Here is a 57,671-nt window from a genome sequence, read left to right as displayed (position 1 = left end):
GCCACCGGCACCGACAGGATAATCGCCAGCAAGGTGCCAAGCGTGGCAATATTAAGCGTATCCCACAACGGCCACCACAATTCCGAAATATACCCCCATTTCGGCGGAAACATGCGCGATGTGATATCGGCGGCCTGACGCGGCGCGTCATAAACAAAATACCAGATGGTATCCTGTGTCATCACCTGCCAACAAAAGACAAACAACGCCACAAGCGCCAGCCAGCCCACCCACAATATCAGATTGGCTTTGGAGGTCCTGTGCTGCCAGACCGGAACCCCGGTTTCAGATTTGCTTATTGGCATGTCACTGCACCCATTTCCGTACATAGCCCGAGCTGTATTCCGACACCATCACAATCAGGATGATGATGATCAGGATCGCGCCTGCCGTATCATATTCATAGCGGTCAATCGCCGTATTGAGCGTCGCACCAATCCCGCCCGCGCCGACAATGCCAATCACCGCAGATTCACGAAAATTGATATCAAGACGATACAGAGACAACCCGATCAGACGCGGCATCACCTGCGGCTGGATCGCATAATTGACAATCTGCCACCATCCCCCGCCCGTGGCTCGGACGGCTTCGGCCTGGGCTTCGTCGATGTCTTCGATGTCTTCGGCCAGTAATTTCGACAAAAATCCGATAGTGGCGAAACTCAGTGTAAGAAACCCTGCAAGCGGGCCAAAGCCGAACATCGCCACAAACAAAATCGCAACGATGATTTCCTGAAAACTGCGCGACAGGGCAATGATCGACCGGCACACGGCATAGACTGGCGCAGGGGCAATATTGCGGGCTGCACCGATACCAATCGGCACCGAAATCAGAATACCCACCACGGTCGATGTCAGCGTCATGGTCAGGCTTTCCTGCATACCTATGACAATATCGCCCCAGCGTGAGGCGAAGTCAGGCACCAGAAACCCTTCGACAAATCGCCAGCCGCGATCCAGCCCTTCCCAGACCCGCGACCAGTTGACCGAAACTGAAGAAATGGCCAACACCAGATACAGCAACGATCCCAGATATAATGACCAGCGCAGCCGCGCATTGACAATGAACGGCCTTTTCCGCCACGGGCGTCCTGCGACCGGAGAAGCAACAGAAGATGATGTCATATTCATGCCTACACCAGTTCCACCAGCCGCTCTTCAACGGGTTTTTTCGGATCAGCCGCGTCATCAGATTCGTCTGAGTCATGCTGACGGCGCAAAACAGCCCAGTCTTCCTCGCCGTAAATACGGCTCAGAACATCTTCCGTAAGAGCATCGGGCGCACCGTCAAACACCACTTCACCGGCGCGCAGGCCGATAATGCGGTCCACAAAACTTTGCGCCAGCACGACATCGTGAATATTGATGATGGCAGGCAAATTGCGTTCTGCACAAATTTCACAAATCAGGCGCATGATCTGGCGTGATGTTTTGGGATCAAGACTTGCAGTCGGTTCATCAACCAACAGCAATTCCGGGTCCTGTTCCAGCGCCCGGGCAATCCCCACACGCTGACGCTGCCCACCCGAAAGTGCATCGGCGCGTTTATCGGCATGATCTGTCAAACCAACCCGGTCCAGAAGGGCAAAGGCCTTGTCGATATCGGCCTGCGGGAAACGGCGGGTAAAGCTTTGCCAGAATGACACATAGCCCAACCGCCCCGACAGAACATTTTCCATCACCGACAGACGTTCAACCAGGGCATATTCCTGAAAAATCATACCAATACGGCGGCGCGCCTGTTTCAGGTCGTTGCGGCCCAGCCTTGTGACATTCAGGTCATTCAAAAAAACATTACCGTCGGTCGGTTCGACCAGACGGTTGATACAGCGGATCAGGGTCGATTTCCCTGCCCCGGACGGGCCAATAAGCCCCACGACTTCGCCAGCGGGTACGGAAAACGAGACGTTTTTCAACGCCTCGTCCCCGGTCCGATAACGCTTCCGCAAATTTTCAACGCGGAGCATACGTTACCTCACACATCAGTTTTAAAAGAACAGATCGGCCTTACTGGCAATCGTAAGAAACACCATTGGCGTCGTCGATCTTACGGATCACGTCCCAATGTTCCTTGAAGGTGATCGGAATGAATTTCGACTCACCCGATTTGGCGAATTCTTCTTTAAGCGCCGAACCTTCCCAGGGGAAGCTGAAGAAGGCTTCCTTGATCTTTTCCTGTAATTCCGGTTTCAGGTTGTACACAATACCATAACCGGTGGTCGGGAAGGTCTGGGATTTATAGATCGACTTGACCTGATCTGCCTTGACCACGTCACGCGAAACCATCCGGGTCAGAACCGAATTGGCAATGGCCGCAGCCGGATAATCCTTGTTGGCAACACCAAGAATCGAATTGTCGTGCTTGCCCGAGAATACCGCTTCAAAATCCGTACCGGCTTTCATGCTAAATTCGCTGGCCAGCAGGGCCGACGGCGCCTTGAAACCGGAATTGGAAGTTTCCGAAGTAAAGGCCATCTTGCTGCCTTTTATGTCTTCAACCTTTTCGATGCCCGAGTCCGGATAGGTGATGATTTCCATCTCATAGCCAAAGCTGTCATCGGCACTTGCCATCATCGCAAAGGATTTAAAGCCCGCACAGGCAACCGCAATCGGGTTGGAACCGGTGTTGAAACCGGCAATGTGCAGACGGCCTGCGCGCATGGCTTCAAGCTGGGCGGCATTCGACTGAACCGGGAAAAACTGGACCCTCTTGCCGGTAACACTTTCCATATGTTTCAGGAAACCGTCCCAGACCTGGGCATAAACAGCAGGGTCTTCGACCGGGGTATAGGCAAAAATCAGGGTGTCAGGGTCAACCTGCTGCGCCGGATCAGTCGGGGTATCCGCCGTCAGGTCGCCATCCGCATCGGTAAAACGGGAATCGAGCTTGAACTGTGCCTGTGCTGCCGTCGATGCCAGCAGCATCACCGTCGTTACCGCTACAGCTTTCCCCAGCCATTTGATCGCCATCGAAATTTCTCCAGACAAAACAGATTAAAGCCGCACCCCATTTTGTAATGGGCGGCACAAAACTTTGGTTCGGAAAGGAAAATAGCAAACTAACGAACGGCAATGAGTGAATGTTTGATGACAGTTCAAATTTTAAAATGATGTTTTCTGAACATGAATTACAGTCAGAACCCAACGAGACGGCCTTCAAAAAAAACGGTCTGTGATCTTTATTTTCAGGAGTTTTAGAACCATTTCTGAGATCAGGTATCACAGGGAGATCAAATAAATAGGAAAAATCTATCGGAAAAATAAAATAAAATGAATTTTCCTATCCATCTTATTTTGATAGCTTTTTTGCAGTGATGCTTCCCGGACAGAGCCCCGATCAAACGACCGGCGCGGGCCGGATGTTTGTAACCCTGACATACCCGATAAACGATAAGGGAGAGAGTACGATGGACGGAAAATCAAATAATACCGCGGGCAAATGCCCGGTCATGCATGGTGGTCAGACTGCATTGGGCAGTTCGGTTATGGATTGGTGGCCAAATGCGTTGAATTTTGACATTCTGCACCAGCAAGACAGCAAGACCAACCCGCTGGGCAAAGACTTCAACTATGCCGAAGAGCTTAAAAAGCTCGACGTTGAAGCCCTCAAGAACGACCTTCGCAAACTGATGACTGAAAGCCAGGAATGGTGGCCCGCAGACTGGGGCAGCTATGTCGGCATGTTTGCCCGTGTGGCGTGGCATTCAGCCGGTTCCTATCGTCTGGCCGATGGCCGTGGCGGTGGCGGTGCAGGCAACCAGCGTTTTGCGCCGCTGAATTCCTGGCCCGATAACGTCAATACCGACAAGGGCCGCCGCCTGTTATGGCCGATCAAAAAGAAATACGGCAACAAGATTTCCTGGGCCGATCTGATGATCCTGTCCGGCACCATTGCTTATGAGGTTGCCGGTCTGAAAACCTTTGGCTTTGCCTTTGGCCGTGAAGATATCTGGCACCCGGAAAAAGACGTTTACTGGGGTGCCGAGAAAGAATGGCTTGCACCCAGCGATGGCCGTTACGGGGATCTCAGCAATCCGGCAACCATGGAAAACCCGCTTGCTGCCGTGCAGATGGGCCTGATCTATGTAAACCCCGAAGGCGTCAATGGTCAGCCGGACCCAATGAAAACAGCGGCCCAGGTGCGCGAAACCTTTGCCCGCATGGCGATGGATGACGAAGAAACCGCGGCCCTGACAGCAGGCGGTCATACCATCGGCAAATCACATGGCAATGGCAGTGCCGCCGACCTGAGTCCCGAACCCGAAGCCGCCGACGTCACTGCCCAAGGCATGGGCTGGATGAAGACCAAGGGCCGTGGCATTGGCCGTGACACCATGGTATCGGGCATTGAAGGTGCATGGACCGCCAACCCGACCAAATGGGATATGGGCTGGTTTGATATGCTGTTTGGCCACGAGTGGGAGTTGAAGAAAAGCCCGGCAGGCGCATGGCAGTGGGAACCGGTCAATATCGCCGAGGAAGACATGCCGGTTGATGTTGAGGACCCCTCAATCCGCTGCAAACCGATCATGACCGATGCCGATATGGCGATGAAGGTTGATCCGACCTATAACGCCATCTGTCAGAAATTCATGAAAGACCCGGCATATTTCTCCGACACCTTCGCCCGTGCTTGGTTCAAGCTGACCCATCGTGATCTTGGTCCGAAATCCCGTTATCTCGGCCCCGATGTTCCGAAAGAAGACCTGATCTGGCAGGACCCGATCCCGGCAGTTGACTATACCCTTTCGGATGCTGAAATTGCCGATCTCAAGGCAAAGCTCTTGAATTCCGGCCTGAGCAGTGCCGAATTGATCAGCACGGCATGGGATAGCGCCCGCACCTTCCGCGGGTCGGACATGCGCGGCGGTGCCAATGGTGCGCGCATCCGCCTTGCCCCACAAAAAGACTGGGAAGGCAACGAACCGGCCCGTCTGGCAAAGGTTTTCAAGACTCTCGAAGGCGTTCAGGCAGGCCTTGCCAAAAAAGTCAGTCTGGCTGACCTGATCGTTCTGGGTGGCACCGCAGCGGTTGAAAAGGCCGCAAAAGATGCCGGTGTTAACATCACCGTTCCGTTCGCACCGGGTCGCGGGGATGCCACCGACGCGATGACCGATGCTGCTTCGTTCGATGCGCTTGAACCGCTGGCGGACGGTTTCCGCAACTGGCAGAAAAAAGACTATGTCGTCTCGCCGGAAGAAATGATGCTGGATCGTGCCCAGTTAATGGGCCTGACAGCACCGGAAATGACCGTTCTGGTTGGTGGTATGCGAGCCTTGGGCACCAATCATGGTGGCAGCAAACATGGTGTCTTCACGGATCGTGAAGGTGCGTTGACAAACGACTTTTTCGTCAATCTGACCGACATGGGTTATAGCTGGAAACCGGCGGGCAACAACCTTTACAATATCGTTGACCGCAAAACCGGCGCAACCAAATGGACCGCCACCCGTGTCGATCTGGTGTTCGGGTCCAACTCGATCCTGCGTTCCTATGCCGAAGTCTATGCTCAGGATGACAACAAGGAGAAGTTCGTCCGGGACTTCGTCTGCGCCTGGGTCAAGGTCATGAATGCGGATCGCTTTGATCTCAAGAAGTAAGGTCGAATCTTTTCTGCGTATCTGACAGGATGGCAACAGCCCCGGGGAAACTCCGGGGCTGTTTTGCATCGAAAGCCTGTTCCGGATGGTCAGTTTTTCTTGTGATCTTCAAGCCATGGCAGGGCATGAACATCAATGCCCTCGTCGATCAGTTCAACCGCCTCATCCGGGGTTGCCTGCCCGTAAATGCCGCGCGCGTCGGCTTCGCCATAATGAATTTTGCGGGCTTCTTCGGCAAATTTGTCGCCGACATGTTCGCAATTTTTTTCAACATGGGCGCGAATTTCAGCAAGGGCAGTTTGCGTCGCCATGGCAAGGGCCGCCTGTTTTTGCGTTTGTTCGGCCTGTTCTTTCTGACGACCGGTGCGCAAACGCGGGGCCATCAGGGCCTTGCCGACATGGACCGACCCGCATAACGGGCACGACAATTCACCGCCCAAAGATTGCGCCTCATAGGTGGCGCTATCCTTGAACCAGCCTTCAAATTCGTGATCGTGGTCGCATTTTAACTGAAACAGAATCATGACGTCTTCTTAGTCCGGATTTGCTGATATTCGCAAGTTGAATTGATTGCTTCAATATGGGCAGAATCACCTGAAATGCCCGCATCCGCCTTTTCAAGGATCATCATGACGCCGTCTGACTGGATCATCACCCATTGCCCGCCGGTCCCGCCCGGAGGAACCGCCCTTGATGTCGCCTGCGGCAACGGGCGACATGCGCAGTTTCTGGTTGACGCCGGATGGCGGGTGACTGTGACGGATCGTGATGTTTCCGGTATCATCGACATGCGGGACGATCTTGAAGTCATCAAGGCTGACATTGAAACCGCCCCGTGGCCTCTGTCCGGGCGGCAATTTGACCTTGTGTTAGTGACAAATTATCTGCATCGCCCGCTTTGGGATCATTTGCGCCACTCAGTCAAACCCGGCGGCTGGCTGCTGTATGAAACCTTCATGCAGGGCAACGAGGTTTTTGGTCGCCCGACATCGCCGCAGTTTCTGTTACGCCCCGATGAATTGCGCGATGTTTTTGCCGACTGGCAGATCATCGCCTTTGATCAGGGGCAAAAAATACGACAGGATCCACCCGTTTCGTCTTGCGTCATTCAAAGCATCACAGTTCGCAAACCAGAACTGCCATAAAATTGCAATACATTGTAATTAAATAAAATATTCATGATTGTAGCAGTGTCTTTCTGTCATTTTCGCCGGACTGAATTCCCGCAGTGAGTGACAACAGAGAGAACCGTCATGACCGAACAATTTATCATCGTCGAAGATCACGACGATATCCCGTCCAATCCGACCGACAATCCCCGCGTTTCCGACATGATCAATGCCCGCCTGACCCGGCGTGGCTTTTTCAAGGGTCTGATGGCAACATCGGCGGTTGCCGGTGCCGGTCTTGCGACCGCCAGCCTGTCGAAAATCGCCCGTGCAGATGCTGCATCGACCCTGACCTTCAAATCGATTCCGCAAACCATTACCAAAACCCATGCAGTGGCCGACGGCTATAACGCCGATATCGTCATTCGCTGGGGCGACAAGGTTGTATCCGACGCGTCGTCATTCATCGCCGGTCAGGTCGATGCCAACGCCCAAAACAAACAGTTTGGCTATAACTGCGATTATGTCGGCTATATGCCGTTGCCGATCGGGTCGGATAATTCCGATCATGGCCTGTTATATGTCAATCATGAATATACCAACGCCGAAATGATGTGGCCGGGCCTGAAAGATGCGATGGGCGCATCGCAGGAACAGGCATTGCACGAAATTGCCGCGCATGGCGCATCGATCATCGAAGTCAAAAAAGAAAACGGCAAATGGAATGTGATTGAAAGGTCCAAATATGCCCGTCGCATTTCCGCCCTTGATACCGACATGGTTATCACCGGCCCGGCAGCAGGGCACGACCGCCTGAAAACCGGCACGGATGCCACCGGTACCCGCGTTGTCGGCACCCTGAACAACTGCGCCGGTGGTAAAACGCCGTGGGGCACGGTCCTGATGGCCGAAGAAAATTTCAACGGCTATTTCGGTGGCGACATCGCCAAAACCAATGAAGAACGCAACCACAAGCGTTACGGTATCGAACCAGATTCATGGTATAGCTGGGTTAAATATTTCGACCGTTTCAATGTTGAAAAAGAACCCAACGAACCCAACAAATTTGGCTGGATGGTCGAAGTCGATCCATATGATCCGACATCCACGCCGAAAAAGCGCACCGCCCTTGGCCGTTTCAAGCATGAAGGGGCGACCGTTTTTGTCACAGCAGACAACACCGTTGTCGTCTATTCCGGCGATGATCAGCGATTTGACTATCTCTATAAATTCGTTGCTTCCAAAAAATACAACCCGTCCGACCGTGCATCCAATATGGATATTCTTGATGACGGCACCCTGTATGTTGCCAAATTCAACGAAAACGGCACGCTTGACTGGATGCCTATCATTCATGGCGAAGGTCCGCTGACGGCGGCCAATGACTTTAACAGCATGGCGGATGTTTTGATCGAAACCCGACGCGCCGCCGACCTTCTGGGTGCCACCAAAATGGACCGTCCCGAAGACGTCGAACCAAACCCGGTCAATGGCAAGGTTTATGTCATGCTGACCAATAATTCCAAACGGACCGACGTGAACGTTGTTAATCCGCGTGCCAAAAACGTCCATGGTCATATTCTTGAACTGACCCCTCCGGGCGGGCGCGGCAAGGATGCCGATCATGCTGCCACGACCTTTACTTGGGACATCATGATCCTGTGTGGCAATCCGGCCAACCCGGATGACAAGGCGGTTTATCACCCGGCGGCCGAAAGCTGGGTTTCCTGCCCAGACAATATGGCGGTCGATCATCGTGGACGTTTGTGGATTTCCACCGACGGCGCACCAAATTCCAACATTCCCGACGGGATGCACGCAACTGACGTCGAAGGTCCGGGCCGTGCCCTGACTAAATTCTTCTTTGCCTGCCCGGAAGGTGCGGAAATGTGCGGTCCGGAATTCACCCCGGATGGCAAGACGTTGTTCCTTGCCGTACAGCACCCGGCCGATGGATCGACCTATGACGCACCCAGCACCCGCTGGCCGGATTTCGTTGATGGCATGCCTGCCCGCCCGTCTGTGGTGGCAGTCACCAAACAGGATGACGGCGAAATCGCCGGTTAACCGAACACTTTTTCGGTCCGATTTTGATATGCACCGGCAGATATCTGCCGGTGCATTTTCATTCCGGCCAGAATATCAGAACACCCGCTATTTCAGCGGCGTCACGCCGTCATAGGTGCCGTCATTGTCGGATATTTCCATCCATCTTTTTGATATGCGGCTTTGTTCTCAATGTCCGTCCAGTTACCTTCGGCCTTTTCGATATTGCCGAGAATATCTTTGTTCCAGAACCCGGACACAGTCGGAGTAATGTTCAGATACAGCCCGCCAATTGGGATTGGCCGAAACTTGCCACCTCTGGCAACGCCAAAGGCGCAATGACCGTCATATTTCGGCGCATATTTCGCCGGGTCGGACAGAAACATGTCGCGGTTTTCAGCACTCGCAAAGGCCCATGTCGCCCCGTTATATTCTGCGGTGATATCGGCCCGTCCACGCCCGGTACATCTTACGGCAGTTTGAAATAAGCCACCGCATCATAACCGCTGATCGCATAGCCGGTTTCATCAACAGATTGTGCCCCGGCCAACGCCGTACCGGAAAGCGCCATCAGCACCGCCGAGCCCAAACAAACAAAAGCTTCCTGATTATATTCCCTGTTACTCTGGTAAAACGGCTTGCAATGACCCAAGACTGAACCAGCAAAACGGTAAAACAAAATGACGTTACGACACTGTTTTGTGAAACGGCATGAAGTCGTCAGATATCTTCGTCACACCGTTTTCGCCGTGTCCGGTTTACGCGCAGGTTTGGGGGAAAAAATCTGTTGACCTCAACTTAACTTGAGGAATTAAAACTGAGATATTGAAGCATAAACCGGAAGGAAAATGTCATGAGCGAAGCATTTCTGGAACATGTGAATGTTACCGTCGCCGATCCGACAAAAACGGCAGCACAACTTTGTGACTGGTTTGGCTGGCATGTACGCTGGCACGGGCCGTCGATTTACAACGGCACGACCTGCCATGTTGGCGGCAGCAACAGCTATGTTGCACTTTATTCACCCAAAGAACTCGCCGGGTCTGCTGATAGTTCCTATGAAACCCCGGGTGGGTTGAACCATATTGCGGTTGTCGTTGATGACATCAAAGCAACAGAGGAAAAGATCAAGGCATCCGGTTATCAAACCGGCAATCACGCCGATTATGAACCGGGCCGCCGTTTCTATTTTCATGATGAAAACGGCATTGAATTTGAAGTGGTCAGCTATCGCTGACCACTTCGTTTAGGTATGAAACTGATACCGGAACCTCAGATACAGGGTTTGTAAGCACGCCCATTGTGCAGCGACGGCACCATGCGTCGAACCTCATCAACCCGGTCCAGTTCAATTTCGGCGGTGATAAAACCCGGTTCAGCACCGGCATCAGCTAAAATTTCACCCCACGGATCAATGATCAGGGAATGGCCGAATGTCTGGCGATCTCCGGGATGATCACCACATTGGGCCGGGGCAATCACATAACAGCCATTTTCAATGGCACGCGACCGCAACAGATTATGCCAGTGTGCCTGCCCGGTGGTGCGGGTAAAGGCCGCCGGGACCGACAGGATTTTCGCCCCCGCCTTGGCGTAATCGCGAAACAGATGCCCAAACCGCAGATCATAACAGATCGACAACCCGACGGGGGCAAGGGCGGTTTGCGCGATTTTTGCCGCATCCCCCGGACGAAATGTTTTGCTTTCGCGGTATGATTCCCCACCGGCCAGATCAACATCGAACATATGGATTTTATCGTATGATGTGATCACCGATCCATCGGGCGCAATCACATAACAGCGATTGGCCACCCGGTCTTCGCCCGGTATGCTGACATGTAGCGACCCGACAATCAGGGTCGCATCCAGTTTACGCGCCAGATCGCAAAAGAATGCCAATGCCGGATGGCCCTGCTCGACAAACGCCGCAGCTCGGACCTTGTCACCGCCGAATGCCATCATTGATACATTTTCAGGAAAGGCAATCAGGCTTGCCCCGGCAGCCTTCGCATCGCGGGCATAAATCGCCGCCCGGGCCAGATTATCCTCCATATTATCGCGACTGTTGACCTGAACGCAGGCGGCAACAAAACGGGTCATGGCGCATCTCCTGATTTTCGCGTTTCTTCGCATGTGATTTCAAACTAGCGCTTTTGCCCACTCAAACGAAGGTCAAAGGTGGTTTCAATATGTGAAAAATTATTGTATACGAAATACTGAATTCTATAAAAAGGAACCCCCGATGGAACCGCTTGCAGGTCGCAAAAGTTTGGCCGATCAGGTTCATGACCGGCTGGTTGATGCCATGTGCTCCGGTGCATTGCCGCCCGGCACCCCGTTGCGGCAGGAACGGCTGGCCGAAGAACTGAATGTGTCACGTCAACCGGTTTTACAGGCGCTGGGCCTGCTCCGCCGGGACGGGTTGCTGGAACCGATGGGGCGGCGCGGCTATCGCGTCGCCCCGGTGGATGCTGCATTGGTAAGGCATGTTTATGATTTGCGCGCCGCCTTTGACGGGCTTGCGGCAAGGCTGGCGGCACAGGCTCCCTTGCATGCGCGTATCGCAACGCTGGACCGGATCGCCAATCAGGGCAAAACCGCCCTTGTGTCCGGACAAACGACCGATCTTGTTGCCGCCGATGTCGCCTTTCATCAGGGGATATATCTTTTGTCCGGCAATCCGTTGGTTTCGGATGCCTCGGCGGCGGTGTGGTTGCAGGTCCGCCGGGTGATGCATGTCGATCTGGATACCCCCGACAGCCGCAATATTGTGTGGTCCGAACATGATGGCATTGCCGACGCCATCCGCGCAGGCGATGCCGCCCTTGCCGAAACCCGCGCCGGTGCCCATGCCCGTAATGCCACCGCCCGTCTTCTTGACCGCATCGGGGAGGTCCAAAACCCCTGAAACCCAAACCACCCGCCCAGCCGGGCAATATCGCCGCCAAAAACAAAAACAGGCGATCAGGAGAGGAACCAACGATGAAACTGTCAGACAAGGCACTTGCCGATTTCCGCGAACAGGGATTTGTTTTTCTACCCGAATTGTTTTCACGCGCCGAAGCTGCCCTGCTGTTGGCCGAAGCCCGTAATATCTATGCCTCTGATCGCGAGGAAGTCTGGCGCGAAAGTTCCGGCGTTGCTCGTACCGCCTTTGCCGCCCATACCTATAACGAGGCTCACAAACGGCTGGGTGCGCATCCGCGCCTGATTGAACCGGTCATGCAGATTCTGGAAGAACAGGTCTATATGCACCAATACAAAATCAACGCCAAAGCCGCCTTTGACGGCGATGTCTGGCAATGGCATCAGGATTACGGCACATGGCAGCGTGATGACGCTATGCCCGAACCACGCGCCTTTAACATCGCCCTGTTTCTCGAAGACGTCACCCCGGCCAACGGCCCGCTGCTGTTCATCCCCAAAAGCCATACGGTCGGGGTTCTCGACGCCGGGCATGATTTGGAAACCACATCCTATCCGTTATGGACGTTGGACCGTGAAACCGTCACCCGACTAGCCAAAACCGGCGGGGTCGAAGCACCGGTCGGCCCGGCGGGATCGGTTGTGATGTTTCATGGCAATCTGGTTCATGCCAGCCCGGCCAATATTAGCCCGATGGACCGCACCATTGTTTATCTGAGCCTGTGTGCCGTTTCCAACCATATACGCGCATTCAAACGCAAGGAATGGATTGCCCATCGCGATTTTACGCCGATCCGGCCTATGGGCGATGATTGCCTTGACGATCTTCTGCCAAATCAGGCCGCATAACGGAGCATTTTGATGAATCTTGATACAAAACTGCGCCGTCGCGCCGCCGATGGCAAGCCCGTGCGCGTCGGCCTGATTGGTGCCGGAAAATTCGGCGCGATGTTCCTCAGTCAGGCCGGGCACCACCCCGGTTATCATGTGCTGGGTATTGCCGATCTGAGTGTGGAACGGGCAAAAGAATCGCTGCGCCGGGTCGGCTGGGCCGATGACCGCTTTGCCGCAAAAAATGCCGATGAGGCCTATAAGAACGGCACAACATGGATCACCGAAAATGCCGATGCCCTGATCGAAGCCGACGGGCTGGAAGTTCTGATCGACGCCACGGGCAGCCCGGCAGCAGGCATCCGTTATGGCCTCAAGGCCATCGAACAGGGCCGTCACCTGGTGATGGTCAATGTCGAAGCCGATGTGCTGGCCGGGCCACTTCTGGCGCAAAAAGCCGAACAGGCAGGGTTGGTTTACAGCCTTGCCTATGGCGATCAGCCTGCCCTGATTGCCGAAATGGTTGATTGGACCCGGGCGGTTGGCTTGCAGGTGATTTGTGCAGGTAAAGGCACGAAATACTTGCCGAAATACCATCATGTCACGCCCGATGATGTCTGGTCACATTATGGCCTGACACCGCAACAGGCACGCGATGGCGGCATGAATCCGCAAATTTTCAACAGTTTTCTGGATGGCACAAAATCGGCAATTGAAATGGCCGCGGTTGCCAATGCCTGCGACCTTGTACCGCAGGATTGCGGGTTGCAATTTCCGGCCTGCGGGGTAGATGATCTGCCACGTTTGTTATCTCCGCGTGACAGCGGCGGCATTCTGGACCGCAAAGGCACGGTCGAGGTGGTTTCCAGCCTTGAACGCGATGGTCGCCCGGTCTTTCGCGATTTGCGCTGGGGCGTTTATGTAACGTTTGAAGCGCCCAGCGATTATGTCGCACGCTGTTTCTCCGAATATGGCCTGCTGACCGATCCGACCGGACGATATAGTGCGATGTACAAACCCTATCATCTGATCGGGTTGGAACTGGGGATTTCGGTGGCTTCCGCCGCCCTGCGCCATGAGGCCACCGGCGCACCGCGGGTCTGGTCGGGTGATGCGGTCGCCTGTGCCAAACGCGACCTTGTTGTCGGCGACCGTCTGGATGGCGAAGGTGGCTTTACGGTTTATGGTCGCCTGATGTCGGCCAAAACATCCCGGTCGGCCCGCGCCCTGCCGATTGGGCTTGCGCATAATGTCGTTCTGAAACGTCCGGTCGCACAGGATCATATTCTGACATGGGATGATGTGACCGTCGAGGAACAGGACCCGGCAGTCCGGTTCCGCAAGGAAATGGAATCTACATTTGGCTGAACCAAAAAACCCCCGATCTGTCTCATGATCGGGGGTTTTAATATCATAAAATGACGCCACCTAGGCCAGCATCACATCCAGCGCCTTTTTGGCTTCCAGCGCCATCAGATCGTCGCATCCACCAATATGTTCGTTATTGATAAAAATCTGCGGCACGCTGGTCTTGCCATTGGCGCGATCCATCATTTCCTTTTTCCGGCGCGGTTCCATCTCGATATCCACCACATCATATGTGACGTTCTTTTCATCCAGTAACTTTCGCGCCCGCTTGCAATAGGGGCACCATTCGGTAAGGTAAATCTCGACTTTTGCCATCAAAACACATCCTGAATTTGGGGCGACCAATGGCCGCAATCGGGTTCATGACGCGGTACATAACACATCTTTTTGCATTCGTCAGCGTACCACCCGCGCAACCGTGACCACATCCACCTGCATGGCCCCGGCCCGTTTCAGGGCACGACCACATGCCGAAACCGTCGCCCCGGTAGTTAAAACATCGTCGATCAAAACCACCCGCGCCCCATCCAGCCCAACCCGTTCTGCCACCCGATCCCGGATTTCAAACGCCCCCGATACCACCTTGCGCCGCGATGCCACCCCCAATCCCGCAAGCGACCGGGTACGGCGTTTGCGTACCAAAAGATCGGGATAAAAGGGCAGACCAGTCTGGCGCGACAATGCCTGCGCCAGCAACCCGGACTGATTGAACCGCCGGTATAACAACCGCGTTGTATGCAGTGGCACGGGCAGAATCATACCGGCATCCGGCCAGATATCGCGCCCGGCCTGCATCATCCAGCGCGCCAGCACCGGGGCCATATCCGTACGGTCACCATGTTTGAAGTGCAGGATATAATCACGGCTGTGATCATCATAAACCAGTGCAGACCGCGCCCGGTCATAGACCGGCATCTGACGGATGCAATTGCCACATAACAGACCATCCGGCAAAACTGTGCCGTCATCGGACGCCAATTCAAACGGATAGCCGCAACAGACGCAATGCGGATCACTGATAAACCGCAAAACCGACCAGCAATCGGAACACAGGGCATGGGCAGTATCGGTGATCACCCCGCATCCGCTGCACCGCGCAGGCAAAATCGCCCGCAACCCGGCCTGCCACAATATCCCGGCCATCCGGCCCCACCGCTGATCCCGCAATTCTGCCCCCTCCCTTTTCCATTCTGTCGCCCCAATTATCCGATCATGGATTGCGCAGGTCGGTTTGTCATTCTATGACTGCCTGATCACCAGCATCAAGCGGAGCCCTGAAGTCATGGCCGATCCGATCATTGTTTTTGATCGCCAGATTTTGAAACTGCGCCGGGATCGCGCTGCCACCCGGTCGCAGGATTTCAATTTCCTGTTTGCCGAAACCGCCGAACGGCTGGCCGACCGGCTGGATGATACCGTGCGCACATTTCCGCTGGCCCTTGATCTTGGCTGTCATGGTGGCGAACTGGGTCAGATTATCGGCAGACGCGGCGGGATCGAAACCCTGTTTCAGGCCGATCTTTCGGAACGTTATGCCCGCACCGCCCGCAAAAATAACGGCCATAACAGCCTTGTCGCCAACGAGGAATATCTGCCGGTCGCCGAAGGTAGCCTTGATGCGATTCTGTCAAATCTGTCGTTGCATTGGGTCAATGATTTGCCGGGTATGCTGGTGCAAGCCCGCCGTGCCCTGAAACCCGACGGCCTGTTTCTGGCCTGTATGTTTGGCGGTGACACATTGCGCGATTTGCGCGATGCCCTGATGACCGCTGAAATGGAACAGGAAGGCGGTGCGTCGCCGCGCATCTCGCCCTTTGTCGATATCCGCGATGCCGGGGCGCTGTTACAACGCAGCGGTTTTGCCCTGCCGGTGGCCGATTGCGACGATATCGTGATTGATTATCCAGACGCCCTGAAACTGATGCGCGATTTATCAGGCATGGGTGAAAGTAACCTGATTGTCAAACGCAGCAAACGCTTTACCCGCCGCACCACCCTTGCCCGTGCAGCGGCGATTTATCATGACCGCCACGCCCGCCCCGATGGCCGCATTCATGCCCGGTTTCAGGTGATGTTCCTGACCGGCTGGGCCCCCGCTGACAATCAACCAAAACCCTTGCGCCCTGGCAGCGGCAAGGTCAGCCTGGTCGATTTTCTGGGTGATGTTCCCAAACCGCACTGAGGCAGAGCTGATGAACCTTTCCCCTCTCATTCACGGTCGCCTGATCGTGCGTTACAAACGGTTCCTTGCCGATATTGAACTGGATAATGGCGAGATCGTCACCGCCCATTGCGCCAATCCGGGCGCGATGACCGGGTTAAAGGAACCGGGAATGGAGGTCTGGCTGTCGGTGTCGGACAATCCCAAGCGCAAGCTGAAATATAGCTGGGAAATTTGCAAGGTCGGCGATGCGATGGTCGGCATCAATACCGCCCATCCCAATAGCATTGTCGCAGAAGCAATTGAGGCCGGTCACATTCCCGAACTGACCGGTTATGCCAACCTGAAACGCGAAGTCAAATACGGCAAAAATTCCCGCATTGATATTTTGCTGTCCGATCCGCTGCGCGGTGCCTGCTATGTCGAGATTAAAAACGTGCATCTGAAACGCGATGATGCCGTGCCCGGCCTTGCCGAATTTCCCGATACGGTGACAGTGCGCGGAGCCAAACATCTTGATGAAATGGCCCAAATGGTTGCACACGGACACCGGGCGGTGATGTTCTATCTGGTGCAGCGCACCGATTGTAACCGCTTTGCACTGGCCGCTGATATCGATCCGAATTACGCCGCACGTTTTGCCCTTGCCACCGCCCGCGGGGTCGAGGTCATCTGTTATGATTGCGATATAGATACTGACCAGATTACGGTACGTCGTCCGCTTTGCCTTGCGTCTTGATCCATCACCGATTATTTCATTAAATCGTCTGTATACTCACCGCCGACACAAGGAGATTTTGGGTGGCAAGCGGCAAAGTCAAGATTCACGGCCCCGAAGCATTTGAAGGCATGCGCGCCGCAGGCAAGCTGGCAGCAGAATGTCTGGATTTCATCACCCCCCATGTCGTGCCCGGTGTTTCGACCGGCGAACTGGATCGTTTGTGCGATGATTTTATCCGTCAACATGGCGCAATATCCGCCAGCCTTGGCTATCGCGGTTTTCCGAAATCAATCTGCACCTCGATCAACCATGTTGTCTGTCACGGTATTCCCGGCGAGAAAACGCTGATGGATGGCGACATCCTGAATATTGATGTCACTGTGATCTTGGACGGCTGGTTTGGCGATACGTCGCGCATGTATATTGCCGGTACGCCCAAACGCATGGCGCAACGCCTTGTCGATGTCACCTATAATGCCCTGTGGTGCGGGATCGAGGCAGTCAAACCCGGTGCGACACTGGGCGATATTGGCTATGCTATTCAATCCTATGCAGAATCCGAACGGTTTTCAGTAGTCCGCGATTTTTGTGGCCACGGCCTGGGTCAGGTTTTCCACGATGCGCCGAATGTGCTGCATTATGGCAAGCCGGGCGAAGGGCTGGTTCTGGAACCGGGCATGATTTTCACCATCGAACCGATGATCAATCAGGGCACCTATGCCTGCAAGGTTCTGCCCGATGGCTGGACGGCGGTAACGCGGGATCGCAAATTATCGGCACAGTTTGAACATTCGCTGGGCGTGACCGACGACGGTTATGAAATCTTCACCCGATCACCGGCCGGGCTTGAAAAGCCACCCTATGTGCTGGGCAAGGCCGCCGAATAACCAAAAGGGGAAACAGCTTGGGCGAACCGGACAACAGCAAAACGGCTTCGCATATCGATGACGGTGCCCGGTTTTATATCGACCAGAACCGGGGCATCGCTCCTCTTTCTGTCCCTCCGGCATCAAGCGCCCCAGTGTTTCCTGACACAGCCCCCCAATCCCCGCCGGAAATCCCGCAATCGGCCAAAGAGGGCACAACAACCGACAAACCGCATTATCACGGCCACCGACAACGTCTGCGCGAACGGTTTCTCAAAGGCGGGGCGGATGCGCTGGCGGAATATGAATTGCTGGAACTGTTATTATGCATGGCGATGCCACGCGGCGATGTCAAACCGCTGGCGAAATCCTTATTGGCACAATTTGGCAGTTTCGCCGCCGTGATTTCGGCACGTCCCGAAGCCCTGACAAAGGTCAAGGGACTGGGCGAAGCCGGGATTGCCGCCCTGAAAATCGCCGAGGCCAGCGCACAGACCCTGTCACGCGAACGCGCCATGGAATTGCCTGTTCTGGCATCGTGGGAACAATTGATTGATTATTGCCGGGTAAGGTTGGGTCATCGCAAGACCGAAGAACTGCATTTGCTGTTTCTGGATCGCAAGAACCGCCTGATTGCCGATGAATGCCATCAAACCGGCACGGTTGATCATACCCCGGTCTATCCGCGTGAAGTGATCAAGCGCGCCCTTGACTTGCATGCCAGCGCCATCATTCTGGTCCATAACCATCCCAGCGGCGATGCCACCCCGTCACGCGGCGATATCGAGATGACCCGCAAGATCATCGAAGCAGCAAAAGCGATGGAAATCCTCATCCACGATCACATCATCATCAGCCAAGCGGGCTATAATTCGTTTAAATCCCTTGGATTGATCTGACATGCCCCATCTTGGTCTGGTCTCGTTGCTTGTTGGCGATTACGACAATGCCATTGCCTTTTATACCCGCAAGATGGGCTTTGATTTGATCGAAGATACCGATATGGGGGATGGCAAACGCTGGGTGATTATTGCCCCACCGGGCGCAACTGAAACCCGGCTGTTACTGGCACAAGCCAGCAATGCGGCACAAAAGGCCGCCATTGGCAATCAAACCGGTGGACGGGTGGGGTTCTTCCTGAATACCGATGATTTTGCCCGCGATCACACCCGCATGCAGGTCGCCGGGGTAGAATTTCTGGAAACGCCGAGACACGAGACCTATGGTACGGTGGCGGTATTTCGCGATCTGTATGGCAATAAATGGGATTTACTGGAACTGGCAAAATCCGGCCAATAAGCCAGTGGACCGGACCGTGAGGGACTCCGGCACCGATCCACTGGCCTGCTTTGGCGATCAGAAACGATAGATCAGACCCACCATCGCACTATAAATCACATCATCATCGATGATCGGACTGTCAGTATAAGTGTCGGGCAATAATTCAACACCGCCCTTCACTGTCGCGATAATGTTCTGCGTAAACGGATAGCTGACCGTCAGATCGACATGCGGGATAAAGGCCCCGTCCGGCGCATAGGCCGGGCGATCACCACGGGCTTCGCTGGAACGAACACCAACATAATAATCATTGAGATTATCACTGCGCCACATCACGCCACCGCCAAGGCCAAATTGAAACGGCCCGGCTTCCATTGGCAATTCATAGGTCATGTCAATTTCATGCCCGTCATGGGCGTCATTGACATCGGTCAGATAGCGCAGGCCAAGCGTGCCGCGCCATACCCGCATATCACCCGCAAATCCGGCTTCCCATGCCATATCCCGACCGTACAGACCGGACAGATACGGGCTGTCGCCAGACTCAAATGGCTCCATCCGCAGGGCACCGATGACGGCGACACTGGCGAATTCATTTTTCCACAGGGCCGCAGAAATCCCGTCCAGACCAACATGCAGACGTTCCGAATCAAAACTGATCATCGGCCACGGATTGATATCGTCTTCGTTGCTGCCTTTGTAAGGGTCGCTGGACCATGTGCCGACAGCACCCAACTGCCATTCCCCGTCCAGCCACGGATTGGCGGTCTGCGTTCCCTGTTTTTCTGGCGCAGGCGCACTTTGTGCAGCGGCATCTTCCGTTATCATCAACACCGATGCCAACCCCAGCAGGAACAATCCGCCCAAAAACATCCCTTCGCCACTACGGCGGTGGAACCATGTCTGTCTCATTTTATTAACCAGCCTTTATCAATTAACCACGCCGTCAGTCTGCACATCAGGGATGCCTTTGGCGTCCGGTTCTGCATTCTCGAACCTTTCCTGATGCTTCTGACGTACGAATGCCCACCCATACACGTAAACTGCGGGCATCTATCGCAGCGAATTGTTGCAAAACAAAGGCATGATGCCCCAAAACGAAACAGGGCAACCCCTTACAAGGTCACCCTGTTTTCCTATATCAAACCGGCTTAATATGCAGAAAGATCAATCATCTTGAGGGTATCAACCAGTTTCAGTCGGTCTTCACCATCATTGCGATAATAAACCACGACATATTCCGCCGCACGATCAAGGGCATCCTGCATAACCCGTTCAAAATCTTCGGGCGTTTTCAGAACCACATCATTCGCCCGTGTCAGGAAATCCCCCTTGTTGAACCCGATCTGTGAGCCCTGGCTGGCGCGTTCCATCCGGTCTACAACCAACCCCGTAGTTCCGACCGGCAGATCCAGTTTTTTCCATGCTTTTTCATTGGCCGGAACCAGATCCATTCCCAGAATGGATTTTCGCCCATCGTCTTCATCACGGGCACCCAGTCCCATCTTGTCGCGTTCAGCGGCACGTCGGCGGCTTTTGGCTTCGTCCATATCATCGGGGATCAGGGTCAGGCTATGGTAACCATCCTTGCGCCAGACCGTTACCGTGGTTTCGCCTTCGGCCATTGCCGCCATCATGCGAAAATGCTGGCGCGATGTCACAGTTTCGCCATTCACTGACACAATCACATCACCGACCCGAATACCGGCATCATAGGCCGGTTCGTCTTCCGGCGCACGGATGATCAGCATGCCTTCATCTTTTTCCAGACCAAACAGCCGCCCCACACCGGTTTTGATATCGTTATAGCCAATCCCGAACCAACCGCGCCGGATTTCGCCTTTATCAATCAAAAGATCGACAATGCCTTTCGCATGTTCGGCTGCAATCGAAAATGCCAGCCCTTCATTACCGCCTGAGCGAGTGTAAAGAGCAGAATTCACACCAACGACCAGCCCGTCCATATTCAAAAGCGGCCCACCGGAATTCCCCTTATTCACCGCCGTATCTGTTTGTAAATAGGGGTTATAACTGCCGCTTCGTAATTCGCGATCCTTGCCAGATACAATCCCTGATGTCAGGGTTTGATCAAATCCATATGGATAGCCAACGGCAAAAACCGGGTCGCCAACATTGACAAAACGGGTGTCCCCCCACACAAGCGGCGTAATGTCTTCGGGCTTTTGCACCTTGAGAACTGCAAGATCGGTTAGAAAATCCGCACCGATCAGATCGGCGCGCAACCGACGGCCATCGGTAAACAAAACAAGGAATCCGACTCCGTCGCGCACTACATGTTCGTTGGTAACGATATACCCCTCGTCACCGACAAGAAATCCGGTCCCCGTTGATGCCCGACGGCGTTTGCGTTCCCAGTCGGATTTTGGTTCTTCACTTTTTTTGCTTTCCTCGTCCTCGTCGTCTTCATCCTTGTCACGTTCGCCAGGTGGCAAGTAAAAATCCTCGCCATTGTCTTTTTTGGCGCGTTCTTCAGCAACGATTTCATCATAACTTTTCTTGGTAACATTGATCCGGACAACGCCAGGCGACACCTGATGATACAGGGATGCCAGGGTAGTGGCGGCATTATCGGGCACCGGGTTTGCGGCCTGTGCCCCAAAAGGCATCGCTATCAGAACGGCAACAAACATCCTTGTGATCAGGGCAGGAAAACGGGTTTTTTGCGGGTATATTGTACGGATCACTTTTTTAGCCTGTCTGGTGGTTAAAAAACGAATGAAAATCAGTAGGTATAAGTCAGGCCCAACCAAAAAGCCCGGCCTGCACGATAAGGTGTGCTTGACGAAAGCGTATGCGCCCCACCCCGGTTCAGAACGTTGTCGATCGAGGCATTAAAGGTCAGAACACCAGCGGCATTACGGATCACGTCATAATCCAGCGTCATATCCAGATCGAACCGTGCCTTGGCCAGCTCTTCCTCATAAACGTCATAAGATTGACCATTAAGAGTCTCGTTGCTGCCGCTATCGGAAATCGTGTCATAGGCAAGGGTATAACGCCCGGTCAGGCCGGTACGCAGACGGTCCTCATCAAAACTGGAATAGAGGCTGATGTTAAAGAACAACGGTTCATCCAGATTGCCCGTCAGGATTGCCAACTGGTTTTGCGAAATCAGTTGGCCGTTAAAAAGAACGTCGTTGTCTTCTTCAGTTGTTCCGTAATAGCTGTTGTTCGAGGTGGATCGTTCTGCCCATTGCGCATTGATATTAAAAAGATGTCTGCCGCCAAACCACGGGCCTAGATCGCGGCTCCACTCCGCACTGTAGGAGGTATAGGAATTGCGGCCTTCGTTGGTCAGGTTATAATATGTGGTGCCGGTATCTTCTGTTGACCGGGCAAACTGATCCTTGCCATCGCGCCTGATCCATTTCAGGCGAGACATTCCGCCCAAAAGAGGCACCGGAAATGCGACAGAAGCCGTTCTTTCATCGGTGAAGGGCGTGCTGAGGCCTGCACCGGCAAACCGTTTCTGTATCCCGGAAGACGATGCCGTCCAGCCATTGGCGCCATCAGTGTAATAGGTCGAATTGCCACCGGCATCGACACGGACCCGCCGTTCTGTTTGGGTTGCCGGGGTGGCATCCTGCAAGGCATAGCCCAGCATATTGTTGGCGTAATAGCGGTTCCAGCCGCCGCTAAAAACAACATCCCAATCGGTTTCATAAGTCGCAACCATACGCGGTGCCAGATTGGTATTACCCAGATAGGTTTCCCGTTCAAGGCGCAGGCCGGGTCGCAGAATCAGATCACCAAACGGCACATCTTCAAACCTCATCCCATATTCCGAATATAGCGCACCGGTGACGAAAGACACATTCCCGGTAAAGGCGTTATAAAGGGTACGGCGGGTATTGGCCTGATCGCCATCATCGCAGGCCACATCGCTGGCATCGGCACAAACAACAGTTCCAACACCTGCATTCCCTTGGGAATCAGGTGTGTAATAATAAACAGCATCCTCGGGCCGTTCACGACGTGCACTCGTGCGTTTGACCTCTCCCCCCAACAGTAGATCATTGCCAAACAATTTACCGTTTACATCACTGTTCAGGGCATAATCGCGCTGCACTTGCTCCAGATCGCCAAACCCGCCGGTCAGGCAACTTACCGATGTTGCCGTTCCACCATCGCAAAGGGTCGCGTAATTCGGGCTGTCCACCCCGGAACGCCGGGCATAGATAAATCGCCGGATATTTTCATCCGAATCACGGGCATTCGATGCGTTGTTAAAGGATATCTTGGTATCAAGGCTCAGATCAGAAAAACCGTATCCCTCGTAATCAATCGGATTTTCCAGACTGACATAGCTGGTCATGCCAGAACCGGTGACATTCATCTTGCTGTCAAGCGACTGGGTGGATTCCCATTCCTGACTGTGGGGCGCATAGGTCAATTGCGTTCTTAAAACCGCCCCATTATTCGACTCATATCGCAGCTTGCCCAACATGCTGTCGGATTCCGTCGTATTGGTGATTTCGCGCCCGTAATATTTTTCCGAGGTCGTTTTGGTAACTTCGGCACGTTTTGCGCTGAGCGACATCAACATACCCCACTGGTCATTCAACGGGGTGCTGGCACTGGCGGTATAAAATGTTTTTTCAAACCGGGGCGGGCGGGCACTTTCTTCCGGGGCTTCGTCGGATTTCAGGTGATAATCGACCCAGTTATCGCGCCCCTGCCGGACTGACGCAGAAAAAGTCGGCACATCGGACGGGTCCTTGACCTGATAATTAACCACCCCGCCCTGAAAACCGCCATATTTGCTGGACACATTGCTGTCTATGATTTCGGCAGATTGCAAAATTGATGAATCGACATAAACCGTCTGCGGATGCAGGCCATGTAACTGGTCGGCATTGATCGCCGTATCATCATCCCCGGGCATGTTGTCCGCGTTTGGAACACTTTCTGTTCCGCCGACCGAGTTGATGCTGACCCCATCCAGCATGATGTTGTTCTGATCAACAGCCCCGCCGGAAATACTGATGGTTTGCGGGCGCAAATCCTGGGTCGCAGTTGCGGTTGCACCGGTATCCCCACGTTGACCGGCAACGACAAACTGGACATTCGGCATGGCGCGAAACAGCATATTGGGATCGCCATTACCTTGAACAAACTGATCGATCAATGCTTCGTCCAGAACAGTTGACCCACTGTTTTCGCCACTGCCCATGCCATAACCCGGCATCTGACTGCCCATGATCGTGACCGGTGCAGTGACAGTATCCTCGCCCGAGACTCCCGCTGTGCTACGGGGGAAAATCACCAAAACACCATCGGAAATGCTGAACGTCACATCACTGCCATCCAGCAAGGCTGTCAGGGCATCGACGACGACAAATTCGCCTTTTACTTCCTTTCCTGTCCCGGCCAAATTGGCTTCTCCGGCCACAGCATAGGCCAGTCTGCTTTGTTCGGAAAACAGTTCCAGCCCTTGGGACAATGGCATCGTCGGGATGTCAAAACTAATCCTTTGCCCTGTCAATTGTCCGGCAACAACATCATCGGCAGCACGGGCAATGCCCATCATCGCCGGTGTCATCAGGGCGGCAATAGCAACACCGCGCATCAGGGAAGAACAAATCCCCTTTACGCCGGGAATTATTGAAAAAGAAAAAACAGTCTGGGGCATATTTTCAAAATCCGGTGACAGGACGCCACTTGTCCGTAATTGCGTATCATTCGCACATAAGGACGTTGCAGATTTTGAGAACCGGACAAAATTTTATCGATTTTTCAAAAAAGATTCTGCGGCCTAGAACCGGTCGGTCAGAAACATATAGCCAAAGGGCAGGGAATGGGCGGAAAGCCCGGTCGATGCTGTGATCAGTTGGACAGATTGCACCGCATCGGTAACATGATAGCGCCCCCGGATCATGATATCGCCAACACCGATATCCATCAGGATTTTGGCACCGCTTTGCCTATTGATAGATCCCACCACATCCCCCAGTCGGTTAGGCGCAAAAACCCGCCATCCGTCGAGAACCTGCCCGACGCTGGCGGTGCTGATCTGGCGGCGCGACACATCCCCGATATCGGACACCGAAACCCCCTCTCCGGCCAGCAGAGTCGTTTCTGGAACTTCACCCGGTCCGGAAGGCGTTACCCGCACGATACCTTCTTCAACATCAATGGTACTAGCGGTTTCATCATAAATTACGGCAAAGCGCGTGCCAACCACCGTAGTGGTCGCATGGGGAGTTGTAATAACCATGGGCCGGGCAGCATCATGGGCGGCATCAATGACCACAGCCCCGCCGATCAGATCAATCTGACGCGCATCGCCGGAAAAATCCCATGTCAGCACAGACCCGCGTGCCAGTTGAACCGTACTGCCATCGGCAAGAATTTGGGACTTCGGCTTACTGTCAGCCTCGATCATCGTGCCGGAACCCGACCGAAATATATCTCGGTCGCTTGCCAGAACCGCAATCAGAACACAGGCCGCCGCCAGTATGCCTGTCATCCTCACAGGCGACCACCGCCGTTTGGCAAAGAGCAAGACGCGCCCCGCCCCGGCTTCGTCAAAGCGATTCTTCTCTGCCATACGTACCATCAGATCGTCAAAGGACCGATCACGCATGAAATCCGATACCTGCCGGGCGGCTTGTTCATGGGCTGGGCTGGTTGCGCACCACAGACGAAAGGCTTCGTCATTGGCCGTGCCGGACACACCTACACCGTCGCGGGCCAGCCATGCCATCGCCTGATCCAGAATATTGGATGATGCCCCAAGGGTTTCGGCCACTATCTGACCGGAAACCGGGTTTTTATCCGAAATATTGCGGATCGGTGATTTCATCATAGCGGGCACCTATCCATAACCCTTCATCAGATCCCGGCACGCCAGCAAGGCACGATAAAGATGTTTTTCAATCGCGGCTTTTGACAGACCGGTCTGATTGGCAATCTCATCGTGGCTCATACCATGCAACTTGCGCAAGATGAAGACCTCGCGTGATCGCCGCGGCAGGGATTTCAGAGCTGTCTCGAATGCAGCCATGCGTTGACGCTGATATATGATGGTTTCGGCGGAGGGTTGATCCGCTGCCGCGTAGCGCAGCGCGTCTTCGGCATCCCCGGCATTGATCAGCGGCGCGGACCGGTTTTGACGGCGCAGATGATCACGTACCAGATTAAGCACCACTGTGCGCAAAAACGCGCCATGATCGTCAATCACCTGCCCAGACGATACGCCAGAAATACGGACATACGCATCCTGTACCACATCACGGGCTTCTTCGGCATTGCCCAGCTTGCGCGCAGCCAGCCGCAACAACGTTTCACGCTGTTCCTCAAAGGCATTTAACAGGGTGGTCGTGCCAGAATAATGGGCGAAATAACGCATGACGTGGTGACAGGCGATCCGAAATGAAACCAGAAAACCCGTTTGCAATACACCAGCCGCCACTAATTGCAAATAATTATTAATACTAAAATACCGCTCATGAGACCAACGCCCGTACCTGATGCCCGCAAAACCGCTTTTTACGTAATTATATACCAAAAATGCACTGTTAAATTGACTGTATTTTTCAAATTTGTGGCTGTGAACAACTTCACGCTTGCAGATGGCAGTCAATGTCATCAGTATTTTTACGCACACCTTATCAGGGAGCACAGCCACACTTTTTCGCGGCTGAAATATAAAAATGGAGGCACATAAATGACATTCATCGCGAGGACCCGATCAGGTCTCGTGGACGGGTTGTTGCATTCGTCACGAGCATTTCTTGTTGGCACCGCCATCATCGCCAGTTCCATGACCTTTCTGTCCACCACCGATGCACAGGCACAGAAAGTCTTGCGGGTCGGGAATGACGGCGAACCACAATCGATGGACCCGCATTTCATCTCGACAGTACAAACCAGCCGTATTTCCGATGACATGTTTCTGGGTCTTCTGACTTATGGTCCGGATGGTGAACCGGTAGCCGGTGCTGCTGAAAGCTGGGACGTATCCGAAGACGGCAAAACCTACACCTTTAAAATTCGCGACCACACCTGGTCGGATGGCGTTCCGGTAACGGCACAGGATTTCATCGCTGGTTGGGAACGGCTTTTGGCCCCTGAAACAGGGGCGGAATATGCGTCGCTTCTGTATATCATCGAAGGTGCCGAAGACATCAATTCCGGCAAGGAAGGCGCAAAACTGGGGGCGAACGCCCTTGACGATAAAACCCTTGAAGTCAAACTAACAGCACCAGCCCCCTATTTTCTGGCGCAATTGACCCACCAAACCGCCTTTGCCATCCCGCGTCATACGATTGAAAAATTCGGCAGAGATTGGGTGAAAGCCGAAAATATCGTGGTGAACGGTCCCTACAAACTTGAAGAATGGGTTCCTAATGTCCATAGCAAGCTGGTAAAAAACGACGCCTTTTATGATGCCGCGAATGTCGCCATCGACGAGGTAGTTTACTACAATTATGAAGACCTGACCGCGATGCAGAACCGCTTTCGCGCTGGCGAACTTGATGTAACGCGCATGATCGCATCCGAACAGATTTCATGGCTGAAAGACAATATGGCCGACAGCCTGCGCATTGCCCCTTATGCCGGAATTTATTATGTCGCGATCCGTACCAACAAGGAGCCGTTTGGCGATGTGCGTATCCGCAAGGCGCTGTCATTGGCGATCAATCGTGAAGCGATCACCGATTCCGTCCTCAAAACCGGCGAAATTCCGGCCTATTCCTTTGTCCCGCCCGGAACTGGCAATTACGGTGAACCTTCCTATGTGTCGTGGAAAGACCAAAGCTATGCTGACAACCTTGCCGAAGCCAAAAAACTTCTGGCCGAAGCTGGTTACGGTCCGGACAAGCCGCTAAAATTTACCCTTCGTTATAATACCCAGGAAAACAACAAACGCTTTGCCATTGCTGCCCAGAATATGTGGAAACAGATTGGAGTTGAGGCCGAACTGTTTAATGCTGAAGGCAAAATCCACTTTGCCGATCTGAAAGTTGGCGATTTTGAGCTGGCCCGTGCAGGCTGGATCGCCGATTACAACGACGCACAAAACTTCCTGTTTCTGGGTGAAACCCGCACCGGTCCGTTGAATTATGCAGCTTTCAACAATGCCCGATTTGACGAACTGATGCTGGCCGCCGAACAGGAATCCGACCTGAAAAGCCGGGCAACTCTCATGCAGCAGGCCGAGGCTGTCATGATGGAAGAACAACCCTATATCCCGATCTTTTACTATGTCTCGAAACAGCTTGTATCCCCCAAGATCGAAGGCTGGATCGACAATGCCCCGGATCGTCACCTGACCCGCTGGCTTGACCTGAAAAACTGATCTGATGCCGGCAGCAAGCCCCGGACAAACGGGCCTGCTGCCGTTGCATTTGGGGATAACGCCATGATTTTATATGCCTTTCGCCGTCTGATGATCGCGATCCCGACGCTATTCATCGTCATTACCGTTGCCTTTTTCATGATGCGCGCTGCCCCCGGCGGCCCATTTGATCAGGAACGTGTCCTGCCGCCTGAAATCGAACGCAATATCAAAGCGGCCTATGATCTCGACAAGCCGCTGGTCGAACAATATGTCATTTATCTGGGCAAAATTTTGCGCGGTGATTTTGGGCCGTCGATCAAAATTCGCGACTTCACAGTCGCCGAACTGATCATGGCAGGTGCACCGGCATCGATCCAGTTAGGGCTTAGCGCCATTGTGCTCGCCCTTGTGTTTGGCGTCGGACTGGGCACCTATGCAGCCCTGCACCAAAATACCAAAACCGATTTCGCTGTCATGGGGGTTGCGATGGTCGGCATTGCGGTGCCGAATTTCGTGATGGCGCCGTTATTGTCGCTGATTTTCGGGGTTTATCTTTCGCTACTACCAACTGCAGGCTGGGGCGGTGGGGATTTGAAATATAAAATTCTGCCAATCATCGCCCTTGCCCTGCCGCAAGTCGCCTATATCGCCCGCCTGACCCGCGGATCGATGGTCGAGGTTCTCCATTCCAACTATATTCGCACCGCCCGCGCCAAGGGGTTGCGCGAAAGGCTGGTTGTGATCCGCCATGCCATTCGCGGCGCGTTATTACCCGTTGTTTCGTATCTGGGACCGGCGACGGCGGCGGTGATGACCGGATCGGTGGTGATTGAATCGATTTTCGGCGCACCGGGGATCGGTACTTATTTTGTGAAGGCAGCACTCAACCGCGACTACCCGTTGGTGATGGGTGTGGTGATTGTCTACGCCGTTCTGATCATTTTCCTGAATTTTCTGGTCGATATGGTCTATGGCCTGCTTGACCCCAAGCTAAAGACACAGTGATGTTCAACAAATCCCGAAATGCCACCGCACTGGAGAAATCCGGCCCGGTCGAGGAATTCGAGGGCCGCAGCCTGTGGCACGATGCCCGGATTCGTCTGTTTCGCAATAAGGCTGCGGTCGGATCAATGATCATTCTGGCGATCATTGCCCTGATGGCGATTTTCGCCCCGATGCTCAGCCCGTTTGAATATGACGAGATCGACTGGGGCTATATTCAGGAAGGCCCGAACTGGGAAAACGGCCATATTTTTGGCACCGACGGCAATGGCCGCGATCTGTTCATCCGCATATTATATGGTGCACGGGTATCGCTGGCCGTGGGCTTGCTGGCAACCGCGGTTTCGCTGGTGATCGGCGTTACCTATGGCGCGATTGCCGGGTATTTCGGTGGCCGGATCGACAATATCATGATGCGGTTTGTCGATGTGATGTATTCCCTGCCTTTCATGTTTTTCGTCATCATGCTGATGGTGGTGTTCGGGCGGAATATTTTCCTGATTTTTGTCGCCCTTGGCGCGGTTGAATGGTTGACGATGGCGCGAATTGTGCGCGGGCAAACCCTGTCAATCCGGCGGCGCGAATTCATTGAGGCCGCCCACGCCACCGGGGTTTCCAGCTTTAAGATCATTTTCCGCCATGTCATTCCCAATGTTCTGGGACCGGTGATTGTCTATATGACCCTGACCATCCCGCAGGTAATCCTGACCGAAAGTTTCCTGTCGTTTCTGGGGCTTGGTGTTCAGGAACCACTAACCAGTTGGGGCGTTCTGATTTCCGAAGGTGCCAAAGTGATCGAAGCATCGACATGGATGCTGGTTTATCCCGCGATTTTTCTGGCGCTGACGCTTTTTTGTTTCAATTTTATCGGCGACGGCCTGCGCGACGCCCTTGATCCAAAGGACCGATAGCATGAGCCAGCACATTCTTACTGTCGATAACCTGACCACCCGCTTTGCCACCCCCGATGGCGAAGTCGAAGCGGTCAACGCTGTCAGTTTCCATATCGATCCCGGTGAAACGCTGGGCGTTGTCGGCGAATCCGGATCCGGTAAAACCCAGATTTTCATGTCGGTGATGGGACTTTTGTCCAAAAACGGCAAGGCCAGCGGGTCGGTCCGTTACAAGGATGCCGAAATCCTCAATCTTGCCCCGGCGAAACTGAACAAAATTCGCGGCGTCACCATGTCGATGATTTTTCAGGATCCGATGACATCGTTAAACCCGTTTTTGAAAATCTCGAAACAGATGACCGAAGTTCTGGTCGAACATCGCGGTTATAGCGAGGAAAAAGCCCTGAAACATGCCGTCAACATGTTGGATCGCGTCGGCATTCCCGGTGCCGCCCAGCGTGTGCATATGTACCCGCATGAATTTTCGGGCGGGATGCGCCAACGGGTGATGATTGCCATGGCATTGTTATGCGACCCCGAAGTTTTGATTGCCGATGAACCGACCACCGCCCTTGATGTGACGGTGCAGGCACAAATTCTGGATTTGTTGCGGGATCTGAAAAAGGATTTCAATACCGCCATTGTCATGATCACCCATGATCTGGGCGTGGTCGCCGGTCTGTGTGACCGGGTAATGGTGATGTATGGCGGGCGGGTGGTGGAAACCGGCAACGTCCGAGACATTTTTTATGATTCGCATCATCCCTATACCGAAGGGCTTCTGAAATCCATGCCGCGTATTGATCGCGCGCATGAACAAAAAATGTATGCAATCCCCGGCCAACCACCAAATTTGCAAAATTTGCCATCGGGTTGCGCCTATCAGGAACGCTGCGATTATGTTCAGAACCGCTGCACCCAATCACGCCCCGTCCTTTATGACATCGCGCAAGGCCGCGCCAGTGCCTGTTTCCGGGAGGTCGGAGAATGAACGCTATCCCTGAAACCCCGCTTTTGTCGGTTCGCGACCTTCGGGTGCATTTTTCACTGCCGGGCAAGGGATTGTTTGGCAAGCCCCGCACACTTAAGGCCGTTGACGGAGTTGATTTTGATCTGTTCCCCGGCGAAACATTGGGCATTGTCGGCGAGTCCGGATGCGGAAAATCCACCTTGGGACGGGCGATTTTGCAACTGATCCCGCCAACCGCCGGACAAGTTGTGTGGCTGGGCAAGGATATTGTCGGGACGCGGGATCGGGATTTACAACCCTTGCGCCGTGATCTTCAGATCATTTTTCAGGATCCGCTCGCCAGCCTCAATCCCCGCATGACAATTGGCGAAATCATCGCCGAACCGCTGGTCACGCACAAAGCTGATCTGGGCAAGGCGGAAATCCGCAACCGGGTCAAAACCATGATGGCGCGGGTCGGTCTGTTGCCGCAGATGATCAACCGCTATCCGCACGAATTTTCCGGCGGCCAGTGTCAGCGTATCGGCATTGCGCGGGCGATGATTCTGGAACCCAAACTGATTGTCTGCGACGAACCGGTTTCAGCGCTTGATGTGTCTATTCAGGCGCAAATCGTCAATCTGTTGCAGGATTTACAACGCGATTTTGGCCTGTCGATGTTGTTTATAAGCCACGACTTATCGGTGGTACGTCATATCTGTCAGCGCATTCTGGTACTGTATCTGGGTAATGTCATGGAACTGGCAGATCGCGATACGATCTATGCCGCTCCCAAACACCCCTATACCAAGGCCCTGATATCGGCCGTACCAATCCCCGACCCGGAACTGGAACGCAGCAAGGAACGCATCGTTTTGAAAGGCGATCTGCCCAGCCCGATCAACCCGCCATCGGGTTGTGTGTTTCGCACCAGATGTCCGTTTGCAAAAGAAAAATGCGCAACCGACATCCCGATGATCGAGACCCTTGGCCCAAGCCATCAGGTCGCCTGTCATTTTCATGGCCGGATGTAAACCAAAACGGGGCGGTCATTTGTCTGGCCGCCCTGTTTATGGCCTGCGTACAAACTGCGCAATATCAACCGCATCAATCTGTTCGGGTTTCAGATATTGCTGTGCATAGTCGCGATAAACGCCGCTGGTCAGAAACAGGTCAAACAGATCGCTGTCAATCTGGTTGCCATCGCGCATGGCGGCCAGCATCGCGATACAGTCGCCAAGCGGTTTAGGGGTTTTATAGGGGCGGTCAACCGCGCTTAACGCCTCGAAGATATCAGCAATCACCATCACCTTTTCCAGAACCCCCATATCATCGCCCGAAAGACCGCGTGGATATCCCGATCCATCCATTTTTTCATGATGGTTTCCAGCAATATCCGGGATGCCCTTTAATTGTTTGGGAAAAGGCAATTGCGCCAGCATATCCTGCGTACGCACCACATGATCGTTGATCACCTGGCGTTCTTCGGCGGTCAGGGTGCCACGCGGGATCGACAGGTTATAAAGCTCGCCATTGTTCAGGGGTGGGCAAACATGATCCTCCCGATCCTGTATCAGAGTTTCCGGGCCGGGCTGGCGCAGGGTATCAAGAGTTCCATCGGCCAGACGGTGACTCTCCCCCCATGACAAGCCAATGGTGCGGTCGAAATGGCGCATCCATTGTGTGTTGCCAATATCGTGCAGGCGGGCAATCGTCGCGGCGTCCATATCTTCGCCGCCAAGGTTGCAGCGTGCCACCAGATCAAATTGCGTTTCAAGTTCCGCCACGCGGACAGAAAAATCAGCCTGACAAATTTCCACGTCCTCGCCCGCCAGTTGGCGTTTAAGCATCGTAATTTCCGCATCGCGCCGCAGCACCTCGAACCGTGTGCGGATTTCGTGGATGCGGTCATGGATGGTTTCCAGTTTGGTGGATTTTTCGACCACATGTTCGGGCGTGGTGATTTTGCCGCAATCATGCAGCCACGCCGCCAGATCAAGTTCACGCCATTGATCTTCGGTCAAATCATAGTCGGCAAGAACCCCGTCTTTCTGATCCACCGCCGCCTGTGCCAACATTCTGGCAATCACCGGCACCCGGGCGCAATGGGTGCCGGTGTGCGGGGATTTGGCGTCAATCGCCTGGGCAAGGACGCGCACGAAACTGTCCATCAAATCACGTTGAGACCGCAACAAACGCCGGTTTTCAATCGCAACGGCCGCCTGGCTGGCCAGCGCCGTGATCATCGGTTCGATCCGGCGATCAAAGGCAATGACATTGCCATCCCCGTCACGGGCATTGATCAACTGCAACACCCCGATGCAATCGCCGCGATTGTTTTTAAGCGGCACAGTCAAAAACGATTTGGACCGGTATCCGGTGGCCTGATCGAACCGTTTGGTGCCGGAAAAATCAAATCCTTCCGCGCTATAGGCATCCTCGATATTGATCGCCTGCCCGGTCAGGGCAACATAGGTCGCAATGTTGTTGTGATTGGGTTCGCCAGTTTCCGGCAGATAAAGTGACAAGGGCGGAAACGGATATTCGCCCTGATCCCCCGCCACCACCGATGTTTTAAGGGTATCGTTGACCAGAATACGGAAATTCAGTTCGGTTTCATCAGCATTGACCAGATACAGCGACCCGCCATCGGCATTGGTAAATTGCCGCGCCGCCATCAGGATTTTCTGATTTAGCTCGTCCCGGCCATGTTCCGCCGAAAGCGCAATCCCCAGATCCACCAGCCTTGCCAGATGGCGAGCCTCGGTTGCACTGTTATCGTCGCAATTACCCTGCAAGAATGTCATTGCCGGTTCGTTCCACTCGTTTTTGGGCCATATTCATTTTGGCCTGCCCCGTTTCTGATTTTGATCAGATTATAATGATCATAGCAGAATCCGTCCCGTTCCGATGGCAAAAAACCGTAACCGGATGTATGTCAGGATGACAGCAGGGTTGATAAAAATCTGTAAATCCTCTATCCGAGCCGTGAAAGCGTGCGCGACGGATAGTCCGATGATCCGCACCCAACCATCTTGCCCGGAGGCGACCGCATGATCCCCCGTTATTCCCGCCCACAGATGACTGCCATCTGGGAACCCGCCAACAAGTTCCGTATCTGGTTTGAAATCGAGGCGCATGCCGCCGACAAGCTTGCCGAACTTGGCGTAATCCCGACGGAATCCGCCCGTCTGGTATGGGAAAAAGGCAATAAGCCCTATACCCCGGAACGCATCGCCCGCATTGATGCGGTCGAAGCCGAAGTCAAACATGACGTTATCGCCTTTTTGACCGAACTGGCCGAACTGGTGGGTGACGAAGCGCGCTTTGTCCATCAGGGCATGACCAGTTCCGACGTTTTGGACACCTGCTTTAACGTGCAACTGGTACAGGCCACCGACATTCTGCTTGATGATATGGACAAGTTGCTGGCCGCCCTTAAAAAGCGCGCCTATGAGACCAAGGATGTCGCCTGCATGGGCCGGTCGCACGGCATTCATGCCGAACCGGTGACCTTTGGCCTGAAACTGGCAACATTTTATGCCGAGTTCAAACGCAACCGCGCCCGTCTGGTTGCCGCACGCGCCGAAATCGCCACCTGCGCAATTTCGGGAGCCGTTGGCACATTCGCCAATATCGACCCGCAGGTCGAGGCCCATGTCGCCGAAAAACTGGGGCTTGAGATTGAACCGGTTTCAACCCAGGTGATCCCGCGCGACCGCCATGCTGCCTATTTTGCCACGCTCGGCGTGATTGCGTCGTCAGTCGAACATCTGGCAACCGAAATCCGCCATTTGCAGCGTACCGAAGTCCGCGAGGTCGAGGAATTTTTCTCCAAGGGTCAAAAAGGCTCGTCGGCAATGCCGCACAAGCGGAACCCTGTCCTGACCGAAAACCTGACCGGCCTTGCCCGTCTGGTGCGCTCAATGGCGATCCCGGCGATGGAAAATGTTGCCCTGTGGCATGAACGCGATATTTCGCATTCCTCGGTTGAACGCAATATCGGCCCCGATGCGACCGTAACCCTTGATTTCGCACTGATGCGTCTGACCAGTGTTGTTGAAAATCTGGTGGTTTATCCGGAACGAATGGATGAAATCCTCAATCAGATGGGCGGTCTTGTGTTTTCGCAGCGCGTGCTGCTGACCCTGACGCAAAATGGCGTATCACGCGAAGATTCATACCGCATCGTTCAGCGCAATGCGATGAAGGTCTGGAACCGCGAGGGCGATCTTTTATCACTGCTGAAACAGGATGACGAAGTAGTTGCGAAAATTCCGGTGGCAACACTCGAATCACTATTTGATCTTGGCTATCACACCAAGCATGTCGATACGATTTTCGCCCGCGTTTTTGCCGACTGATCCAAACCGACCTGATTGCAAAGCTCCGTCAGTTCAAACTGGCGGGGCTTTTTCTATCGCATCAAGCAAGGTCAGATCGCGTGCTTCGCCCAACAGCCAGTCGCGAAACAACCGGACCTGTCCGTGCAATTCCCGGTTTTTCGGATAGACCAGATAATAGCCAAGCGGAACTGTCAGGACGCATTCGGGAAACAGATGGATCAGTTTACCTTCCTGCACATCTTCTTCGGCCAGCAACGGATTGGCCAGAACTATCCCCTGCCCATGAATTGCGGCTTCAATCGCCATCCCGGTCTGATCAATTTCAATTCGCCGGATCATCACAGTTTCACGGGATGCCAAACCGGCAAACGCCGCCAGCCATTCCCCCCACCAGGCATGCAAAATATCGTTTAACAATGTTGCCCGGATCAGATCGGCGGGCGTTTCAAGCCCCAGCCGATCACGGTAAGACGGCGCACAAAAGGCCGCCGCCTGCCCGCGATACAGCAAAACAGATTCCAGTTCCTCATCTTCACCGTCAAAATACCGGATGGCGATATCGACCGGATCGCGGTTGAAATCGATCATGAGGGATGACGATCCGACATGCAGGGCGGTTGCGGGATAATCGATCAAGAACCGCGACATGCGTTTGGAAAACCATTTCGCGGCAAAACTGGGCGGCATTACCACCCGCACTGCATTTTCACGACGTCCACGCAGGCTTTGGCTGGCCGCGACAATCTGTTGCAAGGCCGGGCCAATCCGTGCGGCATAGTCAAGGCCGTCTGCACTGGGCTTTACCTGCCGGACAGAACGCACAAAAAGATCCGTCCCCAGCCATTCTTCCAGTTTACGAATTTGCTGCCCGATGGCACCGGGGGTCACGCCCACCTCATCGGCAGCAAGAGAAAAACTATTCAATCGAATAGCGGCCTCAAATGCACGAAGGGATTTAAGCGGTGGATATGAGGACATGATATAATTTTTCTATTCTATAATCCAGATATGATGATTTGTAGCCGATCCGGGCGGAACCTACAATCGAGACCTTACCGAACCCGGATCATCGTCATGAAAAACAACGCCTGGCTCATTTTTGGTTTGCTGGCCCTTGTCTGGGGCATGACATTTCTGTTTAACAAAATGGCCAGCACACTGATCTCGCCGATGCAGATCGTTGCGGTCCGGGTGGTGATGGGATTTCTGCCGGTTCTTGTTTTTGCTATTGTCCGACGCTCGCTGAATTGGTGGCATCTGCGCCATATCCACCATTTCATTGTCATGTCGTTGTTAGCCGCAACAGTTTATTATTACGCCTTTGCCAAGGGTATTTCGCTGCTACCTTCCAGTGTGGCAGGAATGCTGAGTGGCGCGATCCCGATGTTTTCCTTTATAGCCGCCGCAATTTTCCTGCGGAGCGAGCCGGTCAATATGCGCTCCATCATCGGATTGCTGTTTGGTTTTGCCGGGGTTGTTGCGATTGCCAAACCCTGGAATGGTGGCACATCGGTCGACCTGTCGGGCGTTCTTTATGTCGCAGTTGGATCGGGCTGCGTCGGACTGTCTTTTGTCTATGCTCGCAAATTCCTCAGCCCGCTTGGCATTTCGCCGATTGCGCTTTGCACCTATCAATTGGGGTTTTCATCAATCACCCTTCTGGTCATTGGTGATTTTAACGGCATGACCAAGATTTTTGACGACTGGAAAATTGCGGCAGGCCTGTTTATCGGCCTTGGTTTACTGGGGACCGGTGTCGCCTTTATGTGTTATTATTTCCTGATTGGAAAAATCGGGGCGGTCAGAACGGCGGCGGTGACCTATATCCCGCCAGTGATCGGATTGATGACCGGCGCGCTGGTTCTGGGCGAAAGCGTTGCCCCTAGCGACATTATCGCCACCGTCGCCATCCTTGCCGGTGTATTTATCATGCAATCGGGCAGAACACCGACCCCACAACGAGCCTCTGAAACTTAACCCGCCGCCGCCCGGATATAGGCCGAAATCAACGGATGGTTTTGTCCGTCCAGACCGGATCGTTCCGGCTGAAACGCCGTCCCGATGAAAAATGGATGATTTTGCAATTCCACCGCCCGCGGATCGCCATCCTGATCCCAGGCGCTGATGCGCAAGTCGCTATTGTCAAACAACGGCACGCAATCGCGGTTAAAACCATAACTGCAACGATATGTTTCGCGGATCGATTCCGTCCCGTAATGTTGGGCGATCCGGCTTCCGGCAACCAATGCGATATCCCCGGCCTGATCGATCAAGGCACAAACAAGCGGTGCAATCAGCGGCAAGGCAGCATCCGGATCCACCTCGACATTCCCCGCCCCGGACAGCCCCAGAACAGTGCGGGCATATTCCAGAACAGCATGTTGATAACCACCACAGGTCCCCAAAAACGGAATGCGATTTTCCCGCGCATGACGAATGGCTGCCAGTGCCCCGTCCATACTGGCATAGGGACTGGCCGGAACACACCACACTGCATCATATCCGGCCAGAACGGTTTGGGCGGTGTCGTCCGTCAGTCCGGATGTATGTATCCACGCAAAATTGACATCATGGCCAGTATCGCACCCGGCAATTGTCAGGGCCTTGGGAATTGCCTGATGCGCGGTAACCGACGCATTGAAATCCCCGATCAGCGCGACATGAATTTTTTGCATTCTCATCCCCGTTTCAAATTGAATAACTCAGGGGCTGCAAGCGGTTTACCCAAAAGAAAACCGGCCCGTGAAACACGGGCCGGAGACCTTGAGCGTTTTTACCGCTGCCTTTGACGAGTATATTACAAAGAACCAGATCGCGCCATATCTTCCAGCGCAATTTTCACCGCCTGCGACCGATTGGACACATGCAGCTTGCGATAGATATTTTTCAAATGATATTTCACCGTGATTTCGCGCAAATCAAGGTGACGGGCAATTTCCTTGTTGGGCAATCCATCTGATAACAGCGCCAGAACTTCACGTTCGCGGGGCGTCAGACGACCAAAGTCACCCTCGTGACCAAACCCGCCAGCACTTTCGCCCGGGCCGGAAAACCGTTCGCCAAAATTATGCAGGATCGTTGATGGCAGATATTTATCCCCTGCCAGAACCAGCCGGATGGCATTGGCAAGGGATTCCCCACGCAAGGTTTTGGGCAGGAATCCCTGCGCGCCACCTTCAATAGCGCGCCGCACATCGTCACTGTTATAGGCACCCGAAATCAGTACAACCGGCGTTCCCGGCGCAACCACCGCCAATGTTTTGCCCAATCCTTCAAGGCCGTTCATGCCCGGCATCCGCAAATCCAGCAACACCAGATCAAACTGGCTGCCATCATTAATATGGGTCAAGGCTGGATCAAGGGCACCGGCTTCGATGACTTCGCAATCGTCAAAATATTGCTGAAATAACAATGATAAGGCTTCACGAACCAGATCGTGATCATCGGCCAGAAGGATACGCAAATTTCTCGCCTTTCTCTTCCTGATGCAAAACATCCCCGGCCAAAAACCAGGCCGGGATATGTCACAAGTAACGTCTGATCCAAAAGCCGGAACAGTGCTGCCACGCGCACAGGATACGGAACCGCCTAATGGTTTGCAAATCCTAACTTTTTAGAAGACGTGCAATCAGTCCTGCGGGCCAAGCACTTCCACACGGGCCAGCGGCTCCAGTTCGGCAAGTTTGGCATTGAGTTCGGACACCGTCATGTCGATATTGCGGCTGCCAAATTCAGCCAGAAGGGCCGCGGCAATGCCCTTGCTTTTCGGATCGGCAACCACATCGCCGACCACCTGGTTGGCAAAAGCGGCACTTTCAGCGTCCGACAGCCCCATCTTCCCACCCGCCCAGCGGGCCAGCATTTTATAAAGGCAGGCTTCGATCCTGAAATTCTGTTCAAGATCAAAGGTGTACTTGGCTTCAAAGCCGCGTTCGCGTTGATTGAAATTGGCCATCCGGCATCTCCTTCCTGAAGGATGTTCCCCGTTTCACCTGTATACAGGTGGTGTTTTGCTTTTCCTGTTTTATATGTATGCACACGCGTTGCGTTTTGCACACTCTGTCTTCTGACTGTTTTCAGTTTGACAAACTCCAACCCCTAACGCTTTGATCTGTCTCATGTGTACAATAGTCATTTTACGTCGACCCGATCATGAATGGCCGATCCTGATCGGTGCCAATCGCGACGAAATGAAGAATCGACCCTGGTTGCCCCCGGCACGTCACTGGCCTGATCGCCCCGACGTGATTGCCGGGATTGACCAGTTGGGCGGCGGCACATGGCTTGGCATGAACGAAGACGGGGTGGTTGCCGCAGTTTTGAACCGGTTTGGCACCCTTGGCCCGGCAGACGACAAACGATCCCGCGGGGAATTGCCCCTTGAAGCACTGGATCATGCCGATGCCATTGATGCCGCACGGTCGCTGGCCGATCTGGATGGTCGGTCCTGGCGGCCTTTTAATATGGTCATCGCCGATAATCGCGATGCCTATTGGCTGGCCAATCGCGGAAAAACGAAAATCGAGATACATGAAATCCCCGAAGGACTGTCGATCCTGACCGCCCATGACCTCAATGACCGCGAGAACAGTGACCGTACACGGCGCAATTTACCGCGTTTTATCAGCGCGCCGGTACCCAACCCCGAAGCCGATGACTGGTTCGCGTGGCAAGCCTTGATGGCCGATACAGGCGTGATGCCGCCCGATACCGAACACCACAATATGCGCCGCGATGCCATGCTGGTGCGCAGCGATATCGGGTTTGAAACCATATCATCGTCACTGATCGGCCTGCCGGGCATTCCGCGCCATGAAAATGAACTGGCGCGCCGCCCGATCTGGCTGTTTGCCAACGGACAACCCGATAGTGCGCCTTACCTGCCCGTTGCGTTGTAAGCGGGACACAATTATCAAAACAGTTTAAATAGTGTTTACACGGCAATTGAGTTTCTTGCGCAGCACTGTTATATGGGGGGCGCGATTTTCAGGTGCGCCGCACCAAGATGTGAAAGATCCCGCCAGATGTCCAGAAAGCGACCCATTTACGAGGGTAAAGCCAAGGTTCTTTACGAAGGTACGGAACCGGGCACCATCATCCAGTATTTCAAGGACGATGCAACTGCGTTCAACGCCCAAAAACGCGGCACGATTGCCGGCAAGGGCGTCTTGAACAACATGATCACCGAATTCGTCATGACCCGTCTTGCCGAAATCGGAATCCCGACCCACTTCATTCGCCGCCTCAATATGCGCGAACAACTGGTGCGCAAATGCGACATCATCCCGGTCGAAGTGGTTGTGCGCAATGTCATCGCCGGGTCCATGGCCAAGCGCCTTGGCATCGAAGAAGGCACCAAACTGTCACGCCCCATTGTCGAATTCTATTACAAGGATGACGATCTGGGCGATCCGATGGTATCGGATGAACATATCCTTGCCCTGGGCTGGGCCGCCCCCGAGGAACTGGAAGAAATCATTGGCATGTCGTTGCGCATCAATGATTATCTGACCGGCCTGATGCGCGGTATTGGCCTGAAACTGGTTGATTTCAAACTGGAATTTGGCCGGGTCTGGGAAGGCGATTTTCAGCAACTTGTTCTGGCCGATGAATTCAGCCCTGATAATTGCCGCCTGTGGGATGCCATCACCAACGAAAAGATGGACAAGGACCGGTTCCGCCGCGACCTTGGTGGTGTCGAGGAAGCCTATCAGGAAGTCGCCCGCCGTCTGGGCGTTTTGCCGGAATCCGCCGATATAGAGTCGCTGAACAAAGACGCGACCAAATAAATCCAAGGCCGCGCTTGCGCGGCCTTCTTTTATCGGTACCGGCGGGCACAGCCTGGCCGGTATACGGTGTTTGCAAACAACGACTCGCCGCGCTGGCGATTGCGAACCAACAGGAGATCCTTGTGAAAGCACGTGTTCATGTCACCCTGAAAAACGGCGTCCTTGACCCGCAGGGCAAAGCCGTTCACCACGCCCTTGGCGGGCTGGGTTTTGCCGGTGTCAAAGATGTGCGCCAGGGAAAGTTCATCGAACTGGAACTTGACGGCACCGACGTGGAAAAAGCCCGCGCCGATGTTCGCGATATGTGCGAGAAGCTTCTTGCCAATACCGTGATCGAAAATTACGACGTCGAAATCGTCGCCTGAACCGGTTGCAAGCACAGCTTGCGCAACAAACGGGAGATTTGCAGGTGAAAGCCGCAGTCATCGTATTCCCCGGTTCCAATTGCGACCGGGATGTCAAAGTCGCCCTTGAGGCCCGTTCGGGCGTTACGCCCCATATGGTCTGGCACCGTGACACCACTTTGCCCAAATCCGATCTGATCGTACTGCCCGGCGGGTTTTCCTATGGCGATTATCTGCGCTGTGGCGCGATGGCCGCCAACAGTCCAATAATGCGCGAAGTCGTTGCCGCCGCCCGCGCAGGCACCCCGATCCTTGGCATTTGCAACGGCTTTCAGATTTTGATCGAAGCAGGCCTTCTGCCCGGTGCGCTGATGCGCAATCGCGATCTGAAATTCATCTGCCGTGATGTCCATTTGCGGGTGGATGCCACCGACACAATGTTTACGCGCCATTATGACGTCGGCAGTGTGATCCGCATCCCCGTCGCCCATCATGACGGCAATTATTTCACCGATGCCGATGGCCATAAAAAACTGGAAGACAACAACCAGATTGTGTTCCGTTATTGCGACGCCGACGGCGCGGTGAATGACGCCACCAACATCAACGGATCACTGGGCAATATTGCCGGGATCATTGATGAAAACCGCAAGGTTCTGGGCCTGATGCCCCATCCCGAACGCCTGATTGACCCGCTGCTTGGCGGTAATGACGGTTCCCCCCTGTTTGATTCGCTGGTAGAGGCGCTGTCATGAGCGAGATCACCCAAGACATCGTAAAAAGCCACGGCCTGAGCCAGGACGAATACAAGCTGATCCTCGACATTATGGGGCGCGAACCCAACCTCAATGAATTGGGGATTTTCTCGGTGATGTGGTCGGAACATTGTTCTTACAAATCATCGAAAAAATGGCTGAAAACCCTACCAACCAAGGCCGACTGGGTTATTCAGGGGCCAGGCGAGAATGCCGGCGTCATTGACATTGGCGACGGACAGGCCGCCATTTTCAAAATGGAAAGCCACAACCACCCATCCTTTATCGAACCCTATCAGGGGGCGGCGACCGGGGTTGGCGGCATCATGCGCGATGTCTTTACGATGGGCGCACGTCCGATTGCCAATATGAATGCGCTTCGTTTTGGCGATCCGTCGCATCCGAAAACCCGCCATCTGGTGGCGGGTGTGGTTGCCGGGATTGGCGGTTATGGCAATTGCATGGGGGTTCCGACCATTGGCGGCGAAACCAATTTCCATCCGTCCTATAACGGCAATATCCTTGTCAATGCCATGACGGTCGGCCTTGCCGACACCGACAATATTTTCTATTCGGCGGCGGCGGGCATTGGCAATCCGGTGGTTTATGTCGGATCCAAAACCGGGCGCGATGGCATTCACGGCGCCACCATGGCCTCGGCCGAATTCGACGATGATTCCGATGAAAAACGCCCGACCGTTCAGGTTGGCGACCCGTTTACCGAAAAATTGTTGCTGGAAGCCTGCCTTGAACTGATGGCAACCGACATGATCGTCGCCATTCAGGATATGGGGGCGGCGGGTCTGACCTCTTCCTCGTTTGAAATGGCATCCAAGGGCGGGGTTGGTGTCGAATTGTGGCTTGATAAAGTCCCGATGCGTGAAGAAGGTATGACACCCTACGAACTGATGCTGTCAGAATCGCAGGAACGTATGTTGATGGTTCTCAAACCCGGTTGCGAAGACGCCGCCCGGGCGATTTTCGACAAATGGGAACTGGATTTTGCCGTGATTGGCAAACTGACCGATACCAAACGCATGGTTCTGATGTGGCATGGTGAGGTTGCCGGGGATCTACCGATTGACCCACTGGCCGAAGCATCGCCGGAATATGATCGTCCGTGGGAGCCGACCCCGAAACAGGATCGCATCAATCCCGACAGCCTGACGCTAAAAATGGGCCACGGCGACGCCTTGACCAAACTGATGGCATCGCCCGACCTTGCCTCCCGGCGCTGGATCTGGGAACAATATGACCATATGGTCATGGGCGATACAGTAGTACGTCCGGGCGGTGATGCCGGTGTCGTGCGCGTGCATGGCACCCGCAAGGGACTTGCCGTTACTACCGACTGTACTCCACGCTATGTCAAGGCGGATCCGGTCGAAGGCGGCAAACAGGCCGTGGCCGAGGCCTACCGCAATCTGTGTGCCACCGGTGCCTTGCCGCTGGCGATTACCGACAATATGAATTTCGGCAATCCGGAACGCCCACGCATTATGGGGCAGTTTGTCGGTGCCTGTCAGGGGATTTCGGCGGCCTGTCTGGCCCTGGATTTCCCGGTCGTGTCGGGCAATGTCTCGCTTTATAACGAAACCAATGGCGAGGCGATCATGCCGACCCCGGCAATTGGCGGCGTTGGCCTGATTGCCGATCTGGGCCGTCATGCCACCATCGCCCTGAAACGGCAGGATTCGGCACTTGTTCTTCTGGGGGCTGCGACCGGTGAAATGGGTCAGTCGTTGTATCTCAAAACCATCGAAGGTCGCGAAGAAGGTACCCCACCACCGGTTGACCTGATGGCAGAACGCCGGGTCGGAACGCTGGTTCGGGAATTGATCGGGCTGGGCGTTATTCGCACCTGCCACGATATCTCGGATGGCGGCCTGATGGTTGCGGTTGCTGAAATGTGTCTGGCGGCCAATATCGGTGCCGATCTACATTTGCCGGAAAAGGGCAATGAAATCGCCTGGCTGTTTGGCGAGGATCAGGGCCGTTACATCGTCGCCACCCGCGATCCGGACAGCGTGCTGAACGCCGCCATCACCGCCAATGTCCCGGCCGCCATCATCGGCCAGGCCGGGGGAAATGTGATTTCGGTCGAAGGCAAGGACGCCGTCAGCCTGGCCGATTTGCGCAAGGCCCACGAAGACTGGTTACCAAGCATGATGGACGGTTCCATCGAATAGACCAATTCGTTCTGCACACACAAAACCCCGCCGGAGCCAACTTCGGCGGGGTTTTTCGTTCCCGATATTCAGATTCTACCGAAAACTGATTTTCGGAAACAGGCTTTTTTTCGGGGCAGCTTTTGGGCCAACTTTCTCGTCAATCGCCGCCGCAATTTTTTTGGCAATCTCGCCATAGGCCTTGGCATGGGCACCATCGGGGTCGGTATCGACAATCGGTTTGCCGTCATCCGCGCCAAGGCGAATTTTCAAATCCAGCGGGATCTCACCCAAAAACGGCACACCCAGCTCTTCTGCTGCTTTTTTCGCCCCGCCATGATCGAAAACATGTTCGATATGGCCGCAATTGGTGCATTGGTGATAGCTCATATTTTCAATCAGGCCCAGAACCGGCACATTGACCTTGCGGAACATGTTCAGGCCCTTGCGCGCATCCAGAAGGGCAATATCCTGCGGGGTTGACACAATCACCGCCCCTGTCACCGCCACCCGTTGCGTCATCGACAATTGAATGTCGCCTGTGCCCGGCGGCATATCGACCACCAGAACATCCAGTTCCCCCCAATCGGTATCGCGCAATAATTGTTCCAGCGCCCCCATCGCCATCGGCCCGCGCCAGATCACCGGTTGTTCCTCGTCTACCATAAAGCCGATCGACATCAGACGGATGCCATAGGCCGAAGGTGGCGTCATGCGGCCCTGTTGCGTTTTTGAGGGGATCGGTTTGGCACTGCGCAATCCCATCATGCGCGGTAAGGACGGACCATAAATATCGGCATCGAGCAACCCAACCTTTAACCCCTGCGCGACAAGGGCGAGGGCCAGATTGACCGAGGTCGTCGATTTGCCTACCCCACCCTTGCCCGACGCCACCGTGATGATGGAACGGACACCGGGCAATTCGATCTGGCCCTGCCCCGGTCCCTTGGCCGGTGCGTGTGCATGACCGTGACTGTGTCCGTGTCCGGCACCTGCCGGGGCTGCCGCCGCCTTGTCCGACCCGCCGGGACGTTCGGCCGTCAGGGCGACACGGGCAATTGTGACCCCGTTCACACCGGCCACCAACCGTTCCGCCTCCTGCCGCAAATCTTCCAAAGCTGCCCCGCGCGATGGATCAACACCGATCATCACGGTGACATTTTCACCATGAATATCAATACCTTGAACCATATTTTTTTCGATGATATTTTTTCCGTCCAGCGGGTCTGTCACTTGGGTCAGGGCCGACAGGATCTGGTCACGGTTTGGCGAGGTCATATTGCGGTCTCCGATTTTTGGCTTATGTCCGTGATCATACAGGACAGATGGGCGCGTATCGTTGTTTTGCGACGCAAGCTGTCCTATAAGGCTGGGGGGCCGGACGCATTATGTATGTGTCTTCTGTTTGTTGTGAAAGGGAGAATTACCGAAAAGAAAAACTTTGGCGCGGGGAACTGTACCAGAATTTTCTGTTTCACCCTGATGTTTCCAACGGCAAATCATTGAAAAGAGTTTTGTTTTTCAAAATGGTCGTTGAAAACATGTCACAGCAAAAATACATCCATAATGAGTCCGGGCCCGGACACAGCTTTTTTAAAGACACACCAAACGGCAAGAAGAGGAAGACACTCGATGCCTTGGAATTCACAAGGGGGCGGCGGCCCCTGGGGCGGAGGCGGCAACGGCGGTAATGGCGGTGGCCAAAATCCGTGGGGCAAACGCCCTCAGGGTGGCGGCAGTAACACGCCCCCCGATTTTGACGAAATGATCCGCAAGGGACAGGAACGCCTGAAACGCCTGTTTCCGGGTGGCGGCAGCTATAAGGGATTCGCGCTGATTGGCATTGCCATCGTCGGGATTTGGCTGCTGACCGGCTTTTACCGGATTCAGCCGGGTGAACAGGGTGTGACACTTCTGTTTGGCAAATGGGTTGGCACCACCGGACCGGGCCTGAATTATTTTCTGCCCGCGCCGATTGGCGAAGTCATGAAACCAAATGTCGAACGTACCAACCAGATCGGTGTCGGTTATCGTGATGCCGGTAACGGCTTGCGCGATGTACCAGAAGAAAGCCTGATGCTGACCAGTGACCAGAACATCATCGATATCGATTATGTGGTTCAGTGGCGCATCAGCGATGCGGGTGCCTTCCTGTTCAATATCCTTGATCCGGAAAACACCATCAAACTGGCATCCGAAAGTGCGGTGCGCGAAGTGGTTGGCCGCACCAATCTGGGCGAAGCCCTGACGATTGGTCGTGTTCGGGTTGAAGAACAGGCACGCATCCTGCTTCAAGGTATTCTCGACGGGTATCAGTCCGGTATCGCGATTGCCGAAGTCAAATTGCAAAAGGTAGATCCGCCGTCAGAAGTGATCGATTCGTTTAACGATGTGCAGCGTGCCCGTCAGGACCGTGACCGGTCCCAGAACGAAGCCCTTGCCTATCGAAACGATGTCATCCCACGCGCAAAGGGTGAAGCCGAACGCCAGATTCTTCAGGCCCGTGCCTATAAGGATCAGGTGGTCAAGGACGCACAAGGTGAAGCCGGTCGTTTCATCTCGGTTTACAATTCCTATGCGACGGCCAAAGACGTCACCACGACCCGTCTTTATCTCGAAAGCATTCAGGACGTTCTGAAAAATTCGGACAAGGTCATTATCGACCAGAAAGCCGGTGACAGCGCCAATAGCGTTGTGCCGTATCTGCCGTTGCCCGAAGTTCAGAAACGCGCGCAATCGGGAGGAAATAACTGATGGCAAGCCCGAAACTTATTGCCGCAGCCGTTGTTCTGGTGGTTGCCGGGATTGTGGCGTCGATGTCGGTTTTTACCGTCCGACAGGATCAGCAGGCGCTGGTATTGCAGTTTGGTAATCCGGTTCATGCTGTTTCCGAACCCGGTTTGCATTTCAAACTGCCGATCCAGAATGTCGAAATTTACGAAAAGCGCGTTCTCGCCCTTGATCCGCCGGTACAGCAGGTTTTGCTGTCGGATCAAAAGCGCGTCAATGTTGACAGCTTTGCCCGCTGGCGGATCGTCGATCCGTTGCAGTTCCGCCAACGTGCGCTCACGGTACCGAACTTTGTCCAGTTGTTTGGACAACGCCTGAATTCGGTTATCCGGGGTGAACTCGCACAGGCTCCGCTGACGCTGCTTTTGTCAGACAGTCGTGCGCGGGTCATGGAACGCATTCTTGCAACCCTGGCCGAACCGGCAACCGAATTTGGCGTTGAATTGATTGACGTTCGGATCGGTCGGACCGATTTGCCCGAAGAAACATCGCAGGCGGTTTATAACCGTATGCGGTCAGCCCGTATTGCCGAAGCATCGCAATTGCGTGCCGAAGGCGAGGAAATCAAGGTTAAAACCCAAGGCGAAGCCGACCGTGAAACGATTGTCATCATTTCCGAAGCCCGTCGCCAGTCTGAAATCCTTCGGGGTGAAGGCGATGGAGAACGCAACATAATTCTGGGTGAAGCCTATGGCCGCGACCCGGAATTCTTCGAGTTCTATCGGTCGATGCAGGCCTATCGCGAGGCTTTCGCAAGCGGCTCCACCATGGTTCTTTCACCTGATTCAGAGTTCTTCCAATACTTTAATCAGCCAAGACCCCAAGGTAGCCGCTAGACAAATCATCAAGGCGACCGGCATAGTAGGCCGGTCGCCTTTTTGATTCATAAAAAACGCCCGGAACGTCCCTGCTCATGAAAGAACTTGCCACCGCCCTTCTTCTGGCCATCGCGCTGGAGGGGATGTTCTACACGCTGTTTCCCCGGGGGGCGAAACGGGTCATGGAACTTATGCAGGAAATCCCTGAAAACCAGTTGCGCATTGGCGGTCTGATTGCCGCAGTAGCCTGCGTTGCCGCCATCTGGTTCTTGCGTTTTTGGGGGCAATAAGGTGCACAACAGCCAAAACGGGCCTGCAAAAACCGGCAACCATCAAAATGACGGCATTTTATCCGTTTTTTTCTTGGCTTTGCCTTTTTTCCGCCAAACTCGGTGCTAACTTGACCCTATGCAATGTTTTGACATTGCATATGCCAGTCATAACCCCGTGAACGCGGCAACCAACAGGATCTTAAACATGCTCAAGGCACTTTACAGCCCGGCGCGCAAAAAAATTACGGCTGCGCTGGTGATTGTTCTCTTTGGTGTAACGGGTATTGCACAACCGGCACTGGCCCGCACGGCCCCGGACAGCTTTGCTGATCTGGCCGAACGGCTGCTGCCTGCTGTTGTCAATATCTCGACAACCCAGATTTCAACGCAGCAACAGGGACCTGACTTTCAGTTCCCCCCCGGATCGCCATTTGAAGACCTGTTCCGCGATTTCATGGAACGCAATGGACAGGGTCAAGGCCAAGGGCAACCGCAACAACGCCGCGCCACGGCGCTGGGGTCGGGCTTTATCATTTCGGCCGATGGTTATATCGTCACCAACAACCATGTGATTGATGGTGCTGATGAAATTTCGGTGCGCCTGCAAGAAGGCGAAACCCTTCCGGCGACCCTGATCGGTCGCGACCCGAAAACCGATGTTGCCCTTTTGAAGGTCGAACCGAAATCCGATTTGCCCTTTGTCTCATGGGGTGATTCCGATACCGCCCGTGTCGGCGAATGGGCGGTTGCGATCGGCAATCCCTTTGGTCTTGGCGGAACGGTAACCGCCGGGATCGTATCGGCCCGCAACCGCGATATCAATCAGGGCCCGTATGACGATTTCATCCAGACCGATGCTTCGATCAACCGGGGCAATTCCGGTGGCCCCCTGTTTAACCTTGATGGCGATGTGATTGGCATTAACAGTGCGATCTATTCCCCGTCGGGCGGGTCGGTCGGCATTGGCTTTGCCATTCCGTCTGCCATTGCCAGATCGGTTATCGATCAGCTTAAGGAATATGGACGGACCCGTCGTGGCTGGCTGGGCGTGCATATTCAGACCGTGACCGACGACATCGCCGATTCGGTTGGTCTTGACAAATCGACCGGTGCGATGGTTGCCGGTGTGTCCGAAGAAGGCCCGGCGCAAAAGGCCGGGATCAAGCAGGGTGACGTCATCCTGAAATTTGATGGCAAGGATGTCGAGAGCATGCGCCGTCTGCCGCGCATCGTGGCAGACACCAAAATCGGCAAGGATGTTGATGTGGTGATCTGGCGCGACGGCAAGCGTGAAACGCTTCAGGTTGAACTGGGCGAACTGGAAGAAGACATTGTTGCCACCAGTGCGCCTGAAACCAGCGAACAAAGCCCGGCCAGCACCGAAGAATCGGCGATTGCGCCCCTTGGTATCAAGGTCGCCAATATCAGCGAAGATTTGCGTAGCCGCTATAACCTTGCCGAAGGCACCGAAGGCGTCATCGTCACCGAGGTCAATGGCGACAGCTATGCCGCTGAAAAAGGGGTTCGCCCCGGCGATATCATCATCGAGGCATCGCACAAATCGGTAAGCTCGGTTGATGAAGTCAAAACGGCGGTCGATACCGCGTTGAAGGACGACAAACGCACCATCCTGATGTTGATCGAAACATCCGCGGGCCCGCGTTATTTCGGCCTGACGCTGACCAAGCCGGAATAGTCCGGTCTCTGATCTGATAGCAAAAGGGCGGCTCCTGCACGGGCCGCCCTTTTAGTGTTCTGCGATTATTTTGCAAACTGATCGCGCCGGTATCCTTGCAGGAACAAAAGTGCTGTCAGATCGCCATGATTGATGCAAATGCGGGCCTTTTCCTGCACCGATGGCTTGGCATGAAACGCCACCCCGGTCCCGGCCAGCTCAATCATCTGCAAATCATTGGCACCATCGCCCACCGCAATGGCATCTGCCACGGTAATCCCTTGCTGTGCGGCCAGTTTTTCCAGCGCATCCACCTTGGCCTGCCGATCCAGCACCGGTTTTTGCACCTTTCCGGTCAGTTTGCCGTCATAGGTGATCAGGACATTGGCCTGATCAAAATCGAAACCCAACTCGCGGCGCACCGCCGATGTGAAAAAGTCAAACCCGCCCGATACAAGCGCGCAAAATGCCCCGCCCGCCTTCATCGTCGCCACCAGTCCCTGCGCCCCGCCGGTATATTCCACCGTTTTCCATGCTTCATGCAGCATATCGGCGGACATCCCGGCCAAAAGCCCGACCCGTTCGTCAAGGGCGGCCTCGAAATCAAGTTCGCCATTCATCGCACGCGCCGTAATCGCCGCCACATGGTCCTTAACCCCGGCAAAGGCCGCCAGCTCATCAAGGGTTTCGCCAGTGACCATCGTGCTGTCCATATCGGCAATCAGCAATTTCTTGCGCCGGGTCGCGGCAATCTGGGTCACAGCATCGGCGTTCAGCCCAGCCCCGGCCAGCACGGCATCGGCATCGACCAGCGTGATCCCGCCAAAGGGAATATCGCAGGCCTCCTCAACCGCCAGCCAGTCGGTATCACCAATTTGCGCCCCGGACCCGCGCAGCACGGATTTTGCCTGCTCAACGATGTCAGCAGACAACGCACGGGAATTCGGGGCGGTGATCAGGGTGAGGACCAAATCCATGAAACGGGGGCTCCTGCCAAGGGCAAAGGGTGATTTCCATGCCGCTCTTTATCTTAATTGCAGCCTGCAATGACAAGGAAAGTTTGATCCATCCCCCGAACATCTTCATATTAAACCGAACCGGGCCACACAAAGGAGGCCGAAATTGTCTGAAAACCTGCAATTCCCGAACTACAGTGAATGACCAATAATCTTTTTAAACCCGTCCTGATCGTCGCCGGACCAACCGCCAGTGGCAAATCCGCCCTTGCCCTTGATCTGGCCGGTCATTTTGACGGTGTGATCATCAATGCCGACAGCATGCAGGTTTACAAGGAACTTTGCGTGCTGAGCGCAAGACCCGACGCCACCGAGACCGCCCGCGCCCCGCACCGGTTGTATGGGGTATTGTCCGGACGCGAAGCCTGTTCCGCCGGGAAATGGCGCGACATGGCTTTGGCCGAAATTACCGAATGTCATGTGCAGGGCAAATTGCCAATCATAACCGGCGGTACGGGTATGTATCTGAACGCCCTTTTGAATGGTATTGCCCCGATTCCCGATGTGCCTGCCGCAATCCGCGATGAAGTCACCGCCGATCTTGCCACGCTGGGCCATACGGCATTTTTTGAAAAACTGCAAAGCCGTGATCCGGAAACCGCCACCACCCTTGACCCGGCCAATACCCAGCGCCTGATCCGGGCGGCCGAGGTGCTGGCCGCCACCGGTAAGGGCCTTGCGGCATGGCACCGCGAACCGATCTTGCCCCCGCCACCGGGAATGGTTTTTCAAAGCTTTTGCTATATGCCGCCGCGCGATGTGCTGTATGCCCGCTGCGACCTGCGATTTAACAAAATGATCGAACAGGGCGCGATTGACGAGGTGCGCGGATTATTGGCCCTTGGCCTGCCGGAAACGGCACCGGTGATGAAAGCCGTCGGAGTCCGCGAAATTTCAGCATTTCTGGCGGGTGAGATCACATTGGATGACGCCTGCGACATGGCGCGACGCGAAACGCGCCGTTATGCCAAACGGCAATTGACGTGGTTTCGCCACCAGTTACCGGGCAAAATCACCCTTGATGCGCAATATTCGGAAAGTTTGTCCGAGGAATTGCGCAATCATGTTCACCAATTTTTGTTGACCACGCCAAAGTGAGGCGATAGGTTGGCCCTTCCGCTAGGGAAATGGCGGAAAACCGCCATTTCGGCGGCTTTTTCAACCCCAATCAATGGGTGGACGATCATGTTTCAATCACGCGGTTATCACGCGACACGTTGTTGTCGCTAGTCAGAGGCTCGGAAAATCATGGCAGAACGTATAATGAATGGTTCGGAAGTAGTGTTGCAGGCCCTTGCAGATCAGGGTGTGGAAGTCGTATTCGGCTATCCCGGCGGCGCTGTGCTTCCGCTATATGACGAGATCTTCAAACAGAATCGCATCCGTCACGTTCTTGTCCGCCATGAACAGGCTGCCGTGCATGCCGCCGAAGGTTACGCCCGTTCGACCGGCAAGGTCGGTGTTGTGCTGGTGACCAGCGGCCCGGGTGCCACCAATGCCGTCACCGGCCTGACCGATGCGTTGATGGATTCCATTCCGATTATCTGCCTGACCGGGCAGGTGCCGACCCACCTGATCGGTAATGACGCCTTTCAGGAAGCCGACACCACCGGCATCACCCGCCCTTGCACCAAACATAATTATCTGGTCAAAACACCGGAAAAGCTGGCACGCACCCTGCACGAAGCCTTTCACGTTGCGTCCAGTGGTCGCCCCGGCCCGGTGGTGATCGACCTGCCCAAGGATATTCTGGTTGGCAAGGCGCCTTATCTGGAGCCCGCACAGGTTCAGCACCGCACCTATAATCCGGTGGTCAAGGGCGACCGCGCCGATATCGAACGCGCCATGGCGCTTTTGGCGACGGCGAAAAAACCGATCCTGTATTGTGGCGGCGGCGTGATCAATTCCGGTGCGCAGGCCTGCAAGCTTCTGACCGAATTTTCCCGGATGACCGGCGTGCCGGTCACTCTGACCCTGATGGGACTGGGTGCCTATCCGGCATCGGACAAGCAATATCTTGGTATGCTGGGCATGCACGGCACCTACGAAGCCAATATGGCAATGCATGATTGCGACGTGATGATCGCAATCGGTGCCCGTTTTGACGACCGTGTGACCGGCAATCTTGATTTCTTTTCGCCCGGTTCACAGAAAATCCAGATCGATATTGATCCCAGTTCGATCAACAAAAACGTGCCGGTCGATATCGGCATCATTGGCGATGTTGGTCATGTCCTCGAAGACATGACAAAAGTCTGGAAAGCCAAGCAGTACAAGATCAATGCCAAGGCGCTGGACGGCTGGTGGAAGGAAATCGACCTGTGGCGTGAAAAACGTTGCCTGTCCTACAAACAGCCCAAGGACGTGATCAAACCCCAACATGTGATCCGCCGCATGCACGCCCTGACACGGGATCGCAAGACCTATATCACCACCGATGTCGGACAGCATCAGATGTGGGCGGCCCAGCATTTCGGTTTTGAACATCCGCATGAATGGATGACATCCGGCGGGCTTGGCACCATGGGCTATGGCATGCCTGCGGCGATGGGGGTGCAAATCGCCCATCCGGACGCCACTGTCATCTGCTTTACCGGCGATGCGTCGGTGATGATGAATATTCAGGAATGCGCGACGCTTAAACAATATCACCTGCCGGTCAAAACCGTGATCCTCAATAACCGTTATATGGGCATGGTCCGGCAGTGGCAGCAATTGCTGCATGGGTCGCGTTATTCCGAAAGTTATAGCGAATCCCTGCCCGATTTCGTCAAGCTGGCCGATGCCTTTGGCTTTACCGGCCTGACCTGCAAGGACCCGGCCGATCTTGACGCTGTTTTGCAACAGATGCTCGACATTGATGGTCCGGTGATCCTTGATGTTGCGGTTGATGACAAGGAAAACTGCTTCCCGATGATCCCGTCTGGCAAGCCGCATAATGAAATGCTGCTGGGCGACGAAACAAACGAGGATCAGGCCATCGATTCCGACGAGGGCATGGTTCTTGTTTGATCCACAGGGCGCAACCGCGCCCGACGGGCCATACAGACGCATTTTCTTACATTCTGACACAGGCCGGGCCGGTCGCGACATTCAGGTCGCCCGCCCGCGCCGCAGCGGAGCAAGACCGTGAAAGAAACCGAAATTTCAAAACACACCATCTCTGTTCTGGTGGAAAACGAATCGGGCGTACTGGCACGGGTCATCGGCCTGTTTTCGGGCCGGGGCTATAATATCGAAAGCCTGACCGTCGCCGAAGTCGATGCCGTTCATCACAAATCGCGCATTACCGTCGTCACCTCGGGCACCCCGATGGTGATTGAACAGATCAAGGCGCAATTGTCGCGTCTGGTGCCGGTCCACAAGGTTTCCGACCTGACCCTTTCCGGGCCGTGCGTCGAACGGGAACTGGCACTGGTCAAAGTCATTGCCACGGGCGAAAAGCGCGTGGAATCCCTGCGTATTGCCGATATTTTCAAGGCGCGCGCAGTGGACGCAACCAATAATTCCTTCGTTTACGAAATCATCGGCAGCACCGAGAAAATTGACGCTTTCATCAAATTGATGGAACCTCTCGGCCTGTCGGAAATTTCACGCACCGGTGTCGCGGCGATTTCGCGCGGCACATTGACGATGTGAATTCGTCGCATCCCGGCATGTGTCGGGATGCGGCATCCACCACCATGATCCATCCGCCACGTTCAACAGATAAAACGTGGCTCAACGTCCAGGGGTATCGAAAGATGCGTGTTTATTACGACCGCGATGCAGATGTTAATCTGATCAAAACCAAAAAAGTCGCCATCATTGGCTATGGTTCGCAGGGCCACGCCCATGCGCTGAACCTCCATGATTCCGGCGTTGCCGAAGTTGCCGTTGGCCTGCGCGAAGGGTCTTCGTCGCGCAAGAAAGCCGAAAAAGCCGGCCTGAAAACCATGACCCCGGCCGAAGCCGCCGCATGGGCCGATGTTGTCATGATGCTGACCCCTGACGAACATCAGGCCGCCATCTATGCCAGCGAATTGCGCGACAATCTGAAACAGGGTGCGGCTTTGTTGTTTGCCCACGGCCTGAATGTGCATTTCGGCCTGATCGAACCGCGTGCCGATCTTGACGTCATGATGATCGCCCCCAAAGGCCCCGGCCATACGGTGCGTTCCGAATATGTGCGCGGTGGCGGTGTTCCCTGCCTTGTTGCGATTGAAAAGAATGCTTCGGGCAATGCACTTGAACTTGCCCTGTCATACGCATCGGCGATTGGTGGCGGGCGTTCGGGCGTCATTGAAACCAGTTTCCGCGAAGAATGCGAAACCGATTTGTTCGGTGAACAGGCTGTTTTGTGCGGCGGTCTGACCCAGTTGATCAAATACGGCTTTGAAACCCTGACCGAAGCCGGTTATGCCCCGGAAATGGCCTATTTTGAATGCCTGCACGAAGTCAAACTGATCGTCGATCTGATGTATGAAGGCGGCATGGCCAATATGCGTTATTCGATCTCGAACACCGCAGAATATGGCGATTATGTCACCGGCCCGCGCGTCATCGACCCGTCGGTCAAAGTGCGCATGAAAGAAGTCCTTGCCGACATTCAGGAAGGCAAATTTGTGCGCGATTTCGTTCAGGAAATGCATTGCGGCCAGCCGATGTTCAAGGCGACCCGCCGCCTGAATGCCGAACACGAAATCGAAGAAGTTGGCGAAAAACTGCGCGCCATGATGCCGTGGATCGCTGCTAACAAGCTGGTGGATAAAGAAAAGAACTAAGCCTTTCCGGTCTGGTCCTTTGACATACAAACGGCCGTCCCGATGGGGCGGCCGTTTTGTTTTTCGGGACTGAAATCAAATCATATGATCCCGAATTGATGTAGATTTTAAAGGCCAGTCCGCGTAATTCTGGCCTTTAAAACTTCACCTCAAACACGAGCATCCAAATGTCGGATTTTATTGATATCGCCCCCGAAGTCGCCGCCGCCCTTGCTGCGGGCAAGCCGGTTGTCGCCCTTGAATCCACCATCATTTCGCATGGCATGCCTTATCCGCAAAACCTTGAAACCGCGCAACTGGTTGAACAGGATGTACGCGATCACGGGGCGGTTCCGGCCACGATTGCGGTGATTGCCGGGCGTTGCAAGATCGGCCTGTCGCCCGCCGAACTGAAATATTTTGCGCAAGGCCAGGACATTCTGAAACTGTCGCGCCGCGATATTCCCTATGCGATTGCCCAAAAGCGCGATGGGGCGACCACCGTATCGGCCACGATGATTCTGGCTGATCAGGCCGGGATCCGGGTTTTTGCCACCGGCGGCATTGGCGGGGTTCATCGCGAACTGGGCACGACATTTGATATTTCCGCCGATCTGACCGAACTGGCCCGCACCAGCGTTGCCGTGGTCTGCGCCGGGGCCAAGGCGATTCTTGATATCCCGATGACGCTGGAACATCTTGAAACACTGGGTGTGCCGGTGATCGGTTATGGCACCGATGAATTCCCGGCGTTTTACACGGTCAAAAGCGGCCAGAAAGCGCCGTTGCGCCTGGACAGCCCGCAGGATGTGGCGCATTTCCTGAAAGCCAAATGGGAATTTGGGTTGGCGGGCGGAGTCGTCATCGGCAATCCGCCGCCCGCCGACAAGGCATTGGCGCTGGAAGCCATTGAACATGCGATTGACTCGGCGCTGGTCGAGGCAAAGGGCCTGAATATTCATGGCCGCGACGTCACCCCGTTCCTGCTGGAACGGGTCACACAACATACCAAGGGCAAAAGCCTTGAGGCCAATATCGCGCTGGTGCGCAACAATGCCTGCCTTGGCGCCCAAATCGCCGTGGCGATGGCCGCAGGGTAAAACAGCGATCATCATTAACTCGTTGATTTTATGTAATTTTTGAGCGAGCGCGGGACAAAGATCAAGTTTTTTTCAGATTTTTTGAAAAAAGTTCTTGATTTGTTCTTTTCATCGTGGCATAACAGAAAAGTCAAGGGGATAAATCCGCCCGGACCGAAACCCGCAAGGCCTTGTGCCTTGCGGGTTTTTGCGTTTGGGCCAGAGGAAAGAAATGATGATGCAGCGATACATTGACAGACAGATCGAAAGGCGACCCCGTAAGACGATAACCGGCAGGTGGAAAAGTCATTACGGAGGCCCTGCGCGGGTCCGCTAACCCGGCCATTTGTCAAGACGCCCGAGTTGCGTCTTGTCGGTGGCGTCCTGCCCGGATCGTACCGGGAGCCATCCGGCCTTGCCGGGGGTGGCAGGAGCGGGGGACCGATCCGTTGGTGAGGCTGACGGATGCCCAAGGTGCGCCTTGTGGCTGGCCGTGCCTGCCCGGATCGTGGCGGGAGCCAGTCGGTCTTGCCGGGCGAGTTGCACGGCGGGCGGAGGCCCGAAGTGTGTCCGGTTCCCGTCGTGGTGACGGGAAAGACGGGTTTTGACCGGGCCGCCTTGTGGCGGGGCCGGTTGGCGCGGGGCGGAAGCCCGGCGACGGAAGGAAGACCCAAGCTTGCATTTTCGGATGCGGCTTGTGAGGCAGACGGGGGTATGGGCGCCATATCAGGTACCCCTGATGGAGCCTCGCCAAAATCCTACGGGGGTAGTCCGTCTTGTGTGCATCGGTCCTGCCCGGTTGGCGATTTGGGGGCTGT

The 57,671-nt window shown here is 54.6% G+C and carries 55 protein-coding genes (1 of these 55 running past the window's edge); 34 read left to right on the top strand and 21 right to left on the bottom strand.

Annotated features, from left to right (window positions below; genetic code table 11):
• The 4 genes in view from phnE (Q8O73_RS09850) to phnD are tightly spaced (at most 40 nt apart) and all read right to left on the bottom strand, a layout consistent with a single transcriptional unit that may run on beyond the window.
• Positions 1-305 carry the start of a phosphonate ABC transporter, permease protein PhnE gene (phnE, locus tag Q8O73_RS09850; protein ID WP_305557983.1) on the bottom strand. The gene continues 514 nt to the left of window position 1, outside the view, so only the first 305 of its 819 coding nucleotides appear in the window; it begins with the start codon at positions 303-305; its stop codon lies off the left edge, out of view.
• A gap of 1 nt (position 306) precedes the next feature.
• Positions 307-1,131, bottom strand: coding sequence for a phosphonate ABC transporter, permease protein PhnE (phnE, locus tag Q8O73_RS09845; protein ID WP_305557982.1), 825 nt, complete (start codon positions 1,129-1,131; stop codon positions 307-309).
• Positions 1,132-1,133: 2 nt separating this feature from the next.
• Positions 1,134-1,967, bottom strand: coding sequence for a phosphonate ABC transporter ATP-binding protein (phnC, locus tag Q8O73_RS09840; RefSeq protein WP_305557981.1), 834 nt, complete (start codon positions 1,965-1,967; stop codon positions 1,134-1,136).
• A 40-nt stretch (positions 1,968-2,007) separates the two neighbouring features.
• Positions 2,008-2,970 carry a phosphate/phosphite/phosphonate ABC transporter substrate-binding protein gene (phnD, locus tag Q8O73_RS09835; protein ID WP_305557980.1) on the bottom strand — a complete coding sequence of 321 codons (963 nt, stop codon included), beginning with the start codon at positions 2,968-2,970 and terminating at the stop codon, positions 2,008-2,010.
• Positions 2,971-3,407: 437 nt separating this feature from the next.
• Between phnD and katG the strand changes: the two genes are divergently transcribed.
• Positions 3,408-5,600: a catalase/peroxidase HPI gene (katG, locus tag Q8O73_RS09830; RefSeq protein WP_305557979.1), complete on the top strand. Its 2,193-nt coding sequence runs from the start codon at positions 3,408-3,410 to the stop codon at positions 5,598-5,600.
• A gap of 89 nt (positions 5,601-5,689) precedes the next feature.
• On the opposite strand, the gene Q8O73_RS09825 is transcribed toward katG, so the two are convergent.
• Positions 5,690-6,124: a DUF1178 family protein gene (locus Q8O73_RS09825; RefSeq protein WP_305557978.1), complete on the bottom strand. Its 435-nt coding sequence runs from the start codon at positions 6,122-6,124 to the stop codon at positions 5,690-5,692.
• Between the two features lie 105 nt (positions 6,125-6,229).
• On the opposite strand from Q8O73_RS09825, the gene Q8O73_RS09820 reads away from it, so the two are divergent.
• The gene (locus Q8O73_RS09820) at positions 6,230-6,745 is read left to right on the top strand and encodes a bifunctional 2-polyprenyl-6-hydroxyphenol methylase/3-demethylubiquinol 3-O-methyltransferase UbiG (RefSeq protein WP_305557977.1); all 516 of its coding nucleotides are present in this window, start codon (positions 6,230-6,232) and stop codon (positions 6,743-6,745) included.
• A 108-nt stretch (positions 6,746-6,853) separates the two neighbouring features.
• On the top strand, positions 6,854-8,776 hold the full coding sequence (locus Q8O73_RS09815) for a PhoX family phosphatase (protein WP_305557976.1): 1,923 nt from the start codon (positions 6,854-6,856) through the stop codon (positions 8,774-8,776).
• A 101-nt stretch (positions 8,777-8,877) separates the two neighbouring features.
• Here the strand turns inward: Q8O73_RS09815 and Q8O73_RS09810 are convergent, their stop codons facing one another.
• Positions 8,878-9,198: a YHS domain-containing (seleno)protein gene (locus Q8O73_RS09810; protein WP_305558032.1), complete on the bottom strand. Its 321-nt coding sequence runs from the start codon at positions 9,196-9,198 to the stop codon at positions 8,878-8,880.
• Between the two features lie 410 nt (positions 9,199-9,608).
• Here Q8O73_RS09810 and Q8O73_RS09805 point away from each other — a divergent pair, with 410 nt between their 5' ends.
• A complete protein-coding gene (locus Q8O73_RS09805; protein ID WP_305557975.1) occupies positions 9,609-9,992 on the top strand; it encodes a VOC family protein in 384 nt (127 codons plus the stop codon).
• A 35-nt stretch (positions 9,993-10,027) separates the two neighbouring features.
• Here the strand turns inward: Q8O73_RS09805 and Q8O73_RS09800 are convergent, their stop codons facing one another.
• On the bottom strand, positions 10,028-10,855 hold the full coding sequence (locus Q8O73_RS09800) for a carbon-nitrogen hydrolase family protein (protein WP_305557974.1): 828 nt from the start codon (positions 10,853-10,855) through the stop codon (positions 10,028-10,030).
• A gap of 142 nt (positions 10,856-10,997) precedes the next feature.
• Between Q8O73_RS09800 and Q8O73_RS09795 the strand changes: the two genes are divergently transcribed.
• The 3 genes from Q8O73_RS09795 to Q8O73_RS09785 all read left to right on the top strand — a co-directional run bounded on the left by Q8O73_RS09795 (position 10,998) and on the right by Q8O73_RS09785 (position 13,879).
• Positions 10,998-11,663, top strand: coding sequence for a GntR family transcriptional regulator (locus tag Q8O73_RS09795; protein WP_305557973.1), 666 nt, complete (start codon positions 10,998-11,000; stop codon positions 11,661-11,663).
• Between the two features lie 74 nt (positions 11,664-11,737).
• Entirely contained in the window at positions 11,738-12,529 is a 792-nt protein-coding gene (locus Q8O73_RS09790) for a phytanoyl-CoA dioxygenase family protein (protein WP_305557972.1), read from the top strand.
• Positions 12,530-12,541: 12 nt separating this feature from the next.
• Entirely contained in the window at positions 12,542-13,879 is a 1,338-nt protein-coding gene (locus tag Q8O73_RS09785) for an NAD(P)H-dependent oxidoreductase (RefSeq protein ID WP_305557971.1), read from the top strand.
• A gap of 60 nt (positions 13,880-13,939) precedes the next feature.
• Here the strand turns inward: Q8O73_RS09785 and grxC are convergent, their stop codons facing one another.
• The gene (grxC, locus tag Q8O73_RS09780; protein WP_305557970.1) at positions 13,940-14,194 is read right to left on the bottom strand and encodes a glutaredoxin 3; all 255 of its coding nucleotides are present in this window, start codon (positions 14,192-14,194) and stop codon (positions 13,940-13,942) included.
• Positions 14,195-14,275: 81 nt separating this feature from the next.
• Positions 14,276-15,046, bottom strand: a complete 771-nt coding sequence (locus Q8O73_RS09775; RefSeq protein ID WP_305557969.1) for a ComF family protein — start codon at positions 15,044-15,046, stop codon at positions 14,276-14,278.
• 115 nt (positions 15,047-15,161) lie between these two features.
• Here Q8O73_RS09775 and Q8O73_RS09770 point away from each other — a divergent pair, with 115 nt between their 5' ends.
• From Q8O73_RS09770 to Q8O73_RS09750, 5 genes are all read left to right on the top strand, one after another.
• The gene (locus Q8O73_RS09770; RefSeq protein ID WP_305557968.1) at positions 15,162-16,061 is read left to right on the top strand and encodes a methyltransferase domain-containing protein; all 900 of its coding nucleotides are present in this window, start codon (positions 15,162-15,164) and stop codon (positions 16,059-16,061) included.
• Positions 16,062-16,068: 7 nt separating this feature from the next.
• The gene (gene sfsA, locus Q8O73_RS09765) at positions 16,069-16,779 is read left to right on the top strand and encodes a DNA/RNA nuclease SfsA (RefSeq protein ID WP_305558031.1); all 711 of its coding nucleotides are present in this window, start codon (positions 16,069-16,071) and stop codon (positions 16,777-16,779) included.
• A 62-nt stretch (positions 16,780-16,841) separates the two neighbouring features.
• Entirely contained in the window at positions 16,842-17,648 is an 807-nt protein-coding gene (gene map, locus Q8O73_RS09760) for a type I methionyl aminopeptidase (protein WP_305557967.1), read from the top strand.
• A gap of 17 nt (positions 17,649-17,665) precedes the next feature.
• Positions 17,666-18,526 carry a DNA repair protein RadC gene (gene radC / locus Q8O73_RS09755; RefSeq protein WP_305557966.1) on the top strand — a complete coding sequence of 287 codons (861 nt, stop codon included), beginning with the start codon at positions 17,666-17,668 and terminating at the stop codon, positions 18,524-18,526.
• A 1-nt stretch (position 18,527) separates the two neighbouring features.
• Positions 18,528-18,926 carry a VOC family protein gene (locus tag Q8O73_RS09750; RefSeq protein WP_305557965.1) on the top strand — a complete coding sequence of 133 codons (399 nt, stop codon included), beginning with the start codon at positions 18,528-18,530 and terminating at the stop codon, positions 18,924-18,926.
• A 57-nt stretch (positions 18,927-18,983) separates the two neighbouring features.
• On the opposite strand, the gene Q8O73_RS09745 is transcribed toward Q8O73_RS09750, so the two are convergent.
• The 5 genes from Q8O73_RS09745 to Q8O73_RS09725 all read right to left on the bottom strand — a co-directional run bounded on the left by Q8O73_RS09745 (position 18,984) and on the right by Q8O73_RS09725 (position 26,280).
• Positions 18,984-19,820: a MipA/OmpV family protein gene (locus Q8O73_RS09745; protein ID WP_305557964.1), complete on the bottom strand. Its 837-nt coding sequence runs from the start codon at positions 19,818-19,820 to the stop codon at positions 18,984-18,986.
• 239 nt (positions 19,821-20,059) lie between these two features.
• Positions 20,060-21,559, bottom strand: a complete 1,500-nt coding sequence (locus tag Q8O73_RS09740; protein ID WP_305557963.1) for a S1C family serine protease — start codon at positions 21,557-21,559, stop codon at positions 20,060-20,062.
• Between the two features lie 92 nt (positions 21,560-21,651).
• The gene (locus Q8O73_RS09735) at positions 21,652-24,498 is read right to left on the bottom strand and encodes a hypothetical protein (RefSeq protein ID WP_305557962.1); all 2,847 of its coding nucleotides are present in this window, start codon (positions 24,496-24,498) and stop codon (positions 21,652-21,654) included.
• Between the two features lie 186 nt (positions 24,499-24,684).
• The gene (locus Q8O73_RS09730; RefSeq protein ID WP_305557961.1) at positions 24,685-25,737 is read right to left on the bottom strand and encodes a FecR domain-containing protein; all 1,053 of its coding nucleotides are present in this window, start codon (positions 25,735-25,737) and stop codon (positions 24,685-24,687) included.
• Between the two features lie 9 nt (positions 25,738-25,746).
• Positions 25,747-26,280: an RNA polymerase sigma factor gene (locus Q8O73_RS09725; protein WP_305557960.1), complete on the bottom strand. Its 534-nt coding sequence runs from the start codon at positions 26,278-26,280 to the stop codon at positions 25,747-25,749.
• Positions 26,281-26,598: 318 nt separating this feature from the next.
• Here Q8O73_RS09725 and Q8O73_RS09720 point away from each other — a divergent pair, with 318 nt between their 5' ends.
• From Q8O73_RS09720 to Q8O73_RS09700, 5 genes are all read left to right on the top strand, one after another.
• Positions 26,599-28,233 (top strand): peptide ABC transporter substrate-binding protein, encoded by a 1,635-nt coding sequence (locus Q8O73_RS09720; protein WP_305557959.1) that lies wholly within the window; start codon positions 26,599-26,601, stop codon positions 28,231-28,233.
• A 63-nt stretch (positions 28,234-28,296) separates the two neighbouring features.
• Complete coding sequence (oppB, locus tag Q8O73_RS09715) at positions 28,297-29,220, top strand: oligopeptide ABC transporter permease OppB (protein WP_305557958.1); 924 nt, start codon at positions 28,297-28,299, stop codon at positions 29,218-29,220.
• Positions 29,220-30,128, top strand: coding sequence for an oligopeptide ABC transporter permease OppC (gene oppC, locus Q8O73_RS09710; protein WP_305557957.1), 909 nt, complete (start codon positions 29,220-29,222; stop codon positions 30,126-30,128). The genes oppB and oppC overlap by 1 nt, the downstream gene beginning before the upstream one ends.
• Position 30,129: 1 nt before the next feature.
• Positions 30,130-31,101, top strand: a complete 972-nt coding sequence (locus Q8O73_RS09705) for an ABC transporter ATP-binding protein (protein ID WP_305557956.1) — start codon at positions 30,130-30,132, stop codon at positions 31,099-31,101.
• Entirely contained in the window at positions 31,098-32,093 is a 996-nt protein-coding gene (locus Q8O73_RS09700) for an ABC transporter ATP-binding protein (protein ID WP_305557955.1), read from the top strand. The genes Q8O73_RS09705 and Q8O73_RS09700 overlap by 4 nt, the downstream gene beginning before the upstream one ends.
• A 36-nt stretch (positions 32,094-32,129) precedes the next feature.
• Here Q8O73_RS09700 and Q8O73_RS09695 read toward each other — a convergent pair whose 3' ends face one another.
• Entirely contained in the window at positions 32,130-33,866 is a 1,737-nt protein-coding gene (locus Q8O73_RS09695; protein WP_305557954.1) for an HD family phosphohydrolase, read from the bottom strand.
• A 246-nt stretch (positions 33,867-34,112) separates the two neighbouring features.
• On the opposite strand from Q8O73_RS09695, the gene purB reads away from it, so the two are divergent.
• A complete protein-coding gene (gene purB / locus Q8O73_RS09690; RefSeq protein WP_305557953.1) occupies positions 34,113-35,423 on the top strand; it encodes an adenylosuccinate lyase in 1,311 nt (436 codons plus the stop codon).
• Between the two features lie 33 nt (positions 35,424-35,456).
• Here purB and Q8O73_RS09685 read toward each other — a convergent pair whose 3' ends face one another.
• Positions 35,457-36,383: a LysR substrate-binding domain-containing protein gene (locus tag Q8O73_RS09685; RefSeq protein ID WP_305557952.1), complete on the bottom strand. Its 927-nt coding sequence runs from the start codon at positions 36,381-36,383 to the stop codon at positions 35,457-35,459.
• A gap of 96 nt (positions 36,384-36,479) precedes the next feature.
• Here Q8O73_RS09685 and Q8O73_RS09680 point away from each other — a divergent pair, with 96 nt between their 5' ends.
• Positions 36,480-37,382 (top strand): DMT family transporter, encoded by a 903-nt coding sequence (locus tag Q8O73_RS09680; protein ID WP_305557951.1) that lies wholly within the window; start codon positions 36,480-36,482, stop codon positions 37,380-37,382.
• Here Q8O73_RS09680 and Q8O73_RS09675 read toward each other — a convergent pair.
• From Q8O73_RS09675 to Q8O73_RS09665, 3 genes are all read right to left on the bottom strand, one after another.
• Positions 37,379-38,080 (bottom strand): hypothetical protein, encoded by a 702-nt coding sequence (locus Q8O73_RS09675; protein WP_305557950.1) that lies wholly within the window; start codon positions 38,078-38,080, stop codon positions 37,379-37,381. The genes Q8O73_RS09680 and Q8O73_RS09675 overlap by 4 nt on opposite strands.
• Positions 38,081-38,202: 122 nt before the next feature.
• Positions 38,203-38,868, bottom strand: a complete 666-nt coding sequence (locus tag Q8O73_RS09670) for a response regulator transcription factor (protein ID WP_305557949.1) — start codon at positions 38,866-38,868, stop codon at positions 38,203-38,205.
• A 165-nt stretch (positions 38,869-39,033) separates the two neighbouring features.
• On the bottom strand, positions 39,034-39,360 hold the full coding sequence (locus Q8O73_RS09665; protein ID WP_305557948.1) for an ATPase inhibitor subunit zeta: 327 nt from the start codon (positions 39,358-39,360) through the stop codon (positions 39,034-39,036).
• Positions 39,361-39,523: 163 nt separating this feature from the next.
• Between Q8O73_RS09665 and Q8O73_RS09660 the strand changes: the two genes are divergently transcribed.
• The 5 genes from Q8O73_RS09660 to purL all read left to right on the top strand — a co-directional run bounded on the left by Q8O73_RS09660 (position 39,524) and on the right by purL (position 44,482).
• The gene (locus Q8O73_RS09660) at positions 39,524-40,303 is read left to right on the top strand and encodes an NRDE family protein (protein WP_305557947.1); all 780 of its coding nucleotides are present in this window, start codon (positions 39,524-39,526) and stop codon (positions 40,301-40,303) included.
• A 126-nt stretch (positions 40,304-40,429) separates the two neighbouring features.
• Positions 40,430-41,194 carry a phosphoribosylaminoimidazolesuccinocarboxamide synthase gene (gene purC / locus Q8O73_RS09655; RefSeq protein ID WP_305557946.1) on the top strand — a complete coding sequence of 255 codons (765 nt, stop codon included), beginning with the start codon at positions 40,430-40,432 and terminating at the stop codon, positions 41,192-41,194.
• A gap of 122 nt (positions 41,195-41,316) precedes the next feature.
• A complete protein-coding gene (gene purS / locus Q8O73_RS09650; protein ID WP_305557945.1) occupies positions 41,317-41,559 on the top strand; it encodes a phosphoribosylformylglycinamidine synthase subunit PurS in 243 nt (80 codons plus the stop codon).
• Positions 41,560-41,603: 44 nt separating this feature from the next.
• Positions 41,604-42,293, top strand: a complete 690-nt coding sequence (gene purQ / locus Q8O73_RS09645; protein WP_305557944.1) for a phosphoribosylformylglycinamidine synthase subunit PurQ — start codon at positions 41,604-41,606, stop codon at positions 42,291-42,293.
• The gene (purL, locus tag Q8O73_RS09640; protein ID WP_305557943.1) at positions 42,290-44,482 is read left to right on the top strand and encodes a phosphoribosylformylglycinamidine synthase subunit PurL; all 2,193 of its coding nucleotides are present in this window, start codon (positions 42,290-42,292) and stop codon (positions 44,480-44,482) included. The genes purQ and purL overlap by 4 nt, the downstream gene beginning before the upstream one ends.
• A 75-nt stretch (positions 44,483-44,557) precedes the next feature.
• Here purL and Q8O73_RS09635 read toward each other — a convergent pair whose 3' ends face one another.
• Positions 44,558-45,739 carry an Mrp/NBP35 family ATP-binding protein gene (locus Q8O73_RS09635; RefSeq protein ID WP_305557942.1) on the bottom strand — a complete coding sequence of 394 codons (1,182 nt, stop codon included), beginning with the start codon at positions 45,737-45,739 and terminating at the stop codon, positions 44,558-44,560.
• 354 nt (positions 45,740-46,093) lie between these two features.
• Here Q8O73_RS09635 and hflK point away from each other — a divergent pair, with 354 nt between their 5' ends.
• The 4 genes from hflK (at position 46,094) to Q8O73_RS09615 (ending at position 50,037) form a co-directional block, all read left to right on the top strand.
• Entirely contained in the window at positions 46,094-47,215 is a 1,122-nt protein-coding gene (gene hflK, locus Q8O73_RS09630; protein ID WP_305557941.1) for an FtsH protease activity modulator HflK, read from the top strand.
• A complete protein-coding gene (hflC, locus tag Q8O73_RS09625; protein WP_305557940.1) occupies positions 47,215-48,087 on the top strand; it encodes a protease modulator HflC in 873 nt (290 codons plus the stop codon). The genes hflK and hflC overlap by 1 nt, the downstream gene beginning before the upstream one ends.
• 77 nt (positions 48,088-48,164) lie before the next feature.
• Positions 48,165-48,359 (top strand): DUF2065 domain-containing protein, encoded by a 195-nt coding sequence (locus tag Q8O73_RS09620; RefSeq protein WP_305557939.1) that lies wholly within the window; start codon positions 48,165-48,167, stop codon positions 48,357-48,359.
• 187 nt (positions 48,360-48,546) lie between these two features.
• Entirely contained in the window at positions 48,547-50,037 is a 1,491-nt protein-coding gene (locus Q8O73_RS09615; protein WP_305557938.1) for a DegQ family serine endoprotease, read from the top strand.
• Positions 50,038-50,102: 65 nt separating this feature from the next.
• On the opposite strand, the gene serB is transcribed toward Q8O73_RS09615, so the two are convergent.
• On the bottom strand, positions 50,103-50,993 hold the full coding sequence (gene serB, locus Q8O73_RS09610; protein WP_305557937.1) for a phosphoserine phosphatase SerB: 891 nt from the start codon (positions 50,991-50,993) through the stop codon (positions 50,103-50,105).
• A 180-nt stretch (positions 50,994-51,173) separates the two neighbouring features.
• Here serB and miaA point away from each other — a divergent pair, with 180 nt between their 5' ends.
• The 6 genes from miaA to Q8O73_RS09580 form a co-directional block, all read left to right on the top strand.
• Complete coding sequence (gene miaA, locus Q8O73_RS09605; RefSeq protein ID WP_305557936.1) at positions 51,174-52,130, top strand: tRNA (adenosine(37)-N6)-dimethylallyltransferase MiaA; 957 nt, start codon at positions 51,174-51,176, stop codon at positions 52,128-52,130.
• A 150-nt stretch (positions 52,131-52,280) separates the two neighbouring features.
• Positions 52,281-54,044: an acetolactate synthase 3 large subunit gene (locus Q8O73_RS09600; protein WP_305557935.1), complete on the top strand. Its 1,764-nt coding sequence runs from the start codon at positions 52,281-52,283 to the stop codon at positions 54,042-54,044.
• Positions 54,045-54,161: 117 nt separating this feature from the next.
• Complete coding sequence (ilvN, locus tag Q8O73_RS09595) at positions 54,162-54,671, top strand: acetolactate synthase small subunit (RefSeq protein ID WP_305557934.1); 510 nt, start codon at positions 54,162-54,164, stop codon at positions 54,669-54,671.
• Positions 54,672-54,775: 104 nt separating this feature from the next.
• Positions 54,776-55,795 carry a ketol-acid reductoisomerase gene (gene ilvC, locus Q8O73_RS09590; protein WP_305557933.1) on the top strand — a complete coding sequence of 340 codons (1,020 nt, stop codon included), beginning with the start codon at positions 54,776-54,778 and terminating at the stop codon, positions 55,793-55,795.
• A gap of 167 nt (positions 55,796-55,962) precedes the next feature.
• Positions 55,963-56,874 (top strand): pseudouridine-5'-phosphate glycosidase, encoded by a 912-nt coding sequence (locus tag Q8O73_RS09585; protein WP_305557932.1) that lies wholly within the window; start codon positions 55,963-55,965, stop codon positions 56,872-56,874.
• 453 nt (positions 56,875-57,327) lie between these two features.
• Positions 57,328-57,671: hypothetical protein (locus tag Q8O73_RS09580; protein WP_305557931.1), on the top strand; the 344-nt coding region annotated here is incomplete at its 3' end.

This window comes from Thalassospira sp. (assembly GCF_030690045.1).
In the GTDB taxonomy this organism is placed as follows: domain Bacteria; phylum Pseudomonadota; class Alphaproteobacteria; order Rhodospirillales; family Thalassospiraceae; genus Thalassospira.
The sequence above is the reverse complement of the archived record's forward strand: the minus strand, read 5'-3'. Positions and strand labels throughout refer to the sequence as shown.

Excerpts from the sequence above, each read along its gene's own strand:
- miaA (WP_305557936.1), top strand. The coding sequence starts at position 51,174 with ATGACCAATAATCTTTTTAAACCCGTCCTGATCGTCGCCGGACCAACC.
- grxC (WP_305557970.1), bottom strand. The coding sequence starts at position 14,194 with ATGGCAAAAGTCGAGATTTACCTTACCGAATGGTGCCCCTATTGCAAG.
- ilvC (WP_305557933.1), top strand. The coding sequence starts at position 54,776 with ATGCGTGTTTATTACGACCGCGATGCAGATGTTAATCTGATCAAAACC.
- Q8O73_RS09735 (WP_305557962.1), bottom strand. The coding sequence starts at position 24,498 with ATGCGCGGTGTTGCTATTGCCGCCCTGATGACACCGGCGATGATGGGC.
- purC (WP_305557946.1), top strand. The coding sequence starts at position 40,430 with ATGTCCAGAAAGCGACCCATTTACGAGGGTAAAGCCAAGGTTCTTTAC.
- phnD (WP_305557980.1), bottom strand. The coding sequence starts at position 2,970 with ATGGCGATCAAATGGCTGGGGAAAGCTGTAGCGGTAACGACGGTGATG.
- serB (WP_305557937.1), bottom strand. The coding sequence starts at position 50,993 with ATGGATTTGGTCCTCACCCTGATCACCGCCCCGAATTCCCGTGCGTTG.
- Q8O73_RS09675 (WP_305557950.1), bottom strand. The coding sequence starts at position 38,080 with ATGCAAAAAATTCATGTCGCGCTGATCGGGGATTTCAATGCGTCGGTT.
- Q8O73_RS09785 (WP_305557971.1), top strand. The coding sequence starts at position 12,542 with ATGAATCTTGATACAAAACTGCGCCGTCGCGCCGCCGATGGCAAGCCC.
- Q8O73_RS09820 (WP_305557977.1), top strand. The coding sequence starts at position 6,230 with ATGACGCCGTCTGACTGGATCATCACCCATTGCCCGCCGGTCCCGCCC.
- Q8O73_RS09730 (WP_305557961.1), bottom strand. The coding sequence starts at position 25,737 with ATGATGAAATCACCGATCCGCAATATTTCGGATAAAAACCCGGTTTCC.
- Q8O73_RS09620 (WP_305557939.1), top strand. The coding sequence starts at position 48,165 with ATGAAAGAACTTGCCACCGCCCTTCTTCTGGCCATCGCGCTGGAGGGG.
- Q8O73_RS09750 (WP_305557965.1), top strand. The coding sequence starts at position 18,528 with ATGCCCCATCTTGGTCTGGTCTCGTTGCTTGTTGGCGATTACGACAAT.
- Q8O73_RS09815 (WP_305557976.1), top strand. The coding sequence starts at position 6,854 with ATGACCGAACAATTTATCATCGTCGAAGATCACGACGATATCCCGTCC.
- Q8O73_RS09685 (WP_305557952.1), bottom strand. The coding sequence starts at position 36,383 with ATGTCCTCATATCCACCGCTTAAATCCCTTCGTGCATTTGAGGCCGCT.
- Q8O73_RS09635 (WP_305557942.1), bottom strand. The coding sequence starts at position 45,739 with ATGACCTCGCCAAACCGTGACCAGATCCTGTCGGCCCTGACCCAAGTG.
- Q8O73_RS09740 (WP_305557963.1), bottom strand. The coding sequence starts at position 21,559 with ATGTTTGTTGCCGTTCTGATAGCGATGCCTTTTGGGGCACAGGCCGCA.
- Q8O73_RS09790 (WP_305557972.1), top strand. The coding sequence starts at position 11,738 with ATGAAACTGTCAGACAAGGCACTTGCCGATTTCCGCGAACAGGGATTT.
- Q8O73_RS09705 (WP_305557956.1), top strand. The coding sequence starts at position 30,130 with ATGAGCCAGCACATTCTTACTGTCGATAACCTGACCACCCGCTTTGCC.
- phnE (WP_305557982.1), bottom strand. The coding sequence starts at position 1,131 with ATGAATATGACATCATCTTCTGTTGCTTCTCCGGTCGCAGGACGCCCG.
- phnC (WP_305557981.1), bottom strand. The coding sequence starts at position 1,967 with ATGCTCCGCGTTGAAAATTTGCGGAAGCGTTATCGGACCGGGGACGAG.
- Q8O73_RS09825 (WP_305557978.1), bottom strand. The coding sequence starts at position 6,124 with ATGATTCTGTTTCAGTTAAAATGCGACCACGATCACGAATTTGAAGGC.
- Q8O73_RS09695 (WP_305557954.1), bottom strand. The coding sequence starts at position 33,866 with ATGACATTCTTGCAGGGTAATTGCGACGATAACAGTGCAACCGAGGCT.
- Q8O73_RS09800 (WP_305557974.1), bottom strand. The coding sequence starts at position 10,855 with ATGACCCGTTTTGTTGCCGCCTGCGTTCAGGTCAACAGTCGCGATAAT.
- Q8O73_RS09720 (WP_305557959.1), top strand. The coding sequence starts at position 26,599 with ATGACATTCATCGCGAGGACCCGATCAGGTCTCGTGGACGGGTTGTTG.
- Q8O73_RS09725 (WP_305557960.1), bottom strand. The coding sequence starts at position 26,280 with ATGCGTTATTTCGCCCATTATTCTGGCACGACCACCCTGTTAAATGCC.
- oppB (WP_305557958.1), top strand. The coding sequence starts at position 28,297 with ATGATTTTATATGCCTTTCGCCGTCTGATGATCGCGATCCCGACGCTA.
- Q8O73_RS09805 (WP_305557975.1), top strand. The coding sequence starts at position 9,609 with ATGAGCGAAGCATTTCTGGAACATGTGAATGTTACCGTCGCCGATCCG.
- purB (WP_305557953.1), top strand. The coding sequence starts at position 34,113 with ATGATCCCCCGTTATTCCCGCCCACAGATGACTGCCATCTGGGAACCC.
- Q8O73_RS09770 (WP_305557968.1), top strand. The coding sequence starts at position 15,162 with ATGGCCGATCCGATCATTGTTTTTGATCGCCAGATTTTGAAACTGCGC.
- Q8O73_RS09680 (WP_305557951.1), top strand. The coding sequence starts at position 36,480 with ATGAAAAACAACGCCTGGCTCATTTTTGGTTTGCTGGCCCTTGTCTGG.
- Q8O73_RS09745 (WP_305557964.1), bottom strand. The coding sequence starts at position 19,820 with ATGAGACAGACATGGTTCCACCGCCGTAGTGGCGAAGGGATGTTTTTG.
- hflK (WP_305557941.1), top strand. The coding sequence starts at position 46,094 with ATGCCTTGGAATTCACAAGGGGGCGGCGGCCCCTGGGGCGGAGGCGGC.
- Q8O73_RS09615 (WP_305557938.1), top strand. The coding sequence starts at position 48,547 with ATGCTCAAGGCACTTTACAGCCCGGCGCGCAAAAAAATTACGGCTGCG.
- Q8O73_RS09600 (WP_305557935.1), top strand. The coding sequence starts at position 52,281 with ATGGCAGAACGTATAATGAATGGTTCGGAAGTAGTGTTGCAGGCCCTT.
- Q8O73_RS09700 (WP_305557955.1), top strand. The coding sequence starts at position 31,098 with ATGAACGCTATCCCTGAAACCCCGCTTTTGTCGGTTCGCGACCTTCGG.
- Q8O73_RS09585 (WP_305557932.1), top strand. The coding sequence starts at position 55,963 with ATGTCGGATTTTATTGATATCGCCCCCGAAGTCGCCGCCGCCCTTGCT.
- Q8O73_RS09665 (WP_305557948.1), bottom strand. The coding sequence starts at position 39,360 with ATGGCCAATTTCAATCAACGCGAACGCGGCTTTGAAGCCAAGTACACC.
- purL (WP_305557943.1), top strand. The coding sequence starts at position 42,290 with ATGAGCGAGATCACCCAAGACATCGTAAAAAGCCACGGCCTGAGCCAG.
- oppC (WP_305557957.1), top strand. The coding sequence starts at position 29,220 with ATGTTCAACAAATCCCGAAATGCCACCGCACTGGAGAAATCCGGCCCG.
- Q8O73_RS09660 (WP_305557947.1), top strand. The coding sequence starts at position 39,524 with ATGTGTACAATAGTCATTTTACGTCGACCCGATCATGAATGGCCGATC.
- hflC (WP_305557940.1), top strand. The coding sequence starts at position 47,215 with ATGGCAAGCCCGAAACTTATTGCCGCAGCCGTTGTTCTGGTGGTTGCC.
- katG (WP_305557979.1), top strand. The coding sequence starts at position 3,408 with ATGGACGGAAAATCAAATAATACCGCGGGCAAATGCCCGGTCATGCAT.
- Q8O73_RS09795 (WP_305557973.1), top strand. The coding sequence starts at position 10,998 with ATGGAACCGCTTGCAGGTCGCAAAAGTTTGGCCGATCAGGTTCATGAC.